We start from the raw sequence: 55680 nt of genomic DNA, 5'->3' as shown, positions 1-55680 counted from the left end.
CTGCCGGTTCTTGATCAGGTCCACCGATTCGGCGAAGGGCAGATACTCGGTCTTGGCGAAATCCTTGTAGCCCAGCCCGGCGGCGGCGAAGATCGCGCGGGCGTTCAGCTCCGTCCCCGACTTCGGCGCGCCGACCGACACGCGCTTGCCCTTCAGGTCGGCCAGAGTCTTCACGCCGGAATCCCGGCTGGCGACGATCTGGATGTAGTTGGGGTAGATGGCGGCCACGGTGCGCAGCTTGGTCAGCTTGGTCTTGAAGCCGGCCTCCTCGTCGCCCTTCCAGGCGCCGCTCAGCGAATCGCCGAGCGAGAAGGCGATCTCGCCGCGCTCCGACTGGAGGAGGTTCAGGTTCTCCACCGACGCCTTGGTCGCCTGGACCGTGACCTTCGCCCCCGGAATGGCCTTGCCGTAGATCCCGGACAGCGCCACGCCCAGCGGGTAATAGACGCCACTGGTGCCGCCGGTCAGGACGGTGACGAACTGCTCGGCCTGGGCCGGCAGCGCGGTGAACATGCAAACGCCGACCGCGGCCAGGAAACGCTTCATTCTTCTATCCTCCCGAGAGACTGTCCGTAGCGGATCGTTCGTAAGACGCGTTGGTTTGCGTCGGATTGTTGGGTATCCTAACTTGTGGGCGGTGGGTCCGCCAGTCCGTAGGAACCGATAGACGCGCGGCGGTTCGGCACAAGCCCTCTCCCTTCGGAGGAGGCCGAACGGCGTCTTGACCGGATAGGACGGCGCCCCCCTATCCTTGTTCCGGTTGGTCCTGCGCCACACTTTATCCCGCAGATCTGGAAGAACCGTCGAAAGAAGCGTCGCGAAGGTCGGGGCAACAGAACGTCACCAACAATGGGAGGACAGCGGATGCCGTGTACCGTTTCCATGACCGTCAACGGAAAGGCGGTCTCGCGCGAGGTGGAGGAGCGGACCCTGCTGGTCACCTTCCTCCGTGACCAGCTCGGCCTGACCGGCACCCATGTCGGCTGCGACACCAGCCAGTGCGGCGCCTGCGTCGTCCACATCGACGGGCGGTCGGTGAAATCCTGCACCATGCTGGCGGCCCAGGCCGACGGCGCCGCGGTCACCACCATCGAGGGGCTGGCGGCGGCGGACGGCACGCTGCACCCGATGCAGGCGGCCTTCCGCGAGCATCACGGCCTGCAATGCGGATTCTGCACGCCGGGCATGGTGATGAGCGCCGTCGATCTGGTGACGGCCAACCCCTCCCCCAGCGAGCACGAGGTCCGCGAAGGGCTGGAGGGCAACATCTGTCGCTGCACCGGCTACCACAACATCGTCAAGGCGGTGATGGCCGGGGCGGAGGCGATGCAGGGCGGCACGATGAAGGCCGCCGCCGAATAACAACGGGCAAAGGCTCTCATGGGAGGAACAAGAAGATGGCGAACCCCACCGGCATCGGCGCTTCCGTGCGCCGGCGCGAGGACGCGCGCTTCCTGACCGGGCGCGGCACCTACACCGACGACATCAACCGGCCCAGCCAGACCCACGCGGTCTTCGTGCGGTCCCCCTACGCCCACGCCCGCATCGCCGGCATCGACGCGGCCGAAGCCATGCAGGCCCCCGGCGTCATCGCCGTGCTGACCGGCGCCGACATGGAGGCCGACAAGGTCGGGAGCCTGCCCTGCGGTTGGCAGATCCATTCCAAGGACGGTTCCCCGATGAAGGAGCCGCCGCACTTCCCCATCGCCCGCGACCGGGCGCGCTATGTCGGCGACGCCGTCGCCGTGGTGATCGCCGAGACGCGCGAGCAGGCGAAGGACGCCGCCGAGCTGGTCATGGTCGATTACGAGGAGCTGCCGGCGGCGGTGACTTCGCTGAAGGCGCTGGAGGGTGGCGCGCCGCTGGTCCATGACGACGTCGGCGGCAACCTCTGCTTCGACTGGCATCTCGGGGACGCGGCGGCGGTGGACGCGGCCTTTGCGCAGGCGGCCCATGTCGCCAAGCTCGATCTGGTCAACCAGCGGCTCGTCCCCAACGCCATGGAGCCGCGGGCGGCGCTCGGCGAGTACGACCGGGCGACCGGCGAGCACACGCTGACCACGACCAGCCAGAATCCGCACGTCATCCGCCTGCTGATGGGCGCCTTCGTTCTGGGCATCCCGGAGCACAAGCTGCGCGTCGTCGCCCCCGACGTCGGCGGCGGCTTCGGCTCCAAGATCTTCCATTACGGCGAGGAGGCCGTTGTCACCTGGGCGGCGAAGAAGGTCGGGCGCCCCGTCAAGTGGACCGCCGAGCGCTCCGAGAGCTTCCTGACCGACGCCCACGGCCGCGACCATGTCAGCCACGCCGAGCTGGCGATGGACAAGGACGGCAATTTCCTGGCGCTACGCGTCGCGACCATCGCCAACATGGGCGCCTACCTGTCGACCTTCGCGCCGTCGATCCCGACCTATCTCTACGCGACGCTGCTGGCGGGCCAGTACAAGACCCCGGCGATCTACGCCGAGGTGAAGGCGGTCTTCACCAACACCGTGCCGGTGGACGCCTACCGCGGCGCCGGACGTCCGGAGGCCTGCTACCTGATCGAGCGGCTGGTCGAGGTCGCCGCCGCCGAGACGGGAATCGACAAGGCGGAGTTGCGCCGCCGCAACTTCGTGCCGGCCAGCGCCATGCCCTACCAGACCCCGGTGGCGCTCCAGTACGACACCGGCGACTTCGCCAAGAATCTCGACATCGCCCTGCCCTTGGTCGATTACGACGGCTTCGCCGCGCGCAAGGCCGAATCCGCCCGGCGCGGCAAGCTGCGCGGCATTGGCTTCGCCACCTACATCGAGGCTTGCGGCATTGCACCGAGCAACGTCGCGGGCGCGCTGGGCGCGCGGGCCGGTCTGTACGAATCGGCGGAGGTGCGCTTCCACCCCACCGGTTCGGTGACGGTCTTCACCGGCTCGCACAGCCATGGGCAGGGGCACGAGACGACCTTCGCGCAGCTCGTCTCCGAGCGCTTCGGCGTGCCCATCGAGAATGTCGAGATCGTTCACGGCGACACCAGCAAGATTCCCTTCGGCATGGGCACCTACGGCTCCCGCTCCCTGGCGGTCGGCGGGTCGGCCATCGTCAAGGCGATGGACAAGGTGGAGCGCAAGGCCAAGAAGATCGCCGCCCACATGCTGGAGGCCGCGGAGGCCGACATCGAGGTGAAGGATGGGCGCTTCGTCGTGGCGGGCACCGACAAGGCGCTGACCATCGGCGACATCGCCCTGCAGGCCTATGTCCCGCACAACTTCCCGCTCGACGAGTTGGAGCCGGGGCTGGACGAGCAGGCCTTCTACGATCCGAAGAACTTCACCTACCCCAACGGCTGCCACGTCTGCGAGGTGGAGATCGACCCCGACACCGGCGTGGTCCAGGTGGCGAGCTTCGCCGCGGTGGACGATTTCGGGCGGGTCATCAACCCGCTGATCGTCGAGGGGCAGGTCCATGGCGGGCTGGTCCAGGGCATTGGGCAGGCGCTCTACGAGAACTGCGTCTACGACGAGGAGTCCGGGCAGCTCATCACCGGCTCCTACATGGACTACTGCATGCCGCGGGCGGACGACGTGCCGTCCTTCACGGTGCGCTACCACGAGGACCAGCCCTGCACCCACAACCCGCTGGGCGTGAAGGGCTGCGGCGAGGCCGGGACCATCGGCGCGTCGGCCGCCGTGATGAACGCGGTGGTGCACGCCCTGTCCGAGTACGGCGTCACGCATCTCGACATGCCGGCGACCCCGGAGCGGGTCTGGCAGGCGATCCGGCGCCACACCCCCGCCCAGGCGGCCGAGTAAGAGGGAGGAGACATCATGTACGCCTTCACCTATCACCGCCCCAAGAGCGTCGCCGACGCCGTCACCCTGCTCGGCCAGTTCGAGGACCCGAAACTGCTGGGCGGCGGGCAGACGCTCCTGCCGACGCTCAAGCAGCGCCTCGCCCGGCCGAGCGATCTGATCGACCTCGGCCAGATTCCGGAGCTTCAGGGCATCCGGGAGGAGGCCGGCGGCCTGACCGTCGGCGCCTTCACCCGCCACGCCCAGGTCGCCCATTCCGACGTCGTGAAGCGCGTCATCCCGGCGCTGGCCAGCCTTGCCGAGGGAATCGGCGACCGGCAGGTGCGCAACATGGGCACGCTCGGCGGGTCGATCTGCAACGCCGACCCCTCCGCCGACTACCCGGCCGCGGTCGTCGCGCTGAAGGCCACGGTGCGGACCGACCGGCGGGAGATCGCCGGCGATGACTTCTTCACCGGCATGTTCGAAACGGCGCTGGAGCCCGGCGAGATCGTCACCGCCGTGCATTTCCAGACGCCGGACAAGGCCGCCTACGCCAAGTTCCGCAACCCGGCCAGCCGCTACGCCATCGTCGGCGTCTTCGTCGCCGTGTTCGGGAGCGAGGTGCGGGTCGCGGTGACCGGCGCCGGTCCCTCCGTCTTCCGGGCGGACGACATGGAGGCGGCGCTGGCCCAGGACTTCCGCGCCGACGCCCTGAACGGCGCGTCGGTGTCGGCGGACGGGCTGAACGCCGACATCCACGCCAGCGCCGACTACCGCGCCCATCTGGTGCGGGTGATGGCGCGGCGCGCGGTCGAGGCGTGCGGGTGATCGTCATCCCTCTCCCGCCCCGGGAGAGGGTGGCGCGAAGCGCCGGGTGAGGGTACCGTCGAGGATCGGTGCCGCATTATGGTCGGCACCCTCACCCTTCCCACGTCGTGGGCCCCTTCCCTCTCCCGGGGTGGGAGAGGAAGTATTCCCGCTGGATGACGGATTGTCATGCCCAACACCCTCCCCGCCTCCGTCGATGACACGCTGGACCTGCTGCGGCGGGGCAACTACGTCGCCGACCGCTCGCTGGCGACGGCGCTGTACCTCGCGCTAAAGCTGCGGCGTCCGCTGTTCCTGGAGGGCGAGGCCGGGGTCGGCAAGACCGAGATCGCCAAGGTGCTGTCCGCCACGCTCGGCCGGCGCCTGCTGCGGCTGCAATGCTACGAGGGGCTGGACGTCGCCGCGGCGGTCTACGAGTGGAACTACGCCCGGCAGATGATGGAAATCCGGCTGGCCGAGGCGTCGGGCGACCGCGACCGCGACGCGCTCGCCGCCGACCTCTTTTCCGAACGCTTCCTCATCAAGCGCCCGCTGCTCCAGGCGCTGGAACCCGACTTGGCCGGTCCTCCCGTCCTGCTGATCGACGAGCTGGACCGCACCGACGAGCCGTTCGAAGCCTATCTGCTCGAAATCCTCTCCGACTTCCAGGTTTCGATCCCGGAGTTCGGCACGGTCACGGCACCGGAGCCGCCCATCGTCATCCTGACCTCCAACCGCACCCGCGAGATTCACGACGCGCTGAAGCGGCGCTGCTTCTACCACTGGGTCGATTACCCAAACGCCGAGCGCGAGCGCGCGATCCTGGCGGTGAAGGCGCCGAACGCCGACGCGCGGCTGGCCGCCCAGGTTGTCGGATTCGTCCAAAGCCTGCGCGGGATGGACCTCTACAAGGCGCCGGGCGTTACGGAGACTCTGGACTGGGCGCAGGCGCTCGTGGAACTCAACCAGCTGGAGTTGGAACCCTCGGTCATCAACGACACGCTGGGCACGCTGCTGAAGTACCAGGACGACATCGCCCGCATCCAGGGCAGCGAGGCCGCGCGCATCCTGGCCCAGGTCAAGACGGAACTCGCCGCCAGCACGGCGCGGTAAAAGACGATGCAAGGCGGTCTCGCCATCAACCTGATGCATTTCGCCCGCGCGCTGCGGGCTGCCGGGCTGCCGGTCGGGCCGGGCAAGCTGCTCCAGGCCGTCGAGGCGGTGGAGGCGGTGGGGATCGGCAACCGGGTGGACTTCTACTGGGCGCTGCACGCCGTCTTCGTGAACCGACGCGACCAGCGCGAGGTCTTCGACCAAGCCTTCCACGTCTTCTGGCGCAACCCCGACATCCTGAAGCGGATGATGGGGCTGATGCTGCCGACCATCCGCACGGAGTCCCCGGACGCCCAGGACCCGCTGTCCCGCCGCGTCGCCGACGCGCTGCGCGGCACCGCGCCGGAGGCCGAGGGGCCGGAAAAGTCGGAGATCGAGGTGGACGCCGCCTTCACCGTTTCGGCCCAGGAACGGTTGCAGGAGAAGGATTTCGAGAAAATGTCGGCAGCGGAGATGGCCGAGGCGAAGCGGATGCTTGCCCGCATCGCCCTGCCGGTCGCCGAGGTGACGACCCGCCGCCACCGCCCCGACCCGCAGGGGCCGCGCGTGGACCCTCGGGCGACGCTGCGGCGGATGCTGCGCTCCGGCGCCGATCTCGCCGATCTGGCGCGGCGCAGCCGCCGCACGCGGCCGCCGCCGCTGGTGGTGCTGTGCGACATCTCCGGTTCGATGACGCGCTATTCGCGGATGCTGCTGCATTTCATGCACGCGGTCAGCAACGACCGCGACCGGGTGCACAGCTTCGTCTTCGGCACCCGCCTGACCAACATCACCCGCCATCTGCGGCACAAGGACGTGGACGTGGCGCTGGACGCCGTGTCGGCGGCGGTGGCCGACTGGTCGGGGGGGACGCGCATCGGGACGGCGCTGCACGCCTTCAACCGGACCTGGGCGCGCCGGGTCCTCGGCCAGGGGGCGGTGGTTCTGCTCATCACCGACGGGCTGGACCGGGATGCCGGCGAGGGGCTTGCGGCGGAGGCCGAACGGCTGCACAAGAGCTGCCGCCGTCTGGTCTGGCTGAACCCGCTCTTGCGGTGGGAGGGGTTCGCACCAAAATCCAGCGGTATCCGGGCCTTGTTGCCGCATGTGGACGACTTCCGCCCGGTCCACAACCTGAACAGTCTGGCCGGGCTCGCCGACGCGCTGAACCGCGACGGGCCGCGACGGGCCGAGAGCCTGCGCAAGTGGCTGAAGGAGGCCGCATGAAGCACGATATTCTGGAGCAGGCCGCGGGCTGGCGCGCGGAGGGCCGCAAGGTCGCGCTGGCGACGGTCGTCGCCACCTGGGGGTCCTCCCCCCGCCCGGTGGGCAGCCAGATGGCGGTGGACGACGCCGGTTCGATGATCGGCTCCGTCTCCGGCGGCTGCATTGAGGGGGCCGTGGTCCATGAGGCGCGCAAGACCATGGAGGATGGTGAGCCCCGGATGATCTCCTTCGGGGTCAGCAACGAGATGGCCTGGGAGGTCGGTCTGGCCTGCGGCGGCCGGGTGCAGGTCTATGTCGAGGCCGTGGAATGAAGCGCGACATCACCGAACGGCTGCTGGCCGCCCGCAAGGCCGGGCGTCCCGTGGCCCTGGTAACCGACCTCGGCACCGGTCTGCAGACTCTGGTCTACGAGGACGCCGTCCACGGCGGTTTCGGGCTGGAGGACGACCTTCTGGAGGAGGTGCGGGACAGGCTGCGCCAGGATCGTTCCGGCCTCGTCGGCGATCCGGAGGACGAGGAGGACGGCATCCAGCTGTTCGTCCAGACCCACAACCCGCCGCTTCGCCTGCTGGTGGTCGGCGCCGTGCACATCGCCCAGGCGCTGGCCCCCCTTGCCGCGTTGACCGGCTACGCCGTCACGGTGATCGACCCGCGCGGTTCCTTCGCCACGGAATCGCGTTTCCCCGGAATTTCCCTGCACGATTCCTGGCCGGACGAGGCGCTGTCCGCCCTGACGATCGACAACCGCACCGCCGTGGTGACCCTGACCCACGACCCCAAGCTGGACGACCCGGCGCTGCTGGTGGCGCTGCGCTCCCCGGCCTTCTACGTCGGCTCGCTCGGCAGCAAGCGCACCCACGCCAAGCGGCTGGAGCGGTTGAAGGAGCAGGGCGTGACCGACGCGGAGCTGGCGCGCATCCACGCCCCGGTCGGGCTGGACATCGGCGCCGTGACCCCGGCGGAGATCGCCCTGTCGGTCATGGCCCAGATCACCGCCGTACGGCGCAAGGCCGGCGCGGCCTGACAGGAGTTCATCACCATGTTTTTCGGCCCGCTGCCCCTGCGGGAGCTGGAGGGCGCCATCCTGGCGCATTCGGTCCGCCGCGGCTCCGTCAGCTTCAAGAAGGGCCGCGTCCTCAGCGCCGAGGACGTGACGGCGCTGCGCGACGCCGGCCTCACCACGGTGACCGTCGCCAAGCCCGGTCCTGACGATGTGGGCGAGGACGCGGCGGCGGCCCGCATCGCCGCCGCTCTGAAGGGGCAGGAGATCACCGTCGGCGCCGCCTTCACCGGGCGCGTCAACCTGTTCGCCGAATCGCGCGGCCTGTTCGTTCCGGATGTCGAACGGATCAATGCGCTGAACCTCATCGACGAAAGCGTAACGGTCGCCACCCTCCCCGCCTTCGCGCCGGTCGAGCCCGGCCAGATGGTCGCCACGGTCAAGATCATCCCCTTCGCCGCCCCCCGCGGCGCCGTGGACGGGGCGGAGGTCGAGGCGTCCGCCGGGATGCCGGCGCTGCGCGTCGCACCCTTCCGTCCGCTGACCGCCGCGCTGATCCAGACCCGCCTGCCCGGCGTGAAGGACAGCGTCCTCGACAAGACCGTGACCGTGACGCGGCAACGTCTGGAGGCGATGGGCGGGCGACTGGTCCGCGATTCGCGCTGCTACCACGGCGAGGCGGCGCTGGCCGACGCCATCGCCGCGGCGGGGCGCGTCGACCTGCTGCTGATCGCCGGGGCCTCGGCCATCACCGACCGGCGCGACGTGCTGCCGGCGGGCATCGAGCGGGCGGGTGGCGTGATCGAGCATTTCGGCATGCCGGTCGACCCCGGCAACCTGCTGCTGATCGCGCATATCGGGGAAACCCCGGTGCTCGGCCTGCCCGGCTGCGCGCGGTCGCCCAAGCTGAACGGCTTCGACTGGGTGCTCCAACGCATTGCCGCGGGCATTCCGGTGACGCGGGCCGATGTCATGCGCATGGGGGTGGGTGGTCTGTTGGCCGAGATCCCCAGCCGGCCCCTGCCCCGCGCCGGCGCCGTCGCGGTGGAGCCGCCGCGCGCGCCGCGCATCGCCGCGCTGGTTCTGGCCGCCGGACGGTCGAGCCGGATGGGCGGCAGCAACAAGCTGCTCGCCGACGTCGGCGGGGAGCCGCTGGTCGTCCGCACGGTCGAATCGGTGCTGGCCTCGCAGGCCAAGCCGGTGGTGGTGGTGACCGGCCACATGGCCGAGGCGGTGTCCGCGCCGCTGACCGGGCGCCCGCTGACCATCGTCCACAACCCGTCCTTCGCCGACGGGCTCAGCGCCTCGCTGCGCGCCGGGCTGGCCGCCCTGCCGGCGGATGTCGACGGGGTGGTGGTGTGCCTCGGCGATATGCCGCGTGTCACGCCGCAGGCCATCGACCGGCTTATCGCCGCCTACAACCCGCTGGAGGGCCGGACCGTCTGCGTCCCGACCGTCCATGGCAAGCGCGGCAACCCGGTCCTGTGGGACCGCGGCTTCTTCACGGAGATGGCGAAACTCTCCGGCGACGCCGGGGCCAAGACCCTGCTGGCCACCCACGCCGATCAGGTGATCGAAGTGCCGGTTGAGGACGGCGGCATCCTCTACGACGTGGACACGCCGGACCTGCTGGCGGAACTGCGCGGGTAAGGCTCAGGCAGCCCGTTCGATCACCAGATCCAGCCAGCGGCGGGAGATCGTCCGGGCCACCGCTTCGGCGGCGGGCAGATGCCGCTCCAGCGCCGCGTCCAGCCCGTCGAGAACGGCCCGGTTGCGCTCCCGCGAGTCGACGCCGAACTTATCCGCCCAGCCGCGGACGATGGCGGCGTCGGCCTCCGGGTGGAACTGGAAGGCGTAGAGGTTGCGGCCGAGCCGGAAGGCCTGACGCATGCAGGCTTCGCTCCAGGCCAGCGGCACGGCGCCCTCGGGAAATTCGAAGGTGTCGTAGTGCCACTGCACCAAGTGCAGTTCCGGCGCCAACCCGCCGAGCAGCGGATCGCCCGAGGCGGCGTTGAACAGCCGGACCGCGCCCACGCCGATTTCCGCCACCGAATGGCGATAGACGCGGGCGCCGAAAGCGCGGGCGGCCAACTGCGCGCCCAGGCAGATGCCCATTACCGGGCGCTCCTCCGCCGCAAAGGCGCGGATCAACCCCATGACCTGCGGAAAATGCGGCCCCTGCGCGTCGTTCCAGGCGTCCTGCGGTCCGCCGAGGACCAGCAGCCCGTGATAGCCCTCCGGCGTGGCGGGCAGCGCCTCCCCTTCGTCGGCGGCGACGGTGACCAGAGTCGCGCCGAACTCGGCCAGCGCGTCCCCGACGAGTCCGGCGGGGGCGTTTCGGTTGTTCTGAACGACCAGGATGCGCATGGAGGGGCCACGTCGGTGAAAGCGGATGCCCCGTTCATGAGCGGCAGAGGCGGCGAAATCAAGCGGTGCAAGGCGGCTATGCGCCGCGCCGCGGGACGGCGTACAGTGCGAAGACGCGAAGGAAGCCTTTCAACTTCCCCAGGGAGACGAGATCGATGCTGACCCGGATTCGCACGCTGGCGGGGGCAGCCGCCCTTGCCGGTGCCCTGCTTTTCCCCTCGACCCTGCTGTACCCAACCTCCGCCGCCGCGCAGAACGGCACGGTGACCTTCCTGCACTTCAACGACATCTACGAGATTTCCCCAGTGAAGGGCCGCGGCGGCTTCGCCCCGCTGATGACGGTGCTGAAGGCGGAGCGGGAGCGCAGCGCCGGCGCGCTGACCACGGTCGGCGGCGATTTCCTCTCTCCCTCCCTGCTCTCCGGAACAACGCAGGGCGCGCAGATGCCCGACCTTTTCAACGCCATGGGCGTGGACATCGTCAGCTTCGGAAATCACGAGTTCGACTTCGGCACCGAAGTGTTGAAGGCCCGCATCGCCGAATCGAAATTCCCCTGGGTCGGCACCAACATCACCGGGCCGGACGGCCAGCCGCTCCCCGGCTCGGTCGCCACCTGGACGAAGACGGTTGGCGACATCAAGGTCGGCTTCCTGGGCGTTCTGACTCCGGAGACCGCGCATCTGTCCAGCGGCGGGGCGGAGGCCACATTCACCAACGTGCAGGCCGCCGCGGCCCTGGCGGTGAAGGCGTTGCGCGACGAGGGGGCGAACGTTGTCGTGGCGCTGACCCACCAGACCATCACCGAGGACCGTGATCTGGCCGTCAAGGTGAAGGGCATCGACCTCCTGCTGGGCGGCCATGACCACGACCCGATCAGCGTCTACGAAGGATCGACCCTGATCCTGAAGGCCGGGGCGGACGGCCATTATCTCGGCGTCATCGATCTGGCGGTCAGCACCAAAGCGACCGAAAAAGGGGCGGCGACCACCGTCGCTCCCGCCGGCTGGCGCTTCGTCAGCACCGCCGGGGTGGCCCCGGACGCGGAGGTCGGGGCCTTGGTCAAGCGCTACAACGACCAGCTCGACGCCACGCTGGCCGGGGTGATCGGACGGACGGAAACCGACCTGGACAGCCGCAAGGACGTCGTCCGCTCGCAGGAGACGACGATGGGCAACCTGATCGCCGACGCGCTGCGCGACGGGCTGAAGGCCGACGCCGCCATCACCAACGGCGGCGGCATCCGCGCCGACACGCTGCACCCGGCGGGCAGTTCGCTGACCCGCAAGGACATCTTCGCGGAAATGCCCTTCGGCAACGTTGCCGTGCTGACGCTGCTGTCCGGCGCCGATATTCTGGCCGCGCTGGAGCATGGCGTGTCGAAGGTCGAGGACAAGGCCGGGCGCTTCCCCCAGGTGTCGGGCCTGACCTTCACCTACGATCCGAAGCTGCCGTCCGGCACCCGCGTGACCGGCGTGACGGTGGGCGGCCAGCCGCTCGACCCCGCCCGGACCTACCGCGTGGCGACCAACGACTACATGCTGAAGGGCGGCGACGGCTACGCTGCGCTGACCCGTGGCCGGACGGTGGTGGACGCCTCCGGCGCCGTGCTGATGGCGACGATGGTCATGGATTACGTGGAGGCGAAGAAGACGGTCGCCCCGAAGGTCGAAGGCCGCATCGTCGCGAAGTGACCGGAGCGCGCGCAAAAAAGAACGCCCCTGGACCGGCAGGTCCGGGGGCGCAAGGCCAGGATGGATCGTTGGTGAAGCGTCAGGCGCTGCGGCGCACGTGGCGCGCGGCCCCTTCGGCCCGCGCGTTCAGCCGCCGCACCGCGTCGTTTGCGGTTTTCGCCGACAGCTCCGACACCTTGACGCTGCGGTTCAGCAGAAGTTCCATCTCGTCTTTGACCATGCTGCTCTGCGCAGCGTAGAGGTCCTGGACGGACCGGCTGCGCATCATCGCGTTGATGCCTTCCGCGTTGCGGGCCATGGCCTCCTGGGCGAAGCCCATCCATTCGCGCATGATCGACTGCATGCCGTCCATCAGCACGGATCCGCACTGCGTCATGACGTCCATGTTCTCACGCGTCTGCTGGGCGACCTCGCCCTGGGCTTCCGCGGACAGGCCCATCATGCGGTTGAGTTGATCGGAGGTCTGGCCGGCAACCTGGCCGGCCATCTGGGTCGCCTTTCCCATCATGTCGCTGGCCGTATCGGCGCCGCGCTGGGTCGTTTCCGCGGCAGTTTCCGCCATGCGGCGGGTGGTGTCCTCGGCAACATTCCGGCCTTTGGCGGCGGTGTCGCGCGCGATGGTCTGCGCGTCCTTCTCTGAAGCCATCTGCCTTGCTCCTGGTTTCGTTCCGTCCGAATCGGACGCTCCCCCCATTTTTTTGAGTGTCGCGATTTTTTGTGCAGTGCGACACAAGCATCCATATACCATGGTGGCGAAGAATAGTTCCACAACTCTAAAAACTAACCTTACCTACTTTTTTGCGGATACAGAGAAGTCTCCACCAGGATTTATTGAGTAGAGTTTCGTATAAAATTTCATGGAGTGTTTTAATTGATCCAAAGAAAATCACCAAGCTGCGCAGTAAGAGAGATGCGGATGGCCGGAGCACACCCCAAATTCTGAGGTAAGAAACTCTGAGCCGGCACGCTGTCCGTCCTGGTCCGGCACCGGCCCACCCGCGGAGGATGCCCATGCTCATCGGCGTGCCGACGGAAATCAAAAACCATGAATACCGCGTCGGGCTGACCCCGGCCTCCGTCCGTGAACTGACGCATCACGGACACAGCGTGCTGGTGCAGGCGGGAGCCGGCGCCGCCATCGGGCTGGACGATGGGCACTATGAAGCCGCCGGGGCGGCGATCGTGCCGGACGCCGCAACCGTCTTCGCCCGCGCGGAGATGGTGGTGAAGGTGAAGGAGCCCCAGCCGCAGGAATGCGCGATGCTGCGCCGGGGGCAGATCCTGTTCACCTATCTGCACCTCGCCCCCGACCCGAAGCAGACCAGGCAGTTGCTGGACTCCGGCGCCGTCGCCATCGCCTACGAGACGGTGACGGATTCCCGCGGCGGCCTGCCGCTCCTGGCGCCGATGAGCGAGGTGGCCGGCCGCATGTCGGTGCAGGCCGGCGCCCATTGCCTTGAGAAGGCGCAGGGTGGGCGCGGCGTCCTGCTCGGCGGCGTGCCCGGCGTTCCGGCGGCCAAGGTGGTGGTGCTGGGCGGCGGCGTGGTCGGGACCAACGCCGCCCGCATGGCCATGGGGCTGGAGGCGAAGGTGATCGTCATCGACAAATCCCTGCCCCGCCTGAAGGAACTGGACCTGCAATTCGGCGCCAAGCTCCAGACGCTCTATTCGACGGTCGACACGATCGAGGAGCATGTGCTCGACGCCGACCTCGTCATCGGCGCGGTCCTCGTGCCGGGCGCCGAGGCGCCGAAGCTGGTGACCAGGGCGATGGTGGAGCGGATGCGGCGGGGCGCCGTGGTGGTGGACGTCGCCATCGACCAGGGCGGCTGCTTCGAGACCTCCCACCCCACCACCCACGCCGAGCCGACCTATCTGGTGGACGGGGTGGTCCACTACTGCGTCGCCAACATGCCGGGTGCGGTCGCGCGCACCTCGACCTTCGCGCTGAACAACGCCACCCTGCCCTTCACGCTGGCGCTCGCCGACCATGGGTACCGTGCGGCGCTGGCGCGCGACCCCCACCTGCGGGCCGGGCTGAACATCCACGCCGGGGCGATCACCTGCAAGGCGGTGGCCGACGCCCAGGGGCTGAATTACCAGCCGGCTGAGGAGGCCCTGCGACTTTGAATTTCGTTCCCGGAGGGGGGCGGCGGCGATCGCTCCCCTTCGAAAGCGGTCCCTCAGGCCGACCGGAGCCGCGAGAATCGGAAATCGCAGTGGCTGGCGGCGCCGGCCAGGGTTTGCGTTCGCTCCAGATGGATGCCGCGTGTCGCGTAGGCGTCGAAATCAAGACCGCAGATGTTCGGCAGAATGTCCTTGTCGCCATGGCGGGCTGCGAATTTGCAGAAACCGCAGGCTTTGTAGTTGATGCCGAACTCGAAACTGTCTCCTGGGCCGGGCTCGACGAAGTCGTAGACGAAATCCTCGGGAAACTGCTCCTGACGGCTTTTCTCCGCCTGCTCACGCAGAAACGCCTGATTCTCCGGCGACAGGAAATGTCGCCCCGAGGCGAGGCGTTCCGCTTCGGGCACGGTGAGCAGTTGCGCCTTGTAGGCGTCCCGCTCGATGTCGCCGATCGCGGACAGCGGTACGCCATGCCGCCTTAGCACCCGGCTGATCGCCATGAAGCCCAGGAGACGCATGAAGAAGTCGCTCATGCGACTCTCCGCGCCTCCGACATAGGGCATTTGCGTGAGCACGATGGCGAACTCGTCCATCACCTCCCACTTGATCCCATCAATGCTGGAGGGATGAAGGTGCTCGCCCAACATCGCTTCGGCAAGATCGAGGCGATGGCGCATGGCGGCCTCCATCGTGCTGCGATGATCCTCGTAGAAGGGATGGATGGTTCCGGCCATGCGGTATCTCCCACATTCAATGGCGACCGGTCGGGCGCGACCGGCTCACGGGCGCTTGCCACCCAACCGGGCGGCGATCTCCCCGACGATGCCGCGGCGGAACAGCAGCACGCAGGCGACGAAGATGACGCCGATCACCACCGGCACCGGCAGGTTGCTCGCCGCCAGATAATTCTCCAGCGTCACCACCAGCGCCGCCCCGACCACCGGCCCGAACAGCGTCCCGATGCCGCCGAGCAGGGTCATCAGCACCACCGCGCCGGACATTTGCCACTGCACGTCGGTCAGGGTGGCGAGCTGGAATACGATCGCCTTGGTGCCCCCCGCCAGACCGGCCAGCGCGGCGGACAGGACGAAGGCCATCAGCTTGTAATGGTCGGTGCGGTAGCCGAGCGAGATGGCGCGCGGCTCGTTCTCGCGAATCGCCTTCAGGACTTGGCCGAAGGGCGAATGGACGGTGCGCCAGATCACCACGAAGCCGAACAGGAAGACCGCCAGCACCGTGTAGTACATCGCCATCGGCTGGCTGAGGTCGATCACCCCGAACAGATGGCCGCGCGGCACCGCCTGGATGCCGTCCTCACCACCGGTGAACTTGAGCTGAAGCGCCATGAAGAAGACCATTTGCGACAGGGCCAGCGTGATCATGGCGAAGTAGATGCCCTGCCGCCGGATCGCCAGCGCGCCGAAGGCCAGCCCGAGCGTCGCCGAGAAGGCGGTGCCCAGCAGGATGCCCAGTTCCGGCGGCAGCCCCCAGACCTTCACCGTGTGGGCGGTGATGTAGGCGGCCCCGCCGAAGAAGGCGGCGTGGCCGAAGCTCAGCAGACCGGCGAAGCCGATCAGCAGGTTGAAGGCGCAGGCGAACAGCGCGAAGCACAGAACCTTCATCACGAAGACGGGGTACAGCACGTACGGCGCGGCGATCAGCACGAGCAGCAGCACGGCGAGCGCCAGCAGGCCCGGCATGGCCGGCCGTCCCGTGGCAGAGGCCGCGGTGTCGCGGCGGACGGCGTGGATTTCGGTCGCCATGGGTCACCTCTCCCGCCCGAACAGGCCGGCCGGCTTGATCAGCAGCACCACGGCCATGATGACGAAGACGACGATGTTGGACGCCTCCGGATAGAACACCTTCGTCAAACCCTCCAACAGCCCCAGACCGTATCCGGTCAGCACCGCCCCCAGAATCGACCCCATGCCGCCGATCACCACCACGGCAAAGACGACAATGATCAGGTTGGAGCCCATCAGCGGGGATACCTGATAGATCGGGGCGGCCAGCACGCCGGCCAGCCCGGCCAACGCCACGCCGAACCCGTAGGTGGCCGTGATCATCAGCGGCACATTGATGCCGAAGGCCTGGACCAGCACCGGGTTTTCCGTGGCGGCGCGCAGGTAGGCACCGAGCTTCGTCCGCTCGATGGCGTACCAGGTGGCGAGGCAGACGACCAGCGAGGCGACGACGACCCAGCCGCGGTAGTTGGGCAGGAACATGAAGCCGAGATTCTGCCCGCCGCGCAGCAGGTCGGGAATGGGATAGGGCTGGCCGGACACGCCGTAGAAATGGCGGAACGCCCCCTCCACGATCAGCGCGAGGCCGAAGGTCAACAGCAGCCCGTAGAGATGGTCGAGCTTGTAGAGGCGGCTGAGCAGCGTCTTTTCCAGCGCCACGCCGAAGGCGCCGACGACCAGCGGCGCCAGCAGCAGCGCCCACCAGTAGCCGATCCCCGCCGTGGTCAGCAGCAGCCACGCCACGAAGGCGCCCAGCATGTAAAGGGCGCCGTGGGCGAAGTTGATGACGTTGAGCATGCCGAAGATGACCGCCAGCCCGAGGCTGAGCAGCGCGTAGAAGGACCCGTTGATCAGCCCCAGAAGAAGCTGCCCGAACAGCGCCTGGGGCGGGATGCCGAAGATGGTGGACATGTGCGGTTCTTCTCCGGCCGTTCTCCGACCGTTCTGCGCGGCGGGTGATCGCCCCGGCAGCCGGCCCGCGCGGTGGCAGGCCGGCGCCGGGGCGGGCGGGGATCAACCCGGCAGCTTGCAGCCGCTTTCCGCCATGGTGGCGAAGGCCTCGTCGCCGGGGATGGTGCGGATGATCTGGTAATAGTCCCACGGCCCCTTGGACTCGCTGGGCTTCTTCACGCGGGCCAGATACATGTCGTGGACCATGCGCCCGTTGGGCAGGATCTTGCCGTTCTTCGCGAACATGTCGTTGACCGGCATCTCCTTCATCTTGGCGGCGACGGTCGGCCCATCGTCGGTGCCCGCCGCCTCGATGGCCTTCAGGTAATGCTTGACCGAGGAGTAGCTGCCGGCCTGCACCATGGTCGGCATCTTGCCGGTCTTCGCCTTGAACTTCTCCGACCAGGCACGCTTCTCGTCGTCCATGTCCCAGTAGAAGCCGGTGGTCAGGACGAGGTCCTGGGCGACCTGGAGCCCCAGCGCGTGCACGTCCGACAGGAAGATCAGCAGCCCGGCCAGCTTCTGCTGCCCGCTCTGGGTCAGGCCGAACTCCGACGCCTGCTTGATCGAGGTGATGGTGTCGCCGCCGGCGTTGGCGAGGCCGATGACCTGCGCGCCCGACGACTGCGCCTGCAGCAGGAAGGAGGAGAAGTCCGCGGTGTTCAACGGTGCGCGCACCGCGCCGACGACCGACCCGCCGGCCTTCTTCACCTGGGCCGCCGTGTCGGTTTCGAGCTGGTGGCCGAAGGCGTAGTCGGCGGTCAGGAAGAACCAGCTCTTGCCGCCCTCCTTCACGATGGCCTGCCCGGTGCCGACGGCCAGCGCGCGGGTGTCGTAGGCCCAATGGAAGCCGGTGGGCGAGCAGGCGTCGCCGGTCAGGCGCGAGGTCGCCGGCCCCTGCATCAGGAAGATCTTCTTCTTCTCGCGCGTCACCTCCTGCACCGCCAGGGCGACGCCGGAATTCGGCACGTCGACGATGACGTCCACCCCGTCGCGGTCGATCCATTCGCGGGACAGGTTGGAGCCGATGTCAGGCTTGTTCTGGTGGTCGGCCGAGACGACCTCGATGGGTTTGCCGAGAATCTTGCCGCCTACCTCCTCCACCGCCATGCGGACGGCGACCGCCGAGCCCTCGCCGCCGAGGTCGGCGTAGAGGCCGGAGCGGTCGTTGAGGACGCCAATCTTCACGACGTCGCCGGAGATCTTGCCCTGCTGGGCCTGCGCGGAACCGACGGCCAGCGCGGCAAGCGCCGCTCCGGCAAGCAGACGTGCAATCATTCCATTCCTCCCGGTTCGAATTCGAACGTTTCTGCTTGTTGATTCAGACACCCAGATACGTGTGCAGTTTCTCCATGTTGGCGGCGAGCTGGTTGTTCGGGATCATGTCCACCACGTGACCTTCCTCCATCATGTAATGGCGGTCGGCGATGGTGGCGGCGAAGCGGAAGTTCTGCTCCACCAGCAGGATGGTGAAACCGCGTTGCTTCAGCTTGCGGATGGCCACCCCGATCTGCTCGATGATCACCGGGGCCAGCCCCTCCGTCGGCTCGTCGAGCAGGATCATGGTGGCGCCGGTGCGCAGGATGCGCGCGATGGCCAGCATCTGCTGCTCGCCGCCCGACAGGCGTGTACCCTGGGTCGAGCCACGGCCCTGGAGGTTGGGGAACAACTCGTGGATCTGCTGGACGGTCATGCCGCCGTCCTTCACCACGGGCGGCAGCGTCAGGTTTTCCTCGACGTTGAGCGAGGAGAAGATGCCCCGTTCCTCCGGCACATAGCCGATGCCGAGGCGCGGAATCCTGTGCGGCGCCATGCCGATCAGCTCCTGCCCCTGGAAGCGGATGGCGCCGGTGCGCTTGCCGACGATGCCCATGATGGAGCGCATGGTGGTCGTCTTGCCGGCGCCGTTGCGGCCCAGCAGGGTCACCACCTCGCCCTGGCGGACCTCCAGGTTGACGCCATGCAGGACGTGGCTTTCCCCGTAGAAGGCGTGGAGATCGGAGACCTCCAGCATCGCGGTCCTCACCGTTGCGCCGTCAGGCATGGCCACTCCCCATATAGGCTTCCCGGACCTTCGGATGGCGCGACACCTCGGCGTAGGGGCCTTCGGCCAGAACCTCGCCGCGGGCCAGGACGGTGATCCAGTCCGACAGGTTGGCGACGACGGACAGGTTGTGCTCCACCATCAGGATCGTGCGGTTGGCCGAGACCCTCTTGATCAGCGCCGCGATGCGGTCGATGTCCTCGTGCCCCATGCCGGCCATCGGCTCGTCCAGCAGCAGCATCTCCGGCTCCAGGGCCAGCGTCGTGGCGATCTCCAGCGCACGCTTGCGGCCGTAGGGCAATTCCGCCGCCGGCAGATGGGCGTAGACGGCGAGCCCGACATCCTCCAGCAGTTCCATTGCCCGCCCGTTCAGCCGGTCGAGCACCGATTCCGATTTCCAGAAGTGGAAGGAGTTGCCGAGCGGCCGTTGCAGCCCGACGCGCACATTCTCCAGAACCGACAGATGCGGGAACACCGCCGAGATCTGGAAGGAGCGGATGATGCCCAGCCGCGCCACATCCGCCGGCTTCACCGCGGTGATGTCGCGCCCGTTGAACAGGATGTTTCCGTTGCTGGGCTGAAGGAATTTGGTGAGCAGATTGAAAACGGTCGTTTTGCCGGCCCCGTTGGGACCGATCAGCGCATGGATGGACCCCCGTTTCACCCGCAGGCTGACGTCGCGGACGGCGACGAAGCCCCGGAATTCCTTGGTCAGTCCGCGCGTCTCCAGAATGACGTCACTTGCCATATCCTCCCCATTCCCTGTTTTTCAGCGAGTCTCCCCGGACTGCCTGCCGCGGGACCGCCTGTTGTTTGGTTCAGGTTATCAGCAATCTGTCACACGCACAGCTTACGGAAAGAACTTAATCCCGTCCATCCGGAAGCACTTACGGCGCAACAATGCGCTGCCGGATGGCGGCTCCGGTGGGGAAAAGGCTGTGCGGGAGGCCGGAAGGCGGGCATGAAAAAAGCGGCCACGCAGGGCCGCACACCGACTCGCGGCACGCCCCCGAACGCGAGGCCGGAGACGTGCCTTTTTCTTTCGACGCAGGAGCCGGAAACCGCGGAACCGATACGACTCAGGCGGCCGCGGATCAGGCCGCCGAAGTCAACGGAAAGCCGCTGTAGTCGAGCGACGCGGACCAGAAGCGTTCGAGCTTGCGCAGGGTCTCGTTCGCCTTGACCAGCTCCTCGTCGCTGAAACCGGCCTTCTCCAGCGCCGTCAGGTGGCGCTCGAACATGCGGCTGATCTTCTCGCGAAGATCGAGACCCTTCTCCGACAGGCGGACGCGCACCGACCGGCGGTCGTGCGGCGAACGCTCCTGCCCGAGATAGCCGTTCTCGACCATCTTCTTCACGTTGTAGGACACGTTGGAGCCGAGATAATAGCCGCGCGCCGTCAGTTCGCCGACGGTCATCTCGTCTTCGCCGATGTTGTAGAGGATCAGGCTCTGAACGTTGTTGATGTCCTGGATACCGAGCCGGTCAAGCTCGGTCTTCAGCACCTCGAGAAAGTGGCGGTGAAGCCGTTCGATCAAGAGGATGCTTTCATAATAGGGTTTGCGCACCGCGGTCTCCTTTGGCTCGTACCGGACATGGGCCGACCTGTGGCCTTTCCGGGGTCCTTAAGGGGAGATTAACCGATCATTGTCCGGCAATCACCTCAATAATGCCCCAAAAGCACAGCCCGGGTTGTAGAACAGCCTGGCCCTGCGGAATACCCCCGTCCGGCCGTGCCAAGCCCCATCGCGTGCCGGGAGGTGCCTGGAATCCAGGCACCCCGGCGGCGTTCCCGCCCGGCGAAGCGGGCGGCAAGCCGACCCGTCCCATCCGACCCCCGACAACAACCGTCAGGCCACAACAACGGTCAGGTTTGAGACAAGTCCCGCAAGGATTTCCCCAATACTAACGCAGAAACGCGCGGAATGTGCCGGCATCCGTGCACGTTCTGAGTGCAATAAAGGAGAGCAGGCCTCTTCATTCGGTAAAGCGCAAATCCCCGCCAACGGGTTCGGTGAAGTAACCGGCCACCTCCTCAGTCGTCACTTCGGCCAGAGAGGCCGGCGACCAGCGCGGGTTCCGGTCCTTGTCCACCAGCGCCGCGCGGATGCCTTCGTAGACATCGTGACGGGCGAGGAAGGCGAGGCTGAGGCGAAGTTCCTGGATCATGCAGCCGTCGAAGTCCAGCTTGGCGCCGCGGCGCAGCGCCTCCAGCGTCACCTTCAGGCTGGTCGGCGACACCCGCTTCAGCGTGGCGAGCTGGCCGGCGGCCCACTCCGTGCCCTCGGCCTCCAAGGCGGCGACGATGGCCTCCACCTCGTTGTGGGCGTAGCAGCGATCGATCGCCGCGCGGTTGGCGGCGACCGGCGGCTCGCCGGCTTCCTCGCGATGGCGGGCAACCGCCTCGTCAGCCGGCACGCCGTCGGCCAGCTCGGCGATCAGGGACTCCAGCTTGGCGCTGGGCACGAAGGCGTCGGCGGCGCCGACCTCGATCATGTCGGCCGCCTTCAGACGGTCGCCGGTCAGGCCCAGCCAGATGCCGACCTGTCCGGGCAGGCGCGGCAGGAAATAGGTGCCGCCGACGTCCGGATAGAGCCCGATGCCCGTCTCCGGCATGGCGAACATCGTCCGCTCGGTCACGATCCGGTGCGACCCGTGCACCGACAGGCCGACGCCGCCGCCCATGCTGATGCCGTCGATCAGCGCCACATAGGGCTTCGGGCAGGTGTGGATCAGCCGGTTGAGGATGTATTCCTCGCTGAAGAAGGCGCGGATGGACGCGCCGTCGTCCTGCCCCGCCTTGGCGGCCTTGCCCGTCTCGTACAGGTTCACCACGTCGCCGCCGGCGCAGAAGGCCTTCTCCCCGGCGCCCTGCACGACGATGGCCTTGATCTCCGGATCGGCGATCCAGGCGCGCAGCTGCGGATCGAACAGGCGGATCATGCCCAGCGTCAGGGCGTTCAGCGCCTTCGGGCGGTTCAGCGTCACCAGCCCGATGGAGCCGCGGCGTTCGAACAGGATCTCGGCGAACTGAGTGTCGGCGGGGTCGCTCATGGTTCCGGTCGTTTCCATTTGTTCGTTTGTGGGGCGAATTGATCGGTTTCGGGCGATGATACGGGCGGCGGGCGGCGTGTCAAACCGCGGTTTCGCAGCGCAGCGTCGCGGAACACCACCCCGGCCTCAGCCGTTGCCGCACCCACAGTCATGAGCGGGACAGTTCCATGATGGCAGCCTCAGCAGCGCAAGCGTCACGTCAGGAGGGAGCGGGCCGCAAGACGGCCATCGTCCTCAACCGGTCCGCGGGAACGCTGGCCGGACAGCCGATCGACGATACGGTGGCGGCGATCCGCAGCGCCTTCGAGCGGCACGGGGCGGAGGTGTCGCTGACCGCGGTGGAGCCGGCCGACTGCGAATCGGAAATCCGCAAGGCCATCGACTCCGACGCGGAGCTGGTGATCGTCGGTGGCGGCGACGGGACCATCCACACCGCGGTCAACATGATCCTTCCCACCGGCAAGATCCTGGGCATCCTGCCGCTCGGCACCATGAACCTGCTGGCGCGCGACCTGAAGACGCCGCTGGACCTCGACGAGGCGTACGAGGCCCTGGCCGCTGGCGAGGTGAGCAGCATCGACGTGGCGGAGGTGAACGGCGAGGTCTATCTGAACAGCTCCGTCCTCGGCTTCTATCCGCAGGTGGTCCAGGAGCGCGAGGAGAAGCGCAAGCAGCACCGGCTGCTGAAATGGCCCGGGATGGCGCTCGCCCTGATCCGCACCTTCCGCCGCCTGCCCCTGCTGGACGTACGGATCGACCTGGGGGATGGCCCACGCCGTGTGCGCACTCCAATTCTCGTCGTTTCCAACAATCCGTACGACGGCGAGGCGGGCAGCATGCTCCTGCGCCGCGACCGGCTCGATTCCGGCAATCTTGGCGTCTACGTGGCGCGCCAACGCGATCCCTGGGGGCTGTTGCGGCTGATGGGGCGCACCATGCTCGGAACCTGGCAGCATGATGAGGAGTTGGAAACGCTGACGGCCACGCAACTGACGGTGCACAGCCGGCGGCGGCGGCTGAAGATGGTCAACGACGGTGAAATCCTGCAGATGGAGCCGCCGCTGAACTACCGCATCCGTCACAAGGCGCTGAAGATCCTGCTGCCAAAGGCGGCCCCCGAAGGCGACGGTGCGTGACGGGAATGACTGCCGAGGAGGTGTCGTGAAGAAGCTCGCCCACATCTCGGACCTGCATTTCGGGCGGATCGACCCGCTGGTGGTCGACGGCCTGCTGGCCGACCTGACGGCGGCGCGGCCCGACCTCATCGTCATCTCGGGCGATCTGGTCCAGCGCGCCAAGGCCCGCCATTTCCTGGAGGCGCGGGCCTTTCTGGAGAAGCTGCCCTTCCCCTATCTGGTCGTGCCGGGCAACCATGACATCCCGGTCTACAACGTGGTGCGCCGCTTCCTCGATCCGTTCGGAAACTACAAGCGCTACATCACCAAAGACCTCAGCCCCTTCCACATCGATTCGGAAATCGCCGTGCTGGGGATCAACACGGCGCGCTCGGTCATCACGGATTTTTCCGAAGGGCGGATGAACAAGGCGCAGATCAAGCGTGTGCGGGAAGTCTTCTGCGAGGTGCCGGACACCGTCTTCAAGGTGCTGTTCACCCACCACCCCTTCCTGCCGCCGCCCGACGCGCCGAAGACGAAGCTGGTCGGGCGGCACAAACTGGCCCTGCCGGCGCTGGAAAGCTGCGGGGTCGACCTGCTGCTGGCCGGGCACCTGCACCGCGCCTATTCGGGCGACATCATGACCCACCACACCCAGGTGGCCCGCTCCATCCTGGTCGCCCAGGCCTCCACCGCGACCTCCACCCGCTTGCGCAACGAGGCCAACGCCTACAACCTCATCGCCATCGAGCCGCCGCGCGTCACCTTCGAGGTGCGGTCGTGGGAGGGGGCGGCTTTCACCGGCGGCCTCGTCTCGCAATGGCGCAAGGACGGGCACCGCTGGGTCATGGAGATGCAGGACTCGGGATTCAGACCTGTGAGCGGTGCGGCTTGAGTCACGGCGGCCTTGCGGCGTAGGATCGCGCCGCAAGTTTTAAGAGCACATCAGGTCCCCCGCATGTCCGCTTCGCATTTCCGGTCCCCGGCGTCCTTCCCGCGCACCCGGCTGCGCCGCAACCGCGCCGACGCCTGGACCCGCCGCCTCGTCGCCGAAAACCGCCTGACCGTGGACGACCTGATCTGGCCGGTCTTCGTCATCGAGGGGCAGAACCAGCGGGTGCCCGTGGCCTCCATGCCCGGCGTGGAACGGCTGACCATCGACCTGCTGACCGAGGCGGTGGCCGCGGCCGGCGACCTCGGCATCCCCTGCGTCGCCCTGTTCCCGGTCGTGGGCGCCGAGGGCAAGTCGGAGGACGCGGCGGAGGCCTACCGCCCCGACAACCTGATGAACCGCGCCATCCGCGCGCTGAAGGCCGCGGTGCCGCATGTCGGCATCCTGGGCGACGTGGCGCTGGACCCCTACACCACCCACGGCCACGACGGGCTGATGCGCGATGGCTACATCCAGAACGACGAGACGGTCGAGGTGCTGGCCCGGCAGGCGCTGTCGCAGGCCGACGCCGGCGTGGACATCGTCGCCCCGTCGGACATGATGGACGGCCGGATCGGCCTGATCCGCGACCGGCTGGACAGCCATGGGCATGAGCTGGTGCGGCTGTGCTCCTACGCCGCCAAATACGCCTCGGCCTTCTACGGCCCGTTCCGCGACGCGGTGAATTCCGGCGGCTTCCTGAAGGGCGACAAGAAGACCTACCAGATGAACCCCGCCAACACCGACGAGGCCCTGCACGAGGTCGCCCTCGACCTCCAGGAAGGGGCGGACATGGTGATGGTGAAGCCTGGCCTGCCCTATCTGGACGTCATCCGCCGGGTCAAGGACACCTTCGCCGTCCCGACCTTCGCCTACCACGTCTCCGGTGAGTACGCGATGCTGCGCGCCGCCGCGCAGAACGGCTGGCTGGATTACGACAAGGCGCTGCTGGAGACCCTGACCGGCTTCAAGCGCGCCGGCTGCGACGCGATCCTGACCTACGGCGCCGTGGACGCGGCGCGGCGGCTGCAGGAAGGCTGACCCTTCCGCGCGGGGCCGCGCTGCGGCGCGGCCTCCGCTCGCTCTTCCGTTACTTCGGCGTGCCCTTCCACACCTGGAACTGCGGCGTTTCCAGCAGCAGGTCGGCGTGGCCGAAGGCCGTCTTGAACAGCTTGCCCACCCCCGCCGTCCGCTGGGTCACCGCGACCAGCGAGCCGCGCAGCTTCAGATACTGCTTGGTGCCGGCGACCAGAGCCTCCAGCATCCCGAAATCCTCGTCCTTGCCGCGGTGGAGCGGCGGGTTCGAGACGATCAGCCCGAAGCGCTCCCGCGCGCCGAGACCGGACAGCCCGTCGCTCAGCACGCATTCGGCGTCCGGCACGTTCTGGCGGGCGGCGTGCAGAGCGACCGCGTCGATGTCGAGCAGGGTCAGCCGGGCGTCCGGCGTGCGCTCCCGCACCGCCCGGGCGATCACCCCGGCGCCGCAGCCGAAGTCCAGGACGGCGGTCCCGGCCGCGATCTCCGGCAGGACCTGGAGCAGGCATTCCGTGCCGGGGTCGAGCCGGCCATGGGCGAACAGGCCGGGATAGGACACCAGATCGAGCGCCCCGTCGCGCCCCGGCAACGGCAGGGCGACGGTCTCCCGCCAATCCTCCAGATTGCCCTTGGCCGAATCGCTGGTCCGGCGGGTTTCCAGCAGGCGGGCGCGGCGCTTGATGGTCAGCGTCTCCACCCCCTCCGCCAGACCGTCGAAGCGCTTCGGCGCGGAGGTGATGCCCTCGTCGTTGCTGCCGGCGATCCACAGCGGCGCCCCCGCCGGCAGGCGGGCGGCCAGGGCGTGAAGCGCCATCTCGAAGGCGGCCCAGCCGCGCGGCAGGCGCAGCACCGCGCCGTCGAAGGCGCCGTCGGCGGGCCAGGCGGTGGCCGGCTTGCCGTCCAGCCCCAGGCGGTGCCAGGAGACGACCTCCGCCCCGCCCTCGGTCAGGGCCTCCTCCATGGCGCCGTCGGTGTCGCCGGCCACCAGAATACGGCCCTGCGGGCGGCGCTCGGCCAGGGCCTCCGCGGCGACGCCGGCCACGGTGGAATCGCGGTCGGTCGCGCGGTTGGACAATCGGCTCACTAGGGTCTTCCTTTTATCCCCGGTCGCGCATCAGGCGCGCCTTGTCGCGCTGCCACGTCCGTTCCTTCTCGGACTCGCGCTTGTCGTGCTTCTTCTTGCCGGCGGCCAGGCCCACCTCGACCTTGGCGATGCCGCGGTCGTTGAAATAGACGGACATCGGGATCAGCGTGATCCCTTTCTGCTTGATGGCGCCCATGAGCTTGCTCAGCTCGCGGCGATGCACCAGCAGCTTGCGCGGCCGCTTGGTCTCGTGCTGAAGCCAGCGTCCCGCCTGCCCGTATTCCGGGATGTAGGCGTTGAACAGGTACAGCTCCCCGTTCTTGAGGCCGGCGTACGCCTCGTTGATGCTGGCACGGCCGCCGCGCAACGACTTCACCTCGGTGCCGGTCAGGATCAGACCGGCCTCCATGGTGTCTTCGATGAAATAGTCGAAGCGTGCGCGGCGGTTCTGTGCCGCGATGCGCCTTGGTTCGGGCTCGCGGGCGGCCACGTATCCTCCTTCCCTGGGGCGGGGTGCTGCCGTCCCTTAGGACAGCAGCCCGGCCTTCTTCATCGCGTCGCGGACCGTGGTCCGCGTGCTTTCCGACGCGGCGACCAGCGGCAGGCGAACCTCGTCCGAGGACTTGCCGAGCAGGCTGGCGGCGTATTTCACCGGCGCCGGGCTCGTCTCCACGAACATGGAATCGTGCAGCGGGGTCAGCAGGTCGCGGTACTTGTAGGCGGTGGCGAGATCGCCCTTCCGCCAGGCGTCCTGCATCGCGGCGCACTGGGCCGGCGCGATGTTCGCCGTCACCGAGATGCAGCCGACGCCGCCCTGCGCGTTGAAGGCCAGCGCCGTCGCATCCTCGCCCGAGAGCTGGATGAAGTCGGGGCCGACCTCCTGCAGCAGGCGGACCGGACGGGCCAGATCCGCCGTGGCGTCCTTCACGCCGACGATGTTCGGCAGCTTGGCGAGGCGGGCCATCGTTGCCACCGACATATCCACGACACTGCGGCCGGGAATGTTGTAGATAACGATCGGCAAATCCGCCGCGTCATGGATCGCTTTGAAATGCTGGTACAGACCTTCTTGCGTCGGCTTGTTGTAATAGGGCGTGACGACCAGCGCCGCGGTGGCGCCGGCCTTCTTGGCGTGCTGGGTCAGCGAGATCGCCTCCTCGGTGGAGTTCGACCCGGTGCCGGCGACGACCGGAACCTTCCCGCCCGCGGCCTCGATGCACAGCTCGACGACCCGGTTGTGCTCCTCGTGGGAGAGGGTGGGCGACTCGCCCGTGGTGCCGCACGGGACGAGACCGTGGGTGCCCTGCGCAACCTGCCACTCGACGAAGGACTGGAAGGCGGCCTCGTCCACTTTCCCGTTTTTAAACGGGGTCAAAAGAGCGACGATGGAACCGTACAACATGCCTGCCACCTCCGACGGACTACAAGAAAAGTGTCGCGCACCTTAGCCGCACCCGTTCCCCCGAGCAAGAGCGCCCGGATGATCATCCGACATGCCACCCGTTCCGCCGCCCATTCCGCCGCCCGTTCGGCCATTGCCGCCGCCCTGCTGGGGCTGATGGTGCTGTCCCAGCCCGCCGGCGCGGCCAGCCTGACGGCGCAGGACCTCGCCGTCTACCGGCAGGCCTTCAAGGCCGCCGACAACGACCGCCACGACGAGGCGCTGCGCATCGCCGCCCAGGCCTCCAACAAGCTGCCGGCGAAAGTGATCCGCTGGATGGCCCTGGCGACTCCCGGCGGCGGCAGCTTCGACGAGATCGCCGCCTTCATCCGCGAGAACGGCGACTGGCCCAACCAGGCGCAACTCCGCCGTCAGGCGGAAAAGGCGATGCCCATCGACCTGGACGAGGACCGGGTGCTCGCCTGGTTCAAGCAGTACCCGCCCCTGTCCAACGAAGGCTTCATGCGCCACGCCGACACGCTGCTGGCGACCGGCAACGCCGAGCGGGCGGTGCGGATGGTGCGCGACCGTTGGGTGGAGGCGAACTTCACCTCGGCGGACGAGGAGCAGTTCCTGGCCCGCTACCGCTCGCACCTGCGTCCGCAGGAGCACAAGGCGCGCATCGACCGCCTGCTGTGGGAGCGGCAGGAAGCCGCGGTGCGCCGCATGCTGCCCTTCTTCGACGAGGCCTACGACCTGCTGATCGAGGCGCGGATCGCGCTGGACAGCGACGCCAAGAACGCCGACGCCGCCTTGGCGCGCGTCCCCGCCTCCCTGCGCAACGATCCCGGCTTGCTGTTCGACCGCGCCCGCTACCGCCGCCGCAAGGGCGACGACGCGGGGGCGCTGGAGATCATCGCCCAGGCGCCCAAGGACATGGGCCGCCCGCAGGCGTGGTGGACGGAGCGCCACATCCTGGCCCGCCGCGCCATGGTGAACGGCGACCACAATCTCGCCTACCGGCTGGTCACGGCGCACGGCCAGACCGAGGGCAGCGGGGCCGCGGAGGCGGAATTCCTCGCCGGCTTCCTGGCGCTGCGCTTCCTCGACGACCCGTCGAGCGCCTTCAACCATTTCCACAAGCTCTACCGCTCGGTCGGCGCGCCGATCAGCAAGGCACGAGGCGCCTACTGGTGCGGGCGCGCCGCGGAGGCGTTGGGCCAGACGGCGCAGGCCAAGGACTGGTACGCCAAGGCCGCCCAGTTCGGCACGACCTTCTACGGCCAGCTTGCCGCCCGCCACACCGGGAACGGGCGCATCGCCCTGCCCGCCGAACCGCGGGTGTCCAACGCCGACGCCACCGCCTTCGAACGGCGGGAGGTGGTGCGCGTGACCAAGCTGCTGGCGGAGATCGAGGGCAACACCGACGAGCGGGTGACCGCCTTCCTGCGCCGCATCAGCCTCGACGCCAAGGAGCCGGCGGATTACGTGCTGGCCGCCAAGCTGGCCCGCGAGGTCGGGCGCCGCGACCTCGCCGTCGCCGCCGCGAAGGATGCCGCCCAGAACGACGTGTTCCTGGTGGAAGCCGGATACCCGATGATCGAGAGCCGCCCGTCCGCTCCGGAAATCGCCCTGGTGCATGCCATCATCCGGCAGGAGAGCACTTTCAACACCCGCGTGGTGTCGTCGGCCGGGGCGCGCGGCCTGATGCAGCTCATGCCCGGGACGGCGCAGCTGGTCGCCGGCAAGCTGGGCGTCAAGCACGACACCGCCAAGCTGATCAGCGACCCGGACTACAACGTGCGGCTCGGCTCGACCTATCTCGCGGACATGATCGACCGCTTCAACGGCTCCTACATCATGGCCATCGCCGCCTACAACGCCGGCCCCACCCGCGTGCGCCAATGGATCGACACCTACGGCGACCCCCGTGGCGAAGCCATCGACGCCGTGGACTGGCTGGAACTGATCCCGATCTACGAAACCCGCAACTACGTCCAGCGGGTCATGGAGGCCATGCTGGTCTACCGGGCGCGCATCCAGGGCGCCAAGGCGGAGCTGAATCTGGACAAGGAGATCCGGCGCTGAATTCCCGACGGTCCCTCGCCCATAACCGACGAGGGTCCGTCGCATCGATCAAAGACGAATATTCGAAAGTCACAAAAGCCGGCTCATCCCTGTCACATACCAAAATCGAAATCGTCCAATTTTTGGCGTTTTCGTCTGAAGTGGTAACTCTTCTTCCTACCCGGAAGATGAATTGCATTTAATCCTCTATTAACCACAAGCCGACAGAATTCTCATGCACGGACGGACCGTGTTTCTCTTTATTCCGTGATTGGGAGCCTACCATGCCAGCACCGATGGTCGCCGATGAAGTCCGCCAGGCGTGCCGCATCCACGCGCGCCTTTTAGACGCCTTCATCGCCTTGACGGAACAGGAGCTGGCGCAGCTCGCCCCTGGCTTCGCTGAGGAAAGCCTCATGGAATCGCTGGAGAAGATGCGCGCCGCCCGCAAGAGCTACGGCGCTCTGGGCGGTGTCGTTGCCCTGGAGGTGGTGGCGTCGAACGCCGCCTGATCAGGGGCTTTGCGTTCAGGCAGGCCTTCCGCTCGGGAACAGGGGACCGCTAATCCTGCGGCGAGTCCCCGTTGCCCGCGCCGCCGGACTGCCGGCGCTGCACCTCGCGCCATTTGGCGACGTTCCGATTGTGATCCGGCAAGGTCTTCGCAAAGACATGCCCGCCGGTCCCATCGGCGACGAAATACAAAAAGTCGTGTTTCTCCGGGTGCAATGCCGCCTGGATGGACGCCCGCCCCGGGTTGGCGATCGGCCCCGGCGGAAGACCCGCCGCGACGTAGGTGTTGTAGGGCGACTCGAATTTCCAGTCATTGCGGGTCAAGGCCCGCCCCAGTTCTCCCCCGCCGTCGGTCAGCGCGTAGATCACCGTCGGGTCCGACTGGAGTTTCATGCCGGTCTCCAGGCGGTTGACGAAGACGCCCGCCACCTTGGCGCGCTCCGCCGCGACGCCGGTCTCCTTCTCCACGATGGACGCCATGGTCAGCGCCTGCTGCGGAGTCTCGTAGGGCAGGTCCGGACCGCGATTCTTCCAGGCGTCGTTCAGCGCTTGGGTCATGGCGTGCTGCATCCGCTCGACCAGCGCCGAACGCGAATCGCCATAAGAATAGTGATAGGTTTCAGGGAGTACGGTCCCGTTCTTCGGAACCGTCTTCAACTCGCCGCTCAGCGCCGGCTCGGCGTCGAGCAGGGCCACCACCTGGGCGGAGGTCAGCCCCTCCGGCACCGTGAAGCGGCGGACCACGGTCTTGCCCTGGCGCAGCATTTCCAGGACGCCTTCGACGCTGATGCCCGCCGGGAACGCGTACTCACCCGCCTTCAGCGGTCCCTGGAGCTTTGCCGCGAATAGGAAGAGGATCGGAGACTCGACGACCCCGGCGTCTTCCAAGGTCAATGCGATCGCTTCCAGCCCGCTTCCGCGCGGAATGACCACCGTCTCGACGTGTTCAAGCGGCCCGGGGGCCGTCACACGGAGGGCACCCCAGAACACCAACCCGCTGCCCGCGGTGAGGACGGTCAACGCCCCCGCCGCGATTCGGAGGCCCCAGCCCATCGGCGGTCTCCGCGACGCTTCGCCGCTCAGGCGAATTCCTTGAAGACCAGGGAGGCGTTGGTGCCGCCGAAGCCGAACGAGTTCGACAGCGCGGCCCGCACGCGGCGCTCCTGCGCGACCTTCGGAACGAGGTTGACGCCGAGGCAGCTCTCCGAGGGATTCTCGAGGTTCAGCGTCGGCGGAACCAGGCTGTGGTTGATCGCCTTGATCGAGTAGATCGCCTCGACCGCACCGGCGGCCCCCAGCAGATGGCCGATGGCCGACTTGGTGGAGGACATGGCGACGTTGTCCATCGCCGCGCCGAACAGGCGCTTCACCGCGCCGAGCTCGATCTCGTCGCCCAGCGGCGTCGAGGTGCCGTGCGCGTTGACGTAGTCGATGTCCGACGGCTCCAGCCCAGCCCGCTTCAGCGCGTTGCGCATGGCGCGGAAGCCGCCGTTGCCATCTTCCGCCGGGGCGGAGATGTGGTAGGCGTCGCCCGACATGCCATAGCCGACCACTTCGGCGTAGATGTGGGCGCCGCGCTTCTTGGCGTGCTCCAACTCTTCGAGGACGACGACACCGGCGCCCTCGCCGATCACGAAGCCGTCGCGGTCCTTGTCGTAGGGGCGCGACGCCTTTTCCGGCGTGTCGTTGAAATTCGTGGACAGGGCGCGCATGGCGGCGAAACCGCCGACGCCCAGGCGGCTCACCGCCGCTTCGGTACCGCCGGCGACCATCACGTCCGCGTCACCCAGCATGATCAGGCGCGAGGCGTCGCCGATGGCGTGCGCGCCGGTCGAGCAGGCCGTGACCACCGCGTGGTTCGGACCCTTGAAGCCGTGCTGGATGGAGATGTGGCCGGACGCCAGATTGATGAGGCAGGCCGGAATGAAGAAGGGGGAGATGCGGCGCGGGCCCTTCTCGGCCAGGGTGACGGCACCCTCGGCGATGCCCGGCAGACCGCCGATGCCCGAGCCCACCATGACACCGGTGAGTTCGCGCTCCTCCTCGGTCTGGGGAACCCAGCCGGAATCCTTGATCGCTTCGTGGGCGGCGGCGATGGCGAAGATGATGAAATCATCCATCTTCCGCTGGTCCTTCGGCGGAACGAAGGCATCGGGGTTGAACAACCCGTCGCCATCCCCGCGCGGAACCTGCCCGGCAACTTTCGAGGCCAGATCGGAGGCGTCAAAACCCGTGATGGCGCGGATGCCCGATTGGCTGGCGGTCAAACGCTCCCAGTTGAGCTTGTGGCCGACACCGAGCGGCGTGACCAGACCAAGGCCGGTAACGACGACACGTCTCATGGGGTATTCCTTGACCTTTCCTCGGAAAACTCAGCGACGGCCAGGCCACTTTGAAAAGCTGCCTGGCCCTCTTGCGCCAGCGCCTGATCAGGCGGCGGCGTTCGCCTTGATGAAGTCGATGGCGTCCTTCACCGTCAGAATCTTCTCGGCGGCGTCGTCCGGAATCTCGCAGCCGAACTCTTCCTCGAAAGCCATAACCAGCTCGACGGTGTCGAGGCTGTCGGCGCCGAGATCGTCGATGAAGGAGGCGTTCTCCGTCACCTTCGACTCCTCGACCCCGAGGTGGTCCACAACGATCTTCTTAACGCGCTCGGCGACATCGCTCATTTTTTTAGACCTTCCAATCCTTGAGACCGCTCGGGCGAATTCGGCCGGTTCAACACGCGGCTGCGTGCCTTCCTGCCACAAAAAGCCCCGTCCGATAACACATTTTTACAGCCTTGACCAGCGCCCGCGGGAGCTGGTCCGAACCTGTGGTTCAGGCAGCGAATCCGCCTCAGATCATGGCCATGCCGCCGTTGATGTGCAGCGTCTGGCCGGTGACATAGGCGGCCTCATCGCTCGCCAGGTACACGACTCCGGCGGCGATTTCCCCCGGCTCGCCCATGCGGCCGGAAGGAATGGCGGTGAGCAGCTTGTCCTTCTGCTCGGAATTCAAGGCGTCGGTCATCGCCGTGGTGATGAAGCCCGGCGCGACGCAGTTCACGGTGATGCCGCGCGACGCGACCTCCGCGGCCAGCGACTTCGACATGCCGATCATGCCGGCCTTCGAGGCGGCGTAGTTGGCCTGGCCGGGGTTGCCGGTGACCCCGACGATCGAGGTGATGCCGATGATGCGGCCCCAGCGGCGCTTCATCATGCCGCGCAGAACGGCGCGCGACAGGCGGAAGGCGGCGGTCAGGTTGACGTCCAGCACCGACTGCCAGTCGTCGTCCTTCATGCGCATGGCCAGCTGGTCGCGGGTCAGGCCGGCGTTGTTCACCAGGATGTCGATCTGGCCGAGGGCGGCCTCCGCGTCCTTGGCGAGCTGCTCGGTCCCGGCGGCGTCGGCGAGGTTGCCGGGCACCACAAGGGCGCGCTCGCCCAGCTCGGCGGCGAGCGCCTCCAGCGGGGCGACGCGGGTGCCGGACAGGGCGACCGTGGCGCCCTGCGCGTGCAGCGAGCGGGCGATCTGCGCCCCGATGCCACCCGAGGCGCCGGTGACCAGCGCCTTCTTTCCGGTCAGGTCGAACATGGAATGCCTCACAGGGTCTTCAGGAACGATTCGACGTCGGCCGGGCCCTGAACGGAGGTGCCGGCCAATTCCTTGTCGATGCGCTTGGCGAGACCCGACAGCACCTTGCCGGAGCCGAGTTCGACCAGCGTGTCGACGCCCTGCTCCTTCATATAGAGCACGCTTTCGCGCCAGCGAACCATGCCGGTCACCTGCTCCACGAGAAGGCGGCGGATCTCGTTGGGGTCCGACACGGCCGACGCGGTCACGTTGGCGACCACCGGAACCGCCGGCGCGCCGATCGTCACGTTGGCCAGGGCCTCGGCCATGGCGTCGGCGGCGGGCTGCATCAGCGGGCAATGGAAGGGCGCGCTGACCGGCAGGCGCACGGTGCGCTTCAGCCCGCGCTCCGCCGCGATCACGATGGCGCGCTCGATGGCCTCGGCGTGGCCGGAGATCACCACCTGCCCCGACGAGTTGTCGTTGGCGACGGTGCAGACCTCGGTCTGGCCCGCGGGGGTCTTGGCGGCGTCGGCGGCGATGGCCTGGGCCTGCTCCAACTCGGCGCCCAGCAGGGCCGCCATGGCGCCCTGCCCGACCGGCACGGCCTTCTGCATGGCCTGGCCGCGCAGCTTCAGCAGGCGCGCGGTGTCGGCCAGCGTGAAGGCGCCGGCCGCGCACAAAGCCGAATATTCGCCGAGCGAATGGCCGGCGACGAAGGCCGCGTGCTTGGTCAGGTCGAGCCCGCCCTGGTCCTTCAGCACCCGCAGAACGGCGACGCTGACGGCCATCAGGGCCGGCTGGGCGTTCTCGGTCAGCGTCAGGTCGGCCTCGGGGCCTTCGAACATCAGGCGGGACAGGCGCTGGTTCAGCGCGTCGTCCACCTCTTCAAAGGTGAGCCGCGCGACCTCGAACGCCTCGGCCAGCTCACGGCCCATGCCGACGGCTTGGCTGCCCTGGCCCGGAAAGACGAACGCCCTGGTCATGCTGTCTGGGAACCCTAGTAAAAAGGCGCGCCACCCGCGGCACCGCCGTTGAATTCGGCGACAGTCATACCCGGCCTTTCGGGCAAGTCAAGCGATGCTCAACGTTGACGGGATGGAATTGGCGCCTTTCTGTTGCTTTTCCGGCTTTTTTTCATTGCTGCGATGCAAAGGCGAACGGAGAAAAGGGCCATTCCAAGGCACATCAAAGGCAGGGGCGCGGGAATCGTCGCCCGGCCCGTGTTTCCGCTTGTCCGGATAGGGCTTTTGTGCATACTGCGCCGCTTCATAACTCCTTGCCGGTGGCTCGCGTGCCGTCGGCTAGGCCCGGGCGGCTGATCCTGTCCATTGGGGATGGGGCGCAGCGCCGGACCATGAACAGCCATGGGGAGTACAATGGCTCTTTACGAGTGCGTGCTGATCGCGCGCCAGGACATTTCGGCCGCCCAGGCCGAACAGCTCGGCGAGCAGTTCGCCCAGATCATTCGCGACAACGGCGGCCAGGTCGCCAAGACCGAATACTGGGGTCTGAAGACGCTCACCTACAAGATCAAGAAGAACCGCAAGGGTCACTACACCCTGTTCAACCTTGACGCCCCCGCCGCCGCCGTCCTCGAGATGGAGCGCAACATGGGCATCAACGAGGACGTGCTGCGCTTCATGACCGTCCGCGTCGATGCGCTGGACGCCAACCCGTCGGTGATGATGCAGAGCCGCGGCGAGCGTGGTGACCGCGGCGATCGCGGCGACCGCGGCCCGCGCCGCTTCGAGGATCGTGGCCCGCGCCCGCCGCGCCGCCAGGAGCCCACCGTTGCCGAAGGGGAGAACGCCTAAATGTCCGACAAGCAGACCTCGGGCGCTCCGGCCCGCACCGGTGGCGGTCCCCGCCGTCCGTTCTTCCGCCGCCGCAAGACCTGCCCGTTCTCGGGCGCGAACGCCCCGGCGATCGACTACAAGGACGTCAAGCTCCTGTCCCGCTTCATCTCCGAGCGTGGCAAGATCGTGCCGAGCCGCATCACCGCGGTTTCCGCGAAGAAGCAGCGCGAACTCGCCCGCGCCATCAAGCGCGCCCGTTTCCTGGCCCTGCTTCCCTACGTGGTGAAGTAAGGACCGAAGCGGACAACAGGCAAAGGCAATCCCATGGCCTCGCCCCTGGCCGCCCCTCTGGCGGCTGCCATCGGTGTCGGCGTGGTCAGCGCGTTCTTCTACCTCGCCGTCCTGTTCGGCGGGTTCGGGGCGCTGATCCTGGGCTATCTGGCACCGCTGCCGCTGTTCCTCGCGGGACTGTGGCTCGGTTCCACCGCCTCCCTTCTCGCCGGTGCGGTGGGAACGGTGGCGGTCCTGGCGGTATCGTCCAGCATCCTTGTGTCTCTCGCCTATCTGGTGACCGCGGCTGTCCCGGTCATACTGGTGGTGCGGCAGGCGCTGCTTGCGCGGGCGGCTCCCGACGGGAGTGTTGAATGGTATCCTCCGGGTCGGCTCCTGATGGCGCTGACCGGAATGGGACTGGCGGGCCTTCTGGGCGCCGCGGTTCTGACGCTCGATCAGCCCGGCGGGCTGGAGGGCGCGGTGCGGGAAACGCTGGGCCGCATGGCGGACCAGATGTTCTCCGCGCAGGGCCATCAGGCTCCGGACCCGCAGGACATCTGGATGGCCGAGGTGTTGCCTGGCTTCGCGGTGATCTCATGGCTCGTCATGACGATCGTCAACGGAGCCCTGGCTCAGGGCGTCCTGATGCGGTTCGGCCGCAACCGGCGCCCCGCCATGCGGCTGGACGAGCTGGAACTGCCACGGTGGCTCGCCACCGCGTTCCTACTGGCCATGGTGGCGGCCTCGCTGGCGTCGGACCCGGTCGGGTTCCTTGCGGTCAACGCCGCGCTGATCCTGGCCTTGCCATTCGCCTTTGCAGGGCTTTCGGTGGTGCATGTGTTCGCCCGAAGCCGATCGGCCAAGCTGCCGATCCTCGTCGGGTTCTACATGTTCCTGTTTCTTTTCGGTTGGCCGATCGTGCTGATGGTCGGTCTTGGCATGATCGAGCAATGGATTGGGCTGCGTCGCCGTCTCCGGCCCGCCGGCCCCGATCAGGAGGACGAGTGATGGAAGTTATTCTGCTGGAGCGGGTCGAGAAGCTCGGCCAGATGGGCCAGGTCGTTAAGGTGCGTCCCGGCTTCGCCCGAAACTATCTGCTGCCGCAGAAGAAGGCCATGCGCGCCACCAAGGCGAACATGGCGTTCTTCGAGAAGCAGAAGGCCCACCTGGAGGCCGTCAACCTGGAGCGCCGCAAGGACGCCGAGCAGGTTGCCACCAAGATGAGCGACGTGACGGTCGTCGTGATCCGTCAGGCCGGCGAAACCGGCGTGCTGTACGGTTCGGTGACCCCGCGCGACGTCGCGGACGCCCTTGACGCCGCCGGCTACAAGGTCGACCGCAAGCAGGTGTCGATCGAGACCCCGATCAAGACGCTGGGCCTGTTCAAGCTGCGCGTCGTCCTGCACCCCGAGGTGAGCGTCTCCGTCACGGTGAACGTCGCCCGCTCGCAGGAAGAGGCCGAACTGCAGCGTTCCCGCGGCGGCATGGTCACCGCGGCCGACCTGCGCGACGACGAGGACGAGATCGAGGAGGTCCCCGAGGCCGCCGAGGCCGAGGTTTCCGAGGAGGGCTGATCGCCCGCTCAACGAGACCAGTCCGCTCGTCCGGAAGCCGCCCGCCCCTGAAGGGGCGAGGCGGCTTTTCCGTTTTCCGCGCTCCGCACCATGCGGTGCTTCCCCATCCGGATGCGCCGGACGCCCCTTCCTCTGCCCCGTCCGGCGGGTTGCCTCTCTTCGCTCCAAACCCCGACTCTCCTTTTTGGTGATTCGCTTGCGGCGAAGGATCCAGACCGAGTCGTGTTCGACGGATGCGGAGATGCGCCATGCTGCTTGCCCGCCTGCTCAGCCCGGCCTTGACCGCCGGCGCCCTGGACATCGTCGGTGCCGACGGACGGAGACACCGGGTGGGGGCCGGCACCCCGTCGCTCACGCTGCGTCTGCATGACAAGGCGCTTCACCGCGACCTCGTGGTGAATCCGCGGCTGCGCTTCGGCGAAGCCTACATGGACGGCCGCCTGACCATCGAGGGTGGCTCCGTCTATGATTTCCTGGCGCTGCTGAGCGCCGGAACGGACAATGTCCAGGGCGTTCTGGGCAATTTGCGGGAAGCCCTTTCCCCCGCGCTGCGGCTCATCCAGCAGAGCAATCCCCTGCGGCGGTCGCGGCGCAACGTCGCCCATCACTACGATCTGTCACGGGCCTTCTTCGAACTGTTTCTCGACCGCGATCTGCAATATTCCTGCGCTTACTTCCCCACTCCGGACTGCGGGCTAGATGAGGCGCAGGAAGCCAAGAAACGGCACATCGCGGCGAAGCTGCTGCTTCAGCCGGGCATGCGGGTGTTGGACATCGGCTGCGGCTGGGGCGGCATGGCGCTCTATCTCGCCCGCATGACCGGCGTCCTGGTCACCGGCATCACCCTGTCCACCGAACAGCTCGCCGTGGCGCGTGAACGGGCGGCCCAAGCCGGGCTGGCCGGTCAGGTCCGCTTCGAGCTGCGCGACTATCGACAGATGGAGGGACGATTCGACCGCATCGTCTCGGTCGGCATGTTCGAGCATGTCGGCGCGCCACATTATCCGGCCTTCTTCGCCAAGCTGCGCAACCTTCTGGCGGAGAACGGGGTGGCCCTGCTGCATTCGATCGGCCGATCGGATGGCCCGGGCTCCACCAACCCTTGGTTCCGCAAATACATCTTCCCCGGTGGCTACTCTCCCGCCCTGTCTGAGGTGATCCCGGCGGTGGAGAAGGCCGGCCTGTGGAACACCGACGTCGAAATTCTGCGTCTTCACTACGCCGAGACGCTGCGCCACTGGCGGGAGCGGTTCGCGGCCCGGCGGGAGGACGCCCGCGCGATGTACGACGAGCGCTTCTGCCGGATGTGGGAGTTCTATCTGGCGGGGGCCGAAATCAGCTTCCGCTACCAGGGGCACATGGTTTTCCAGATGCAGCTCGCCCGCTCGCTGGGCGCCGTACCGCTCGTTCGGGACTACATGCATCGCACGGAAGCGGCCTTGGCCGAAGCCGTGCCGCCACCCTTGCGGACGGGTCGTAACGTCGGGTCCAACAGCGCTTGACCGGGATCGTCCGAGCCGCATCGGCCCACAGGTTTGAACCAGGATCAACGGATTGACAGAATTGCCGATTTTCGGCTTATCCCCAGCTCTCACCGGTTGTGGACAGAAGTTACTCACAGGAATGTGGGTATCCTTAACCCGATCGCACAGCTTTGCGTCCCGCCCTTTGCTAAAGTGCCGCCATGGATGACAAGACCACCCAGCTTTTCGAGCCGCGCCCCCTCGACGGCGGGCTGTCCCGTGCCGGTGCCGCGAAGCCGACGGCGGAATACCGCACGCCGCCGCACAACGAGGAGGCGGAACAGGCGCTGCTCGGCGCCATCCTGGTGAACAACAAGGCGTATGAGAAGGTCGGCGAGTTCCTGCGCGCCGAGCACTTCTACGACCCGGCCCACCAGCGCATCTTCTCGGCCATCGCCAAGATGGTTGAGCGTGGCCAGATCGCCAATCCGGTGACGCTGAAGGCCTATTTCGACAACGACGTCGAACTGGCGCCGGACGGCGGCGCCGGTTATCTGGCGCAGTTGGCGGCCAACGTCGTGACGGTGGTCAACGCGGGCGATTACGGCAAGACGATCCACGACCTCTTCCTGCGCCGGCAGTTGATCGAGGTCGGCACGGACATGGTGAACGAGGCGTATCAGCACGACCTCGACATCGACGCCATGGACCAGATCGAGACGGCGGAGAAGCAGCTGTTCGACCTCGCCTCGACCGGCGACGTGCGCGGCGGCTTCGTCGCCTTCTCCGAGTCGCTGAAGGCGGCCATCGCCACGGCGGAGACGGCCTTCCGGCGGTCCAGCCACGTCACCGGCGTGACCACCGGCCTGCGCGACATGGACCGCAAGCTGGGCGGCCTTCACCCGTCGGACCTCATCATCCTCGCCGGGCGCCCCTCCATGGGCAAGACGGCGCTGGCCACCAACATCGCCTTCAACGCCGCCAAGGCGCACATGCGCACCAACGGCGGCGAGGGCGCGCCGGTCGGCTTTTTCTCGTTGGAAATGTCGGCCGAGCAGCTCGCCACCCGTATCCTTGCCGGCGAGGCCGAGGTGTCGGGCGACAAGATCCGCCGCGGCGAGATCAAGGACAGCGACTTCCCCAAATTCGTGGCGGCCAGCCAGGAACTCAGCCGTGTCCCCTTCTTCGTGGACGACACGCCGGCCCTGACCATCGCGGCGGTGCGCACCCGCTGCCGCCGGCTGAAGCGCACGCACGGTCTGGGCATGGTGGTGGTGGACTATCTCCAGCTGCTGCGCGGCGGCTCGACCAAGGGCAACGAGAACCGCGTGCAGGAAATCTCGGAGATCACCCGCGGCCTGAAGGCCATCGCCAAGGAGCTGGAGGTGCCGGTGCTGGCACTGTCCCAGCTCAGCCGCGCGGTGGAAATGCGCGAGGACAAACGGCCGCAGCTCGCCGACCTGCGCGAATCGGGCTCCATCGAGCAGGACGCCGACGTGGTGATGTTCGTTTACCGCGAACAGTACTATCTTGAGCGCGCCGAGCCGGCCCGCCGGCCGGAGGAGACGGAGGACAAGTACAACGACCGCTATGCCAACTGGCAGAAGCGCTACGCCGAGGTGCACAACACCGCGGAGGCGATCATCGCCAAGCAGCGCCACGGCCCGATCGGCAGCGTCCGCATGTTCTTCGACGGACAGTTCACCAGATTCGGCGACCTCGACACGACCCATGACTTCGGCCCCACAGAGTGATCCGCTGGCCCGCGCCGGCGCCGTTCTGACCATCGACCTCGGCGCGGTGGTCGCCAACTGGACACAGCTCCGCGACCGGGTGGCGCCCGCCGAGTGCGCCGCCGTGGTCAAGGCGAACGCCTATGGCCTGGGGGTAGAGCGCGTCGTCCCGGCGCTCGCCGCCGCCGGCTGCCGGACCTTCGTGGTCGCCCAGTTCGAGGAGGCCTTGGCCGTGCGCGCCGTGGCGCCGCCGGACGTCCGCGTGCTGTCGCTGGGCGGCCTGCCCGCCGGCACCGCGCCGGATTTCACGGCCCACCGCATCCTGCCGGTGCTCAACCATCTGGGCGACATCGCCGCGTGGCAGGCCCACGCCAGGGCGCAGGGAACAGCCCTGCCCGCCGTCGTCCACATCGACACCGGCATGAACCGACTCGGGCTCGGTCCGGACGAGCTGGACACTCTGGTCGGCGACCTTTCCCGGCTGGATGGGGTGGACGTCCGGGTCTGGATGACCCACCTCGCCTGCGCCGACGAAGACTCGGTGATGAACAGCCAGCAGCTCGGGCGCTTCCGCTCGACGGTCGGCCGGCTGCCCGCGGCCGAGGCAAGCTTCGCCAATTCCTCCGGCATCTTCCACGGATCGGCTTTCCATTTCGACCTCGTGCGGCCCGGCTGCGCGCTCTACGGCGTCAACCCGACGCCTGCCGCAGCGAACCCGATGCGGGACACCATCCGGCTCGACGCCCGGCTGCTTCAGGTGCGCAACGTTGACAGCCCTATGACCGTTGGCTACGGTGCCACGCACCGCGTTGCGGCGAGAGGAAAAATCGCAACCATCGCAGTGGGTTATGCCGACGGATATCTGCGCTCGCTCAGCGGGCGCGGCCATGTCTTCGTCAACGGCGTGGCCGCTCCGGTGGTTGGGCGTGTTTCGATGGATCTGGTGACGGTGGATGTCAGCCACCTTCCCGACGAGGCGGTGACGCCCGGCGGGCTGGTGGAGCTGATCGGCCCGAACCGCCCGGTGGACACCGTGGCGAGCGAGGGCGGAACCATCGGCTACGAGATCCTGACCTCGCTGGGCGCGCGTTACCACAGGGTCTACCGCGACCCGCCGCCGCCTGAGGTCGCTTGATGGGTTTCCTTGCCGCCACCGGACGGGCCTTCCTGATCTTTCTGGAAGCCACCGGAAAGCTCGCCATGTTCACCGGCGCCGCCCTGTCGCACTGCGTGCGTCCGCCGTTCTACCCGCGGCAGATCCTGCGCCAGATGATCGACATCGGCTACTATTCGCTGCCGGTGGTCGGGTTGACCGCGCTGTTCACCGGCATGGTGCTGGCGCTGCAGAGCTATTCCGGCTTTTCCCGCTTCCAGGCGGAGGGCGCCATCGCCACGGTGGTCGCCCTGTCGGTGACGCGCGAACTGGGGCCGGTGCTGGGCGGCCTGATGGTCGCCGGACGCATCGGCGCCGCCATGGCCGCCGAGATCGGCACCATGCGCGTGACCGAGCAGATCGACGCGTTGTCGACCCTGTCGACCAACCCCTTCAAATATCTGGTGGCGCCGCGCCTGATCGCCGGGCTGGCCATGCTGCCGCTGCTGGTGCTGGTGGCGGACATCATCGGCGTGTTCGGCGGCTTCCTGGTCGGCGTCTACCGGCTGGACTTCAACCCGGCCTCCTACATCGGACGGACCTGGGAGTTCCTGGAGCCGGTCGACGTGATCTCCGGCCTCGTCAAGGCGGCGGTGTTCGGCTTCATGGTGTCGCTGATGGGCTGCTACCACGGCTACCACTCGCGCGGCGGCGCTCAGGGCGTGGGTGCTGCGACGACCAACGCGGTGGTCTCGGCCTCCATCCTGATCCTGGTGTGGAACTACCTCATCACCGGCATCTTCTTCTCGACGAAGTGAGCGCAGACCAATGAGCGAGTCCATGTCGCAGGTTTCCCCCGCTCATCCGCCGAAGATCGCGCTGAAGAACGTGCACAAGGCGTTCGGTCCGAAGGTCGTGCTGAACGGCATCGACCTGGAGGTCGGGCGCGGCGAATCGCTGGTCGTCATCGGCGGATCGGGCACCGGCAAGTCGGTCATGCTGAAATGCATCCTCGGCCTGCTGTCGCCGGACAGCGGTTCCATCCGCGTCGACGGCGAGGAGACGACGAAGCTGCGCCCGCGCGAGCGGGAGAAGCTGCTGCACAAGTTCGGCATGCTGTTCCAGGGCGCCGCCCTGTTCGACAGCCTGAAGGTCTGGGAAAACGTCGCCTTCGGCCTGATCCAGGGCGAGCACATGCCGCGCGCCAAGGCCAAGGACATCGCCATCGCCAAGATGGGCGCGGTCGGCCTCGGCCCGGAGGTGGGCGAACTGTTCCCGTCGGAGCTGTCGGGCGGCATGCAGAAGCGCGTCGGCCTCGCCCGCGCCATCGCCGACGAGCCTGAGATCATCTTCTTCGACGAGCCGACGACCGGCCTCGACCCGATCATGGCGGACGTGATCAACGAGCTGATCGTGAAGTGCGTGAAGGATCTGGGCGCCACCGCCGTGACGATCACTCACGACATGGCCTCGGCCCGCAAGATCGCCGACCGTGTGGCGATGATCTACCAGGGCCGGATCATCTGGACCGGCCACGCCAACGACATCGACCAGTCCGGCAACCCCTATGTGGACCAGTTCGTCCATGGCCGGGGCGAAGGTCCGATCAAGATGCAGGTGCGGGCGCTCTGACGCGACCGGTCGGCGGAGCCCGTCACCGGTTTGTGCAAAATTAACCTGCCGCCCGGTACGGTCGGCCAGAACGAACGCCGGTCACCACAGGCCGGCGTCCCATCGGAGAGACGAGCATGGCGGACATCACCACGAACGGACTGGCCTTCGCGAGCTTCATGCTGAGCGCCAAGATTCTGGAGACGCTCCAGGCCAAGGGGCTGCTGACCAACGAAGAGACGGTGCAGACCATCAAGAACGCCCACGAGCAGCTCCTCAAGAACGACAACCAGCTGTCGCTCGAAGCCGCCGACGCGCTCGCCCATTTCTTCGCCGGCCCGACCGACGGAAGGTGACCGTCAGGGCGCCGGACGCACCGCCGACCGCGCGAGGCTGTCGCGCAGGTCCGGCAGCAGAACGGCGCCCAGCATGGCGATGACCGGCAGCAGGGCGTAATCGCCCGCTGCCGCCGCGGCAAACAGCTCAACGCGGGTCAGCAGTTCCAACCGCATCTCCTCCAGGTCTCCGGAGTCCGCCTCAGCCACCTTCCGGGCGTTGCGGGCGTGGAACATATGGCAGACGCAGCCGCGCTGGTTGCCCTGCACCACGTAGGAGCCGAGCGCGGTCCAGTCTTCCGCGGCGTAGCCGGTTTCCTCCAGCAACTCCCGCTTCGCCGCGGCCAGCGGCTCCTCGCCGGGGTTCAGGGCCCCGGCGGGAAAGGTCTGGCTGACGCGGCGTGGGCCATGCTTGTAGGTGCGCAGCATCAGGACGCGCCCATCCTCGTCCTCGACGAACATCTGGACGAAGTCCATCTGCTCGACCTGATAGAAATTCTCCACCCGCCGGCCCTCCGGCGTCTCGACGGTCTCGGCGTGCACCTTCAGGAAAGGCCCGGCGTCGAGCAGGGTCCGCCGCTCCAGGACCGTCCAGGGCTTCAGCTCCCCGCTCATGCCGCGACGGCCCCGGCCACGGTCCCGTAGGGCGGCTGGGTGAAGCCCGCCGGCGACTGCGTGAAGATCTCGCAGCCCGTCTCGGTGATGCCGACCTGATGCTCGAACTGGGCGGACAGGGAGCGGTCGCGGGTGACGGTGGTCCAGCCGTCCGACAGGATCTTCACGTCCGCCTTTCCGGCGTTGAGCATCGGCTCGATGGTGAAGACCATGCCCGGAACCAGCAGGACCCCGGTGCCGCGCTTGCCGAAATGGTCGACATGGGGCGCGTCGTGGAACACCCGCCCGATGCCGTGCCCGCCGAAGTCACGCACCACGCCGTAACGGTGGGATTCGGCCAGGGTCTGGATGGCGTGGCCGATGTCGCCCAGATGATTGCCAGGCTTGGCCTGCGCGATGCCGGCCATCATCGCCTTGTAGGTGATGTCCACCAGCTTGCGCGCTTTCACGCCGATCTTGTCGCCGACGAAGAACATGCGGCTGGTGTCGCCGTACCAGCCGTCCAGGATCACCGTCACGTCGATGTTCACGATGTCGCCGTCGACCAGCTTTTTGTCGTCCGACGGAATGCCATGGTTCACCACGTGGTTCGGCGAGATGCAGCTCGCCGCCGGATAGCCATGGTAGCCGAGGGTCGCGGGGATGGCGCCGTTGTCCCGCATGAAGGTCTCGATCAGGCGGTTCAGATGACCCGTGCTGACCCCCGGCACCACCTGGGGCGTGATGTGGTCGAGCGTCGCCGCGGCCAGCCGCCCGGCCTTGCGAATCGCCTCGAACTCCTCAGGGCCGTGCAGCGGGATCTTCCGCGCGTCCTTGTCCGCCACCGTGTCACCTCATATCCGTTGTTCATCGTGAATCCGGGGGCAGAACCTACCACCGGAACAGCCGAGAAAAGCCCCAGCTTTTTATCACCTCTGCCATAGGATTTAGAACGTCAGCTTGCTATATGTGGGGCGCTGCCGCTCCAACCAATCGCTAGACCTTTGGCAAAGCCAACCACCCGCTATGTCTGCCAGGCTTGCGGCGCGTCCTTCCCGAAATGGGCGGGTCGCTGCGACGCCTGCGGCGAATGGAACACCCTCGTCGAGGAAGCCGCTCCGGAAGCCGCCCCCAAGGGATTGGGCGTGGCGCGCGGACGCCGGCTGGACTTCGTCGGGCTGGCCGGGTCCAGCGAGGCGCCGCCGCGCCGCATGACCCGCATCGAGGAATTCGACCGCGTCTGCGGCGGCGGCCTCGTCCCGGGATCGGCGATCCTGATCGGCGGCGACCCCGGCATCGGCAAATCCACGCTTCTCCTCCAGGCGATGGCCCGGCTGTCGCAGGAACACCGCTGCGCCTACGTCTCCGGCGAAGAGGCGGTGGATCAGGTGCGGCTGCGCGCCGTCCGGCTGGGCTGCGCCGCGGCGCCGGTCCAGCTCGCCTCGGCGACCAGCGTGCGCGACATCGTCGCCTCGCTGGACGGCACCGACGGGCCGGAGGTGGTCGTCATCGACTCAATCCAGACCATGTATGTGGACAATCTGGACAGCGCCCCCGGGACCGTCGCCCAGGTCCGGGCGAGCGCTCAGGAGTTGATCCGGGTCGCCAAGCGGCGCGGCTGCGTCCTGCTGCTGGTCGGCCACGTCACCAAGGAAGGCACCATCGCCGGCCCCCGCGTGCTGGAGCACATGGTGGACACGGTGCTCTATTTCGAGGGCGAGCGCGGCCACCAGTTCCGCATCCTGCGCGCGGTGAAGAACCGCTTCGGCGCGACGGACGAGATCGGCGTGTTCGAGATGACCGACGGCGGGCTGGGCGAGGTCGCCAACCCCTCCGCCCTGTTCCTGGCGGAACGGCGCGGCGACGTGTCGGGGGCCGCGGTCTTCGCCGGTATGGAGGGGACCCGCCCGGTGCTGGTGGAGGTCCAGGCGCTGGTCGCCCCCTCCCCGCTCGGCACGCCGCGGCGCGCGGTGGTCGGCTGGGACTCGGCGCGGCTCGCCATGGTGCTGGCGGTGCTGGAGGCGCGCTGCGGCGTGCAGATCGGCGCCAACGACGTCTATCTCAACGTGGCCGGCGGGCTGCGCATCACCGAGCCGGCGGCGGACCTCGCGGTCGCCGCGGCGCTGGTTTCCTCGCTGACCGGGGAGCCGGTGCCCGCCGACGCCGTGGTCTTCGGCGAGATCGGCCTGTCGGGCGAGGTGCGCGCGGTGGGCCAGAGCGATGCCCGGCTGAAGGAAGCCGCGAAGCTGGGGTTTTCAACGGCGATCTTTCCGGCTAGACGGAACGGCAAGAAGCCGGGGCGCGGTGACACCGGCCTGAAATCGGTCGAGTTGCAGCAGCTCAGCGAATTGCTGCCGCTGTTCCAGGCCGGATCGGGGGCCCGACCGCCGCGCGGCCGGGATTGAGACAAGACTCTAAAGCGAAAGCGCACGAGGCGTAGCGGCGTTATGGACACCTTCCCGATCAACCCGGCGGATCTCGCCGTCATCGTGGTGCTTCTGCTGGCGGCCCTGCTGGCCTTCACCCGCGGCATGGTGGCCGAGGTGCTGTCGGTCGCCGCCTGGGTCGGTGCCGCGCTGATCACGCTGAACGCCCTGCCCCACGTCCTGCCCATCGCGCAGACCTACATCCACGTCGAGATGGCCGCTTACGCCGCGTCGGCGGTGGCGCTGTTCGTCGTCAGCCTTGTGGTTTTGACAATCCTGGGCCGCGTCGTGTCGCGCGGGGTGCAGAATTCCGGCCTGTCGGCGCTCGACCGCTCGCTCGGCTTCGTCTTCGGCCTGCTGAAGGGTGCAATCCTCGCCTCCGTCGCCTATCTCTTCTTCGCCTGGCTGGTGCCGAACCCGGCGGAGCATCCGGCGTGGCTGCAGAGCGCCAAGACCCGGCCGATGCTGGTGTCCGGCGCCGCCATGATTTACGAGGTGATGCCGGACTCGCTGCGCAAGGACGGGCTGGGCCAGATGGACATGGCGCGGGAGCGCGCGCGGCAGGCGGTTGAGGCCAAGGAAGCGCTGGACCGCCTGTCCACGCCGGTTCCCGGCGCGCCGAAGACCGGTGGTGCGTCGCCATCCGATACCGGCTATAAGGACCGGGACCGCGGCGACCTTGAGCGACTGATCCAGAACGCACGCTGAACGCCGCACGGTGCAGAGTGCCTGTGAGTAACGCCCCGCTGGCAAGGAGCCGCCGGGGCAATGCCCTTTGGTGATGCTGTGTATGACGAGGATCTTCCGATGCTGACGACGCATCCGTTCGACGACGACAAGCTGCGCGAGGAGTGCGGCGTGTTCGGCATCCACAGCCATCCGCAGGCGGGGGCCATCACCGCGCTCGGCCTGCATGCGCTGCAGCATCGCGGCCAGGAAGCCTGCGGCATCGTCAGCCACGATGGCGACCGCTTCCATCTGGAGCATACGCTCGGCCTCGTCGGCGATCACTTCTCGTCGGAAGCGATCATCGGCAAGCTGAAGGGCCCGCAGGCCATCGGCCACGTCCGCTACGCCACCACGGGCGATACGACGATCCGCAACGTCCAGCCGCTCTACGCTGATTTCGAGTTCGGCGGCTTCGCGCTGGCCCACAACGGCAACCTGACCAACGCGCACACGCTGCGCCGTCAGCTCGTCCGCCGCGGCTGCCTGTTCCAGTCCACCACCGACACCGAGACCATCGTCCATCTGATGGCCATCGCCCGCGGCGGCTCGCCGGTCGACCGGCTGATCGAGGCGGTGCGGCAGGTCGAAGGCGCCTTCTCCCTGGTGGCGCTGACCCCGAACGAGGTGATCGGCGTGCGCGATCCGCTGGGCGTCCGCCCGCTGGTCCTCGGCAAGCTGGGCGACACCCACATCGTGACCAGCGAGACCTGCGCCCTGGACATCGTCGGCGCCGAGTATGTGCGCGACGTCGAACCGGGCGAGATGGTCGTGCTGAACGACCAGGGCGTGCAGAGCCTGCGCCCCTTCCAGCCGCAGGGCCGCCGCTTCTGCATCTTCGAATACATCTACTTCGCGCGGCCCGACAGCGTGATGGAGGGGTCCTCCGTCTACAACGCCCGCCAGCGGATCGGCGCCGAGCTGGCCCGCGAATCGGGGATCGAGGCCGACGTGGTGGTCCCGGTGCCCGACAGCGGCGTTCCGGCGGCCCTCGGCTACGCAACGCAGAGCGGCGTGCCCTTCGAACTGGGGATCATCCGCAATCATTATGTCGGCCGCACCTTCATCGAGCCGACCGACCAGATCCGCCATCTGGGCGTGAAGCTGAAGCACAACGCCAACCGCGCCATGATCGAGGGCAAGCGGGTGGTGCTGGTGGACGACAGCATCGTGCGCGGCACGACCTCCAAGAAGATCGTCGAGATGGTGCGCGCCGCCGGGGCGAAGGAGGTGCACATGCGCATCTCCAGCCCGCCGACCTCGCACCCCTGCTTCTACGGCATCGACACGCCGGAGCAGAGCAAGCTGCTCGCCCACCGCATGTCGGTGGAGGAGATGCGCGACTTCATCCAGGCCGACAGCCTCGCCTTCATCTCCCTGGACGGTCTCTACCGCGCCATGGGTGCGGAGCGCCGCGACCCGCAGAAGCTGACCTTCTGCGACGCCTGTTTCACCGGCGACTATCCCATCGCGTTGACCGACGCGCTGGACCACCCGCCGGTCGAGGCGAACGTCCGCATCCGCGCCTGACCGCCTGACCGTCGCCGCGACGGGCCGGCCGCAACCCAGCGGACCGGCCCGTTTGCCAATCCCGCTACCGAACATCGTCGAGTCGCCGCCATGTCCCGTCTTTCCGGCCGCACCGCCCTCATCACCGGCGCCTCGCGCGGCATTGGCGCCGCCGTCGCCAAGCGCTTCGCCGCCGAAGGCGCCCACGTCATCCTCGCCGCCCGCACCGTCGGCGGCCTTGAGGAGACCGATGACGCGATCTTCCAGGCCACGGGCCGGAACGCCACGCTGGTCCCGCTGGACCTGCGGCAGTTCGACAAGATCGACCAGCTCGGCTATTCGATCTTCGAGCGGTTCGGGAAGCTCGACATCCTGGTCAGCAACGCCGGCGTGCTGGAAGCGCTGGGGCCGGTCGCCCATTACGATCCGAAGCTGTGGCAGCGCGTGATGGACGTGAACGTTACGGCCAACTTCCGCCTGATCCGCTCCTTCGACCGCCTGCTGCGCGCGTCCGATGCCGGGCGCGCCCTCTTCGTGACGTCGGGCGCCGCGAACGCGCCCTACCCCTACTGGAGCCCGTACGGGGCCAGCAAGGCGGCGCTGGAGATGATGGTGAAGACCTACGCGATGGAAATCGCTTCGTCGAACCTGCGCGTCAATCTGGTCGATCCCGGCATCGTGGCGACCAAGCTGCGCATGCAGGCCTTCCCCGGCGAGGACCAGACCAAGCTGGCCCAGCCGGTCGACGTGGCCGAGGCCTTCGTGGCGCTGGCGGAGGCATCCTGCACCCGCCACGGCGAGGTGGTGTCGGCGCAGGGGTGACTTGCGGTTCTCTCCTTTCACGCGCCTGAGGCTGACCCCGGCATGACACCCGAACAAATCCAGGCCCGCGTGCTCTACCGCGATGGGCTCATGCTCATCATCGACAAGCCCGCCGGCCTGCCCGTCCATGCCGGGCCGGGCGGCGGTCCGAACCTGGAACGCCACTTCGACGCCCTGCGCTTCGGCTTTCCAAAGCCACCGGGCCTGGCCCACCGACTGGACCGCGACACCTCGGGCTGCCTGATTTTGGGAAGGCATCCGAAGGCCCTGCGCAAACTGGGGAAGCTGTTCCAGGACGGCAAGGTCGACAAGACCTACTGGGCGGTCGTCGCCGGCAATCCGCCCCAGGAACAGGGGCGGATCGAACTGCCGTTGAAAAAGGTGACCAACAAGAGCGGCGGCTGGCGCATCGTCGTGGCCGACGATGGGCAGAGCGCCGTCACCGACTACCGGGTCCTCGGCCGCGGCGACGGCACGACGTGGCTGGAGTTGAAGCCGCACACCGGGCGCACGCACCAGATCCGCGTGCATTGCGCCACGGCGCTGGGCTGCCCGCTTCTGGGCGATCCGCAGTATGGCGGTCCGGAGGGGCATCCGCTGCATTTGCAATCGCGGGCCATTTCACTGCCTCTTTACCCCTCCCGCGAGGCGGTCGGCGCGGTGGCGCCGGTTCCGCCTCACATGCGCGCGGCGCTCGCCGCCTGCGGTTTCGAAGGAGACGACCCGGCCTGACGGCCGGGACCCCGGGCCGTTACGCCCGCCACTCGGCGCGCTTCTCCGTGCCAACTTCCGTTTCGTGCACCATGAAACCGACATAGCCGGCCACGATGGCGAGGACGGCGTGCAGCCAGATGTCGTTGCCGTGCAGCGGCACCAGCCCGAACAGGGTATTCAGACCCGGAATGAAACCGAGGACGGTCAGGACGGCGTAGGCCACCGCCACGCTGCGCAGGTAGCTGCGCGAGGCCAGACGGCTGGAGAAGTAGGCAAAGAAGCCCCACAGGCCGAACAGGAGATGCACGATGTTGTGCAGCAGGTTCACCGGGAACAGCCCGAGCAGATAGCCGTGAAAGGACTCGACGGCGAGGGTCATGCCTTCCGGGGGCGGGGACAGGAAGGTCGGAATGAAGCCCAGTATGCCGATGGCCGTAAAGGCCGCGGCGTAGACCAGCGTTACGTTGCGCCACCACATGTGTCTCTCCGTTGGCAAACAGGGGATGAAACCGCCTTACCAACAGAGGGTTTAGAAACAGCGTTCCCAGATTCTGCCTGTAATCTCGGCCCACAATCTCAGGCGACCGCCGCCTCCATGGTTACCGCCTTGACCGGGCAAACGGCTGCGCAGTCGCCGCAACCGGTGCAGCCGCCCGCTTCGATGATCGGCAGCGAGCGGCCGCGCCCAAGCGGGCGGAAGCGGATCGCGCCGCGGTCGCAATGGTCGCCGCAGATCCGGCAGTCGGTCCCGGTGTAGGACAGGCACGCCGCGCCAATGCGCGCCTCCAATGCCTGGGGCGCCTCGGACGAAACGGGCTCGGACCGGAAGCGTCCCCGGAACAGATCCGCGCGACTGATCGCCATGGTGGCCGCCCTCCCCCTTCCCGATCCGCTGCCCGGAGTTTGCTGCATTCGCTTGCAGCATTCGCGAATGCCGGGCATCGGCGATGGCGCTACAGTGACCCTTCGTGCACAACCCGGCCTTGATCGTCGTCAAGGTCCGCACCGGAAGGACGGACGGCATGGTCCCCATCGGCAACACCACGGCACGCTGGATGACGCTCCGCTACGGGCTGGCGCTCGGGGTGATCGCGCTGTGCACGCTGGCCGGCTTTCTCATGACCGAACGCGTCATCGACCAGCACGCCGACATGCTGGAGGTGGTGAACATCTCGGGACGCCAGCGCATGCTGTCCCAGCGCACCGCGCTGCTGGCGGAGCAACTCCGCAACGCCCCGACCGACGCCGAGCGGAGCATCCTGACCGCCCGGCTTGCCGAGGCGACCGACATGTTCGAGAGCGCCCACCGGCGCCTGACCGGCGCCGACGAGGGGCCGGCCATGGGCAAGGACGTGCGCCGTCTCTATTTCGACGGGCCGGAGCCGCTGAACGATCTGGTGCTCCGCCACATCGCCGCGCTCCGCGCCGTGATCGCCGCCGGCCCCGCCGGACTGCCGCCCGCCATGCCCGAGGCCGACCTCGTCACCCATCAGGCGCTCGGCCCGCTGCTGGCGGGGCTGGAGGACATGGTGGCGCGTTACCAGGAGGCGGGCGAGCGCGGCTTCGCCACCCTGCACAATCTGGGCTTCGCCGCCCTGATTTTGACGCTGCTGACCCTGTGCGCCGAGGTGCTGGTGATCTTCCGCCCGATGGTCCGGCAGGTGCAGCACCAGTTCGCGGACATCACCCGTATGACCCAGGCGTTGGAGCAGACGAACGTCACGCTGGAGGCCCAGGTGCGCGCCCGCACCGCCGAGCTGCACACCGCCAAGGTGGCGGCGGAGCAGGCCCATCTGGCGAAATCGCGATTTCTCGCCCATGCCGGGCACGACCTGAAGCAGCCCCTCCAGGCCATCAGCATGTTCACCGGCATGCTGGAACGGCAGCTCGACAAGCCACGCTCCCTGGCGTTGGTGAAGGATCTGCGGCTCGCCCAGAGGTCGATGCACGATTTGCTGAACGCCATCCTGGACATCTCGAAGCTGGAATCCGGCGTGGTCGAGCCGAAACCCGCCAATGTCGCTTTGTTCGCTCTGTTCGATCAGCTTGAGGCGGAATTCACCGGGATCGCCGAGGACAAAGGGCTGCGGCTGCGCGTCGTGCCGACGGATTTGTCCGTGCGGACGGACCCTTTTCTCCTTGAGCGCATTCTGCGCAACCTGCTGACCAACGCGGTGCGCTACACCGAACAGGGCGGCGTACTGATGGGCTGCCGGCGCCGCGGCGACACCGTGTGGATCGAGGTCTACGACACCGGCCGGGGCATTGCCGAGGCCGACCGACGCCGCATTTTCGAAGAGTTTGTCCAGCTCGACCGGCCCGACCGCGACCGCAGCGAGGGGATCGGGCTCGGGCTGGCCATCGTCGACCGGCTGGCCCGGCTGCTCGGCCACCCGCTGGAGCTTCGCTCCGTCGAGGGGCGCGGAACGGTGTTCGCCGTGGGGGTACCCTTGGTCCGCAGCCTACACGAGACGGTCGCGGCCTGACTCCTTGACCAGCAGAACCGCCTGGGTCCGGCTGCCCACGCCCAGCGCCTTCAGCACACCCGTGACATGGGTCTTGACGGTGGACAGGTTCAGGCCCAGCCGTTCCCCGATCTCCTGATTCGACAGTCCTTGAGCCAACAGGTCAAGAACCTCCAACTGCCGCCGGGTCATGCCGTCGAAGACGCTCGGCTCATGCGCCCTCGCGGCGGCCGGCGCCTGGGCGATGCCCGGCATGCCGAGCACCGGCGGCACATAGGACCCGCCGGCCATGACCAGCCGCAGGATGTTCACGACCAGCACGTCGTCGGTGGATTTCGGGATGAAGGCCCGTACCCCGCGCGACAGCACGGCGCGCATCTCGTCCGGCGAGTCGATCATGGAAAAGACGACGACCGGCACCGGTGCCACCCGTTTCACCACCGTCTCCACATCGTCCAGGCCACCGAGGCCCGGCATGCGCAGATCCATGATGACGAGGTCGTAGGGTCCCTGGTCCAGCAGCTGCGTCAACTGGCCGAAGCTGGTCGCCGCCGCCACGCCGGCCTGTTCATCCAACTCCCCGACCAGATGGGTCAGGCCACTGCGAACGATGGAGTGATCGTCGGCGATCAAAACCTGCATGACAACCCTGCTTCGGCGGAGGCGGCTGGTGGGGACGACCCATTAGGACAGGATCCGCTGGGACCGGGCCGGACTCGGTCGTCTCAAACCAAAGTGCGGCTTCCGGTATGAACCTCATACGCCGACAGGAGGTTTCATGCCACAATTGATGCATGATTCCGCAATGCCGCGCGTGCTTCTGCCGCAGATGCGAAAAAGGCGCCGCGGAGGCGGCGCCCTTCTCGCAATCCTGACCGTGCCGGCCGGTCCCGAGCGGGACCGGCGGCCCGCCCGATCACTGCACGCGGATGAGGATCTGCGCGCGGCGGTTCGACGGTTCGCGGACGTTCGCACCGGTGTTCACCAGGAGCTGGGTTTCGCCCTTGCCCTCGACGGTGATCTGGTTGGCGGCGACGCCCTTGCCGACCAGCGCGTTCTTCACCGCATCGGCGCGGCGCAGCGAGAGCCGCTGGTTGTAGGCCGGCGAGCCCGAAGTGTCGGTGTGGCCGACCACGTGGATGCTGACCGCCCGCACCTGACCGGCGGAAGCGGCGGCATCGCCGATGATCTTGTCGGACGCCGCCGTGATGTTGGCCTTGTCCCAGTCGAAGAACACCAGATACTCCGACTGCGGCTGCGCCTGGACCGGAGCCGCCGGAGCGACGGGGGCCGCCGCGGGGGCCGCCGCCGGAGCGCCGAAGGTGTAGCGCAGGCCGGCCATGATGGTGTGGTTCTGGTACTCGCCCTTCACGGTGGAGCTGGCGAGGCCGGCGGGGCCGCCCAGATCGAACTTCGGATCGAGCGTTGCGAAGTAACGGTAATCCAGCGTCAGGGCCAGGTTCTGGCTCAGGGCGTAGGACACGCCGGCGATGCCCTGGTAGGCGAACACCCAGTCGCGGTCATCGAAACCGCCGAGATCCAGACGGACCTGGGCGATACCGGCGCCGACGCCGATGTAGGGCGTGAAGGCGGTGCCCGTGTTGATATCGTACAGGACGTTGCCCATGAAGGCGAGCGAACTGGCCTTGCCACCCAGACCGTTCACCGCCGCATTGGAGCTGTCGGTGCTGTCGATCGCGTTGCGCCAGCGCCAGGCGAACTCCAGCTCGGCGCGCGGGCCGGCGGCGGTCGCGTAGCCGGCGGAGATGTCGCCGATGCCGCCCAGCTTGAAGCTGGTGCTGGCGTCCGTCGGGGTGTTCTCGAAGCGCAGATCGGCGTCGCGCGTCCAGTTCACGCCGGCGCCCGCGCCGACGTAGAAGCCCTCGGTAGCGGCCATGGCGGCGGTCGGCAGCATCGCCGCGAGCGCCGTTCCGAGCAGAATCCCACGCAGAGTCATTTTATTCTTTCCTTTGTGCACGGCGTTGCCGGGGCTGTCGAAGCGAACCGTTCGAAGGGCGGGTGTCTGGTGACTCCAGCCTTCATCGGGCGAGCCCGCCGCATTCCGTCGGCGGTTGAAACGTCATGACTTCGAGATATCAGCAACCACCCACCGTCACAAGTCCTCTGCGACAAGATGCACAGAGATGTTGCATTTCTGCATTACCCGAACGTTCGTCGCACTCTTCATATTCCTTCGAGAACAAAGCAATCGCTCGCCGAATTCTTCCTAATCCCATTGGAGGGGAAGCATGACCTTCGGGGTATGTTTGCGGTTAGCACGAACAAACCGGACACACAAAAGCACCCCGCCTTCGGCAGGGGCAACACACCCACGGAGTCACTGATAAGAAGCCGGCGGGATCGGCGCCGGCGTCCCGTTCAATCCTGCGGTTCGGCGACCGTTTCAAATTGGGTGGGGTCAAGAAGGGCGGAAACCGCCAGGGTTTTCAGGGTCTTGTGGTCGTCGGACCGCTGAAGTTGGGCGTGCTGGGTGCCCAACCCATCCTTGCGGATGGCGATCACCTGCCAGATGCCACCGCCGGGACCCAGTTTGCGGAACATCTGACCTTCGACGACTTCGCGCTTTCTGCGCATATCCAATCTCCAAAACCCAAAAACGTCAAACCCGCCAACCTTGCGGATACGGCGGACCATTCAAACACCAAACCGCCCCTGGTTGGCGAGTGTCCGTTGTGCGCGCCACGCATACCGAAGACGGGATGTAGCGGTGCTGCAACAACCGCCTTCGCACGTGCGGAACAAACCGCCGATCCGGCGTGTTGATGCCGTCATGAAAATCGATCACGACGTGCTCCTGTTCGCGACCCGCCTCGTGGAAGAACTGGGCGAGTCCGCCATCCGCATCAGCCGCGTCCGCCTCGTCGAACTCACGGCTGCGAACAACCTGCGCGCCGCCGCCTTCTGGCGGGACGTGATGCACACTTCGGAGAGGCTTCTGGCGGAGCGCTCCCCCGCCCTGGCACCGCCTCCCA

At 67.6% G+C, this 55680-nt stretch carries 58 protein-coding genes (1 of these 58 only partly in view); 32 read left to right on the top strand and 26 right to left on the bottom strand.

Features of this window, described 5'->3' with window-relative positions; all coding sequences use genetic code 11:
- Window positions 1-546, bottom strand: partial view of a TAXI family TRAP transporter solute-binding subunit gene (locus GBZ26_RS00795; protein WP_174437154.1) — the 5' portion only. Its footprint begins 393 nt before the window's first position; 546 of the gene's 939 nt are visible here — the first part of the coding sequence; it begins with the start codon at window positions 544-546; its stop codon lies beyond the left edge, outside the window.
- 318 nt (window positions 547-864) lie between these two features.
- Between GBZ26_RS00795 and GBZ26_RS00790 the strand changes: the two genes are divergently transcribed.
- The 8 genes from GBZ26_RS00790 to GBZ26_RS00755 all read left to right on the top strand — a co-directional run bounded on the left by GBZ26_RS00790 (window position 865) and on the right by GBZ26_RS00755 (window position 9546).
- Window positions 865-1362: a (2Fe-2S)-binding protein gene (locus tag GBZ26_RS00790; protein WP_035673773.1), complete on the top strand. Its 498-nt coding sequence runs from the start codon at window positions 865-867 to the stop codon at window positions 1360-1362.
- 35 nt (window positions 1363-1397) lie between these two features.
- On the top strand, window positions 1398-3788 hold the full coding sequence (locus GBZ26_RS00785) for a xanthine dehydrogenase family protein molybdopterin-binding subunit (RefSeq protein ID WP_174437153.1): 2391 nt from the start codon (window positions 1398-1400) through the stop codon (window positions 3786-3788).
- 15 nt (window positions 3789-3803) lie between these two features.
- The gene (locus GBZ26_RS00780) at window positions 3804-4598 is read left to right on the top strand and encodes an FAD binding domain-containing protein (RefSeq protein WP_174437152.1); all 795 of its coding nucleotides are present in this window, start codon (window positions 3804-3806) and stop codon (window positions 4596-4598) included.
- Between the two features lie 168 nt (window positions 4599-4766).
- The gene (locus GBZ26_RS00775) at window positions 4767-5690 is read left to right on the top strand and encodes an AAA family ATPase (RefSeq protein WP_174437151.1); all 924 of its coding nucleotides are present in this window, start codon (window positions 4767-4769) and stop codon (window positions 5688-5690) included.
- A 6-nt stretch (window positions 5691-5696) separates the two neighbouring features.
- A complete protein-coding gene (locus GBZ26_RS00770; protein ID WP_174437150.1) occupies window positions 5697-6896 on the top strand; it encodes a vWA domain-containing protein in 1200 nt (399 codons plus the stop codon).
- Complete coding sequence (locus GBZ26_RS00765; RefSeq protein ID WP_174437149.1) at window positions 6893-7207, top strand: XdhC family protein; 315 nt, start codon at window positions 6893-6895, stop codon at window positions 7205-7207. Before GBZ26_RS00770 ends, GBZ26_RS00765 begins: the two co-directional genes overlap by 4 nt.
- Window positions 7204-7920 (top strand): XdhC family protein, encoded by a 717-nt coding sequence (locus tag GBZ26_RS00760; protein WP_174437148.1) that lies wholly within the window; start codon window positions 7204-7206, stop codon window positions 7918-7920. The genes GBZ26_RS00765 and GBZ26_RS00760 overlap by 4 nt, the downstream gene beginning before the upstream one ends.
- Window positions 7921-7935: 15 nt before the next feature.
- Window positions 7936-9546: an NTP transferase domain-containing protein gene (locus tag GBZ26_RS00755; RefSeq protein WP_174437147.1), complete on the top strand. Its 1611-nt coding sequence runs from the start codon at window positions 7936-7938 to the stop codon at window positions 9544-9546.
- A 3-nt stretch (window positions 9547-9549) separates the two neighbouring features.
- On the opposite strand, the gene GBZ26_RS00750 is transcribed toward GBZ26_RS00755, so the two are convergent.
- A complete protein-coding gene (locus tag GBZ26_RS00750; protein ID WP_174437146.1) occupies window positions 9550-10263 on the bottom strand; it encodes a type 1 glutamine amidotransferase in 714 nt (237 codons plus the stop codon).
- A gap of 155 nt (window positions 10264-10418) precedes the next feature.
- On the opposite strand from GBZ26_RS00750, the gene GBZ26_RS00745 reads away from it, so the two are divergent.
- The gene (locus tag GBZ26_RS00745) at window positions 10419-11954 is read left to right on the top strand and encodes a bifunctional metallophosphatase/5'-nucleotidase (RefSeq protein ID WP_174437145.1); all 1536 of its coding nucleotides are present in this window, start codon (window positions 10419-10421) and stop codon (window positions 11952-11954) included.
- 79 nt (window positions 11955-12033) lie between these two features.
- Here the strand turns inward: GBZ26_RS00745 and GBZ26_RS00740 are convergent, their stop codons facing one another.
- Window positions 12034-12600, bottom strand: a complete 567-nt coding sequence (locus GBZ26_RS00740) for a phasin family protein (protein ID WP_174437144.1) — start codon at window positions 12598-12600, stop codon at window positions 12034-12036.
- Window positions 12601-12965: 365 nt separating this feature from the next.
- Here GBZ26_RS00740 and ald point away from each other — a divergent pair, with 365 nt between their 5' ends.
- Window positions 12966-14084, top strand: coding sequence for an alanine dehydrogenase (gene ald / locus GBZ26_RS00735; RefSeq protein WP_174437143.1), 1119 nt, complete (start codon window positions 12966-12968; stop codon window positions 14082-14084).
- A gap of 53 nt (window positions 14085-14137) precedes the next feature.
- On the opposite strand, the gene GBZ26_RS00730 is transcribed toward ald, so the two are convergent.
- From GBZ26_RS00730 to GBZ26_RS00695, 8 genes are all read right to left on the bottom strand, one after another.
- Entirely contained in the window at window positions 14138-14815 is a 678-nt protein-coding gene (locus tag GBZ26_RS00730) for an L-2-amino-thiazoline-4-carboxylic acid hydrolase (RefSeq protein ID WP_174437142.1), read from the bottom strand.
- 45 nt (window positions 14816-14860) lie between these two features.
- Window positions 14861-15781 carry a branched-chain amino acid ABC transporter permease gene (locus GBZ26_RS00725; RefSeq protein ID WP_174437166.1) on the bottom strand — a complete coding sequence of 307 codons (921 nt, stop codon included), beginning with the start codon at window positions 15779-15781 and terminating at the stop codon, window positions 14861-14863.
- A 66-nt stretch (window positions 15782-15847) separates the two neighbouring features.
- Window positions 15848-16735: a branched-chain amino acid ABC transporter permease gene (locus tag GBZ26_RS00720; protein ID WP_174437141.1), complete on the bottom strand. Its 888-nt coding sequence runs from the start codon at window positions 16733-16735 to the stop codon at window positions 15848-15850.
- 102 nt (window positions 16736-16837) lie between these two features.
- A complete protein-coding gene (locus GBZ26_RS00715; RefSeq protein WP_174437140.1) occupies window positions 16838-18052 on the bottom strand; it encodes an ABC transporter substrate-binding protein in 1215 nt (404 codons plus the stop codon).
- Between the two features lie 43 nt (window positions 18053-18095).
- Window positions 18096-18818, bottom strand: coding sequence for an ABC transporter ATP-binding protein (locus GBZ26_RS00710; RefSeq protein WP_174437139.1), 723 nt, complete (start codon window positions 18816-18818; stop codon window positions 18096-18098).
- Window positions 18811-19566 carry an ABC transporter ATP-binding protein gene (locus GBZ26_RS00705; RefSeq protein WP_174437138.1) on the bottom strand — a complete coding sequence of 252 codons (756 nt, stop codon included), beginning with the start codon at window positions 19564-19566 and terminating at the stop codon, window positions 18811-18813. The genes GBZ26_RS00710 and GBZ26_RS00705 overlap by 8 nt, the downstream gene beginning before the upstream one ends.
- Window positions 19567-19912: 346 nt before the next feature.
- On the bottom strand, window positions 19913-20386 hold the full coding sequence (locus GBZ26_RS00700) for a MarR family winged helix-turn-helix transcriptional regulator (protein WP_014240398.1): 474 nt from the start codon (window positions 20384-20386) through the stop codon (window positions 19913-19915).
- 409 nt (window positions 20387-20795) lie between these two features.
- On the bottom strand, window positions 20796-21872 hold the full coding sequence (locus GBZ26_RS00695; protein ID WP_174437137.1) for an enoyl-CoA hydratase/isomerase family protein: 1077 nt from the start codon (window positions 21870-21872) through the stop codon (window positions 20796-20798).
- Between the two features lie 167 nt (window positions 21873-22039).
- On the opposite strand from GBZ26_RS00695, the gene GBZ26_RS00690 reads away from it, so the two are divergent.
- From GBZ26_RS00690 to hemB, 3 genes are all read left to right on the top strand, one after another.
- On the top strand, window positions 22040-23008 hold the full coding sequence (locus GBZ26_RS00690; protein ID WP_174437136.1) for a diacylglycerol/lipid kinase family protein: 969 nt from the start codon (window positions 22040-22042) through the stop codon (window positions 23006-23008).
- A 25-nt stretch (window positions 23009-23033) separates the two neighbouring features.
- Window positions 23034-23882, top strand: a complete 849-nt coding sequence (locus GBZ26_RS00685) for a metallophosphoesterase family protein (RefSeq protein WP_035673734.1) — start codon at window positions 23034-23036, stop codon at window positions 23880-23882.
- A gap of 63 nt (window positions 23883-23945) precedes the next feature.
- Complete coding sequence (gene hemB / locus GBZ26_RS00680) at window positions 23946-24959, top strand: porphobilinogen synthase (RefSeq protein WP_014240393.1); 1014 nt, start codon at window positions 23946-23948, stop codon at window positions 24957-24959.
- A 49-nt stretch (window positions 24960-25008) separates the two neighbouring features.
- Here the strand turns inward: hemB and GBZ26_RS00675 are convergent, their stop codons facing one another.
- The 3 genes from GBZ26_RS00675 to dapA are packed head-to-tail and all read right to left on the bottom strand — an operon-like array spanning window position 25009 to window position 27439.
- Window positions 25009-26037: a methyltransferase gene (locus tag GBZ26_RS00675; RefSeq protein ID WP_174437135.1), complete on the bottom strand. Its 1029-nt coding sequence runs from the start codon at window positions 26035-26037 to the stop codon at window positions 25009-25011.
- Window positions 26038-26050: 13 nt separating this feature from the next.
- Window positions 26051-26527 carry an SsrA-binding protein SmpB gene (gene smpB / locus GBZ26_RS00670; protein WP_038527736.1) on the bottom strand — a complete coding sequence of 159 codons (477 nt, stop codon included), beginning with the start codon at window positions 26525-26527 and terminating at the stop codon, window positions 26051-26053.
- A gap of 36 nt (window positions 26528-26563) precedes the next feature.
- The gene (gene dapA, locus GBZ26_RS00665) at window positions 26564-27439 is read right to left on the bottom strand and encodes a 4-hydroxy-tetrahydrodipicolinate synthase (RefSeq protein ID WP_038527734.1); all 876 of its coding nucleotides are present in this window, start codon (window positions 27437-27439) and stop codon (window positions 26564-26566) included.
- Window positions 27440-27517: 78 nt separating this feature from the next.
- On the opposite strand from dapA, the gene GBZ26_RS00660 reads away from it, so the two are divergent.
- On the top strand, window positions 27518-29506 hold the full coding sequence (locus GBZ26_RS00660) for a lytic transglycosylase domain-containing protein (RefSeq protein WP_174437134.1): 1989 nt from the start codon (window positions 27518-27520) through the stop codon (window positions 29504-29506).
- A 263-nt stretch (window positions 29507-29769) separates the two neighbouring features.
- Window positions 29770-29997, top strand: coding sequence for a hypothetical protein (locus tag GBZ26_RS00655; RefSeq protein ID WP_109071117.1), 228 nt, complete (start codon window positions 29770-29772; stop codon window positions 29995-29997).
- A gap of 49 nt (window positions 29998-30046) precedes the next feature.
- Here GBZ26_RS00655 and mltG read toward each other — a convergent pair whose 3' ends face one another.
- The 5 genes from mltG to fabD form a co-directional block, all read right to left on the bottom strand.
- Complete coding sequence (mltG, locus tag GBZ26_RS00650; protein WP_174437133.1) at window positions 30047-31048, bottom strand: endolytic transglycosylase MltG; 1002 nt, start codon at window positions 31046-31048, stop codon at window positions 30047-30049.
- A gap of 26 nt (window positions 31049-31074) precedes the next feature.
- On the bottom strand, window positions 31075-32337 hold the full coding sequence (gene fabF, locus GBZ26_RS00645) for a beta-ketoacyl-ACP synthase II (protein WP_174437132.1): 1263 nt from the start codon (window positions 32335-32337) through the stop codon (window positions 31075-31077).
- A gap of 87 nt (window positions 32338-32424) precedes the next feature.
- Complete coding sequence (locus tag GBZ26_RS00640; RefSeq protein WP_014240383.1) at window positions 32425-32664, bottom strand: acyl carrier protein; 240 nt, start codon at window positions 32662-32664, stop codon at window positions 32425-32427.
- Between the two features lie 169 nt (window positions 32665-32833).
- Window positions 32834-33571 carry a 3-oxoacyl-[acyl-carrier-protein] reductase gene (gene fabG / locus GBZ26_RS00635; RefSeq protein ID WP_174437131.1) on the bottom strand — a complete coding sequence of 246 codons (738 nt, stop codon included), beginning with the start codon at window positions 33569-33571 and terminating at the stop codon, window positions 32834-32836.
- An 8-nt stretch (window positions 33572-33579) separates the two neighbouring features.
- Window positions 33580-34536 carry an ACP S-malonyltransferase gene (fabD, locus tag GBZ26_RS00630; protein ID WP_174437130.1) on the bottom strand — a complete coding sequence of 319 codons (957 nt, stop codon included), beginning with the start codon at window positions 34534-34536 and terminating at the stop codon, window positions 33580-33582.
- A 393-nt stretch (window positions 34537-34929) separates the two neighbouring features.
- On the opposite strand from fabD, the gene rpsF reads away from it, so the two are divergent.
- The 10 genes from rpsF to GBZ26_RS00580 all read left to right on the top strand — a co-directional run bounded on the left by rpsF (window position 34930) and on the right by GBZ26_RS00580 (window position 43452).
- Window positions 34930-35367 (top strand): 30S ribosomal protein S6, encoded by a 438-nt coding sequence (gene rpsF / locus GBZ26_RS00625; RefSeq protein ID WP_014240380.1) that lies wholly within the window; start codon window positions 34930-34932, stop codon window positions 35365-35367.
- A complete protein-coding gene (gene rpsR, locus GBZ26_RS00620) occupies window positions 35368-35640 on the top strand; it encodes a 30S ribosomal protein S18 (RefSeq protein WP_014240379.1) in 273 nt (90 codons plus the stop codon).
- A 33-nt stretch (window positions 35641-35673) separates the two neighbouring features.
- Complete coding sequence (locus GBZ26_RS00615) at window positions 35674-36630, top strand: DUF2232 domain-containing protein (protein ID WP_174437129.1); 957 nt, start codon at window positions 35674-35676, stop codon at window positions 36628-36630.
- Complete coding sequence (rplI, locus tag GBZ26_RS00610) at window positions 36630-37196, top strand: 50S ribosomal protein L9 (protein WP_174437128.1); 567 nt, start codon at window positions 36630-36632, stop codon at window positions 37194-37196. Before GBZ26_RS00615 ends, rplI begins: the two co-directional genes overlap by 1 nt.
- A 248-nt stretch (window positions 37197-37444) precedes the next feature.
- Window positions 37445-38698, top strand: coding sequence for an SAM-dependent methyltransferase (locus tag GBZ26_RS00605; protein ID WP_174437127.1), 1254 nt, complete (start codon window positions 37445-37447; stop codon window positions 38696-38698).
- 182 nt (window positions 38699-38880) lie between these two features.
- Entirely contained in the window at window positions 38881-40413 is a 1533-nt protein-coding gene (locus GBZ26_RS00600) for a replicative DNA helicase (RefSeq protein WP_174437126.1), read from the top strand.
- Window positions 40391-41527 (top strand): alanine racemase, encoded by a 1137-nt coding sequence (gene alr / locus GBZ26_RS00595; protein ID WP_174437125.1) that lies wholly within the window; start codon window positions 40391-40393, stop codon window positions 41525-41527. The genes GBZ26_RS00600 and alr overlap by 23 nt, the downstream gene beginning before the upstream one ends.
- A complete protein-coding gene (locus GBZ26_RS00590) occupies window positions 41527-42303 on the top strand; it encodes an MlaE family ABC transporter permease (RefSeq protein ID WP_014240372.1) in 777 nt (258 codons plus the stop codon). The genes alr and GBZ26_RS00590 overlap by 1 nt, the downstream gene beginning before the upstream one ends.
- Before the next feature lie 22 nt (window positions 42304-42325).
- Window positions 42326-43117, top strand: coding sequence for an ABC transporter ATP-binding protein (locus GBZ26_RS00585; RefSeq protein ID WP_247884742.1), 792 nt, complete (start codon window positions 42326-42328; stop codon window positions 43115-43117).
- A 116-nt stretch (window positions 43118-43233) separates the two neighbouring features.
- Window positions 43234-43452 carry a hypothetical protein gene (locus GBZ26_RS00580; protein ID WP_174437123.1) on the top strand — a complete coding sequence of 73 codons (219 nt, stop codon included), beginning with the start codon at window positions 43234-43236 and terminating at the stop codon, window positions 43450-43452.
- 3 nt (window positions 43453-43455) lie between these two features.
- On the opposite strand, the gene GBZ26_RS00575 is transcribed toward GBZ26_RS00580, so the two are convergent.
- The gene (locus GBZ26_RS00575; RefSeq protein WP_174437122.1) at window positions 43456-44046 is read right to left on the bottom strand and encodes an NUDIX hydrolase; all 591 of its coding nucleotides are present in this window, start codon (window positions 44044-44046) and stop codon (window positions 43456-43458) included.
- Window positions 44043-44870: a type I methionyl aminopeptidase gene (map, locus tag GBZ26_RS00570; protein ID WP_174437121.1), complete on the bottom strand. Its 828-nt coding sequence runs from the start codon at window positions 44868-44870 to the stop codon at window positions 44043-44045. The genes GBZ26_RS00575 and map overlap by 4 nt, the downstream gene beginning before the upstream one ends.
- 159 nt (window positions 44871-45029) lie before the next feature.
- Between map and radA the strand changes: the two genes are divergently transcribed.
- From radA to GBZ26_RS00545, 5 genes are all read left to right on the top strand, one after another.
- Window positions 45030-46430 (top strand): DNA repair protein RadA, encoded by a 1401-nt coding sequence (gene radA, locus GBZ26_RS00565; protein ID WP_137114545.1) that lies wholly within the window; start codon window positions 45030-45032, stop codon window positions 46428-46430.
- Window positions 46431-46472: 42 nt separating this feature from the next.
- Window positions 46473-47159: a CvpA family protein gene (locus GBZ26_RS00560; RefSeq protein ID WP_174437120.1), complete on the top strand. Its 687-nt coding sequence runs from the start codon at window positions 46473-46475 to the stop codon at window positions 47157-47159.
- Between the two features lie 99 nt (window positions 47160-47258).
- Entirely contained in the window at window positions 47259-48707 is a 1449-nt protein-coding gene (gene purF, locus GBZ26_RS00555) for an amidophosphoribosyltransferase (RefSeq protein ID WP_174437119.1), read from the top strand.
- Window positions 48708-48797: 90 nt separating this feature from the next.
- A complete protein-coding gene (locus GBZ26_RS00550; protein WP_174437118.1) occupies window positions 48798-49508 on the top strand; it encodes an SDR family NAD(P)-dependent oxidoreductase in 711 nt (236 codons plus the stop codon).
- 42 nt (window positions 49509-49550) lie between these two features.
- Entirely contained in the window at window positions 49551-50240 is a 690-nt protein-coding gene (locus GBZ26_RS00545) for an RluA family pseudouridine synthase (RefSeq protein WP_174437117.1), read from the top strand.
- A gap of 19 nt (window positions 50241-50259) precedes the next feature.
- On the opposite strand, the gene GBZ26_RS00540 is transcribed toward GBZ26_RS00545, so the two are convergent.
- Together GBZ26_RS00540 and GBZ26_RS00535 are read right to left on the bottom strand one after the other, a co-directional pair.
- Window positions 50260-50700: a DUF4383 domain-containing protein gene (locus GBZ26_RS00540; RefSeq protein WP_035673579.1), complete on the bottom strand. Its 441-nt coding sequence runs from the start codon at window positions 50698-50700 to the stop codon at window positions 50260-50262.
- A gap of 98 nt (window positions 50701-50798) precedes the next feature.
- Window positions 50799-51086, bottom strand: a complete 288-nt coding sequence (locus GBZ26_RS00535; protein WP_174437116.1) for a 4Fe-4S dicluster domain-containing protein — start codon at window positions 51084-51086, stop codon at window positions 50799-50801.
- A gap of 104 nt (window positions 51087-51190) precedes the next feature.
- Between GBZ26_RS00535 and GBZ26_RS00530 the strand changes: the two genes are divergently transcribed.
- Window positions 51191-52708 carry an ATP-binding protein gene (locus GBZ26_RS00530; protein WP_343207199.1) on the top strand — a complete coding sequence of 506 codons (1518 nt, stop codon included), beginning with the start codon at window positions 51191-51193 and terminating at the stop codon, window positions 52706-52708.
- Here the strand turns inward: GBZ26_RS00530 and GBZ26_RS00525 are convergent.
- The 3 genes from GBZ26_RS00525 to GBZ26_RS00515 form a co-directional block, all read right to left on the bottom strand.
- A complete protein-coding gene (locus GBZ26_RS00525; RefSeq protein WP_174437115.1) occupies window positions 52685-53329 on the bottom strand; it encodes a response regulator transcription factor in 645 nt (214 codons plus the stop codon). The genes GBZ26_RS00530 and GBZ26_RS00525 overlap by 24 nt on opposite strands.
- Before the next feature lie 274 nt (window positions 53330-53603).
- Window positions 53604-54644, bottom strand: a complete 1041-nt coding sequence (locus GBZ26_RS00520; RefSeq protein ID WP_174437114.1) for an OmpA family protein — start codon at window positions 54642-54644, stop codon at window positions 53604-53606.
- A 422-nt stretch (window positions 54645-55066) separates the two neighbouring features.
- Window positions 55067-55282 carry a hypothetical protein gene (locus tag GBZ26_RS00515; RefSeq protein WP_035673571.1) on the bottom strand — a complete coding sequence of 72 codons (216 nt, stop codon included), beginning with the start codon at window positions 55280-55282 and terminating at the stop codon, window positions 55067-55069.
- A 196-nt stretch (window positions 55283-55478) separates the two neighbouring features.
- On the opposite strand from GBZ26_RS00515, the gene GBZ26_RS00510 reads away from it, so the two are divergent.
- Window positions 55479-55680, top strand: a 202-nt coding sequence (locus GBZ26_RS00510; protein WP_174437113.1) for a hypothetical protein, incomplete at its 3' end; no start/stop codon positions are given.

Source organism: Azospirillum formosense, assembly GCF_013340925.1.
In the GTDB taxonomy this organism is placed as follows: Bacteria; Pseudomonadota; Alphaproteobacteria; order Azospirillales; family Azospirillaceae; genus Azospirillum; species Azospirillum formosense.
This window is presented reverse-complemented; position numbering and strand designations above follow the sequence as displayed.

Coding starts and splice junctions, on each gene's coding strand:
- rpsR (WP_014240379.1), top strand. CDS start 35,368: ATGTCCGACAAGCAGACCTCGGGCGCTCCGGCCCGCACCGGTGGCGGT.
- GBZ26_RS00585 (WP_247884742.1), top strand. CDS start 42,326: ATGTCGCAGGTTTCCCCCGCTCATCCGCCGAAGATCGCGCTGAAGAAC.
- GBZ26_RS00605 (WP_174437127.1), top strand. CDS start 37,445: ATGCTGCTTGCCCGCCTGCTCAGCCCGGCCTTGACCGCCGGCGCCCTG.
- GBZ26_RS00740 (WP_174437144.1), bottom strand. CDS start 12,600: ATGGCTTCAGAGAAGGACGCGCAGACCATCGCGCGCGACACCGCCGCC.
- GBZ26_RS00655 (WP_109071117.1), top strand. CDS start 29,770: ATGCCAGCACCGATGGTCGCCGATGAAGTCCGCCAGGCGTGCCGCATC.
- rpsF (WP_014240380.1), top strand. CDS start 34,930: ATGGCTCTTTACGAGTGCGTGCTGATCGCGCGCCAGGACATTTCGGCC.
- dapA (WP_038527734.1), bottom strand. CDS start 27,439: ATGTTGTACGGTTCCATCGTCGCTCTTTTGACCCCGTTTAAAAACGGG.
- GBZ26_RS00750 (WP_174437146.1), bottom strand. CDS start 10,263: ATGCGCATCCTGGTCGTTCAGAACAACCGAAACGCCCCCGCCGGACTC.
- GBZ26_RS00770 (WP_174437150.1), top strand. CDS start 5,697: ATGCAAGGCGGTCTCGCCATCAACCTGATGCATTTCGCCCGCGCGCTG.
- GBZ26_RS00780 (WP_174437152.1), top strand. CDS start 3,804: ATGTACGCCTTCACCTATCACCGCCCCAAGAGCGTCGCCGACGCCGTC.
- GBZ26_RS00720 (WP_174437141.1), bottom strand. CDS start 16,735: ATGTCCACCATCTTCGGCATCCCGCCCCAGGCGCTGTTCGGGCAGCTT.
- GBZ26_RS00550 (WP_174437118.1), top strand. CDS start 48,798: ATGTCCCGTCTTTCCGGCCGCACCGCCCTCATCACCGGCGCCTCGCGC.
- GBZ26_RS00520 (WP_174437114.1), bottom strand. CDS start 54,644: ATGACTCTGCGTGGGATTCTGCTCGGAACGGCGCTCGCGGCGATGCTG.
- hemB (WP_014240393.1), top strand. CDS start 23,946: ATGTCCGCTTCGCATTTCCGGTCCCCGGCGTCCTTCCCGCGCACCCGG.
- GBZ26_RS00575 (WP_174437122.1), bottom strand. CDS start 44,046: ATGAGCGGGGAGCTGAAGCCCTGGACGGTCCTGGAGCGGCGGACCCTG.
- GBZ26_RS00725 (WP_174437166.1), bottom strand. CDS start 15,781: ATGCCGGGCCTGCTGGCGCTCGCCGTGCTGCTGCTCGTGCTGATCGCC.
- purF (WP_174437119.1), top strand. CDS start 47,259: ATGCTGACGACGCATCCGTTCGACGACGACAAGCTGCGCGAGGAGTGC.
- GBZ26_RS00690 (WP_174437136.1), top strand. CDS start 22,040: ATGATGGCAGCCTCAGCAGCGCAAGCGTCACGTCAGGAGGGAGCGGGC.
- fabD (WP_174437130.1), bottom strand. CDS start 34,536: ATGACCAGGGCGTTCGTCTTTCCGGGCCAGGGCAGCCAAGCCGTCGGC.
- GBZ26_RS00755 (WP_174437147.1), top strand. CDS start 7,936: ATGTTTTTCGGCCCGCTGCCCCTGCGGGAGCTGGAGGGCGCCATCCTG.
- GBZ26_RS00695 (WP_174437137.1), bottom strand. CDS start 21,872: ATGAGCGACCCCGCCGACACTCAGTTCGCCGAGATCCTGTTCGAACGC.
- GBZ26_RS00600 (WP_174437126.1), top strand. CDS start 38,881: ATGGATGACAAGACCACCCAGCTTTTCGAGCCGCGCCCCCTCGACGGC.
- GBZ26_RS00660 (WP_174437134.1), top strand. CDS start 27,518: ATGATCATCCGACATGCCACCCGTTCCGCCGCCCATTCCGCCGCCCGT.
- fabG (WP_174437131.1), bottom strand. CDS start 33,571: ATGTTCGACCTGACCGGAAAGAAGGCGCTGGTCACCGGCGCCTCGGGT.
- GBZ26_RS00535 (WP_174437116.1), bottom strand. CDS start 51,086: ATGGCGATCAGTCGCGCGGATCTGTTCCGGGGACGCTTCCGGTCCGAG.
- mltG (WP_174437133.1), bottom strand. CDS start 31,048: ATGGGCTGGGGCCTCCGAATCGCGGCGGGGGCGTTGACCGTCCTCACC.
- GBZ26_RS00640 (WP_014240383.1), bottom strand. CDS start 32,664: ATGAGCGATGTCGCCGAGCGCGTTAAGAAGATCGTTGTGGACCACCTC.
- GBZ26_RS00525 (WP_174437115.1), bottom strand. CDS start 53,329: ATGCAGGTTTTGATCGCCGACGATCACTCCATCGTTCGCAGTGGCCTG.
- GBZ26_RS00785 (WP_174437153.1), top strand. CDS start 1,398: ATGGCGAACCCCACCGGCATCGGCGCTTCCGTGCGCCGGCGCGAGGAC.
- GBZ26_RS00760 (WP_174437148.1), top strand. CDS start 7,204: ATGAAGCGCGACATCACCGAACGGCTGCTGGCCGCCCGCAAGGCCGGG.
- GBZ26_RS00710 (WP_174437139.1), bottom strand. CDS start 18,818: ATGCCTGACGGCGCAACGGTGAGGACCGCGATGCTGGAGGTCTCCGAT.
- GBZ26_RS00590 (WP_014240372.1), top strand. CDS start 41,527: ATGGGTTTCCTTGCCGCCACCGGACGGGCCTTCCTGATCTTTCTGGAA.
- GBZ26_RS00790 (WP_035673773.1), top strand. CDS start 865: ATGCCGTGTACCGTTTCCATGACCGTCAACGGAAAGGCGGTCTCGCGC.
- GBZ26_RS00715 (WP_174437140.1), bottom strand. CDS start 18,052: ATGATTGCACGTCTGCTTGCCGGAGCGGCGCTTGCCGCGCTGGCCGTC.
- ald (WP_174437143.1), top strand. CDS start 12,966: ATGCTCATCGGCGTGCCGACGGAAATCAAAAACCATGAATACCGCGTC.
- rplI (WP_174437128.1), top strand. CDS start 36,630: ATGGAAGTTATTCTGCTGGAGCGGGTCGAGAAGCTCGGCCAGATGGGC.
- GBZ26_RS00615 (WP_174437129.1), top strand. CDS start 35,674: ATGGCCTCGCCCCTGGCCGCCCCTCTGGCGGCTGCCATCGGTGTCGGC.
- GBZ26_RS00515 (WP_035673571.1), bottom strand. CDS start 55,282: ATGCGCAGAAAGCGCGAAGTCGTCGAAGGTCAGATGTTCCGCAAACTG.
- GBZ26_RS00545 (WP_174437117.1), top strand. CDS start 49,551: ATGACACCCGAACAAATCCAGGCCCGCGTGCTCTACCGCGATGGGCTC.
- GBZ26_RS00580 (WP_174437123.1), top strand. CDS start 43,234: ATGGCGGACATCACCACGAACGGACTGGCCTTCGCGAGCTTCATGCTG.
- GBZ26_RS00705 (WP_174437138.1), bottom strand. CDS start 19,566: ATGGCAAGTGACGTCATTCTGGAGACGCGCGGACTGACCAAGGAATTC.
- alr (WP_174437125.1), top strand. CDS start 40,391: ATGACTTCGGCCCCACAGAGTGATCCGCTGGCCCGCGCCGGCGCCGTT.
- GBZ26_RS00560 (WP_174437120.1), top strand. CDS start 46,473: ATGGACACCTTCCCGATCAACCCGGCGGATCTCGCCGTCATCGTGGTG.
- GBZ26_RS00730 (WP_174437142.1), bottom strand. CDS start 14,815: ATGGCCGGAACCATCCATCCCTTCTACGAGGATCATCGCAGCACGATG.
- fabF (WP_174437132.1), bottom strand. CDS start 32,337: ATGAGACGTGTCGTCGTTACCGGCCTTGGTCTGGTCACGCCGCTCGGT.
- GBZ26_RS00775 (WP_174437151.1), top strand. CDS start 4,767: ATGCCCAACACCCTCCCCGCCTCCGTCGATGACACGCTGGACCTGCTG.
- GBZ26_RS00765 (WP_174437149.1), top strand. CDS start 6,893: ATGAAGCACGATATTCTGGAGCAGGCCGCGGGCTGGCGCGCGGAGGGC.
- GBZ26_RS00745 (WP_174437145.1), top strand. CDS start 10,419: ATGCTGACCCGGATTCGCACGCTGGCGGGGGCAGCCGCCCTTGCCGGT.
- GBZ26_RS00540 (WP_035673579.1), bottom strand. CDS start 50,700: ATGTGGTGGCGCAACGTAACGCTGGTCTACGCCGCGGCCTTTACGGCC.